The organism is Pseudomonas sp. GW821-FHT07G10 (assembly GCF_059418545.1).
In genome coordinates this window covers 20548-78218 of the sequence record NZ_JBWKQB010000019.1, presented here as the reverse complement: position 1 = coordinate 78218, position 57671 = coordinate 20548, and the positions used below count along the sequence as shown (strand labels likewise).

51 protein-coding genes and 5 pseudogenes (1 of these 56 running past the window's edge) are annotated in these 57671 nt (G+C 58.0%); 46 read left to right on the top strand and 10 right to left on the bottom strand.

The window, feature by feature from the left end; all coding sequences use genetic code 11:
* Window positions 1–272, bottom strand: the beginning of a protein-coding gene (locus AC07O1_RS20240) for a winged helix-turn-helix domain-containing tetratricopeptide repeat protein (protein ID WP_495089904.1). Its footprint begins 1327 nt before the window's first position; the window shows 272 of its 1599 coding nt (coding positions 1–272); it begins with the start codon at window positions 270–272; the stop codon falls past the left edge of the window.
* A gap of 258 nt (window positions 273–530) precedes the next feature.
* On the opposite strand from AC07O1_RS20240, the gene AC07O1_RS20235 reads away from it, so the two are divergent.
* The 3 genes from AC07O1_RS20235 (at window position 531) to AC07O1_RS20225 (ending at window position 4239) form a co-directional block, all read left to right on the top strand.
* Window positions 531–1292: an SDR family oxidoreductase gene (locus AC07O1_RS20235; RefSeq protein ID WP_495089903.1), complete on the top strand. Its 762-nt coding sequence runs from the start codon at window positions 531–533 to the stop codon at window positions 1290–1292.
* 257 nt (window positions 1293–1549) lie between these two features.
* Window positions 1550–2647, top strand: a complete 1098-nt coding sequence (locus tag AC07O1_RS20230) for an HlyD family secretion protein (protein WP_495089902.1) — start codon at window positions 1550–1552, stop codon at window positions 2645–2647.
* A complete protein-coding gene (locus AC07O1_RS20225; protein WP_495089901.1) occupies window positions 2644–4239 on the top strand; it encodes a DHA2 family efflux MFS transporter permease subunit in 1596 nt (531 codons plus the stop codon). Before AC07O1_RS20230 ends, AC07O1_RS20225 begins: the two co-directional genes overlap by 4 nt.
* Window positions 4240–4502: 263 nt before the next feature.
* Here the strand turns inward: AC07O1_RS20225 and AC07O1_RS20220 are convergent, their stop codons facing one another.
* Window positions 4503–5387: a LysR substrate-binding domain-containing protein gene (locus AC07O1_RS20220; RefSeq protein ID WP_495089900.1), complete on the bottom strand. Its 885-nt coding sequence runs from the start codon at window positions 5385–5387 to the stop codon at window positions 4503–4505.
* Window positions 5388–5551: 164 nt separating this feature from the next.
* Here AC07O1_RS20220 and AC07O1_RS20215 point away from each other — a divergent pair, with 164 nt between their 5' ends.
* From AC07O1_RS20215 to AC07O1_RS20160, 12 genes and pseudogenes are all read left to right on the top strand, one after another.
* Window positions 5552–6298: an SDR family NAD(P)-dependent oxidoreductase gene (locus AC07O1_RS20215; RefSeq protein ID WP_495089899.1), complete on the top strand. Its 747-nt coding sequence runs from the start codon at window positions 5552–5554 to the stop codon at window positions 6296–6298.
* Window positions 6299–6363: 65 nt separating this feature from the next.
* Complete coding sequence (locus AC07O1_RS20210; RefSeq protein ID WP_495089898.1) at window positions 6364–7212, top strand: alpha/beta fold hydrolase; 849 nt, start codon at window positions 6364–6366, stop codon at window positions 7210–7212.
* A 58-nt stretch (window positions 7213–7270) separates the two neighbouring features.
* Entirely contained in the window at window positions 7271–8020 is a 750-nt protein-coding gene (locus AC07O1_RS20205) for an SDR family NAD(P)-dependent oxidoreductase (RefSeq protein ID WP_495089897.1), read from the top strand.
* A 44-nt stretch (window positions 8021–8064) separates the two neighbouring features.
* On the top strand, window positions 8065–8814 hold the full coding sequence (locus AC07O1_RS20200; RefSeq protein ID WP_495089896.1) for an SDR family NAD(P)-dependent oxidoreductase: 750 nt from the start codon (window positions 8065–8067) through the stop codon (window positions 8812–8814).
* A gap of 72 nt (window positions 8815–8886) precedes the next feature.
* Window positions 8887–10143 (top strand): MFS transporter, encoded by a 1257-nt coding sequence (locus AC07O1_RS20195; protein WP_495089895.1) that lies wholly within the window; start codon window positions 8887–8889, stop codon window positions 10141–10143.
* Between the two features lie 86 nt (window positions 10144–10229).
* Window positions 10230–10877, top strand: a complete 648-nt coding sequence (locus AC07O1_RS20190) for a glutathione S-transferase family protein (RefSeq protein WP_495089894.1) — start codon at window positions 10230–10232, stop codon at window positions 10875–10877.
* Window positions 10878–10971: 94 nt separating this feature from the next.
* Complete coding sequence (locus tag AC07O1_RS20185) at window positions 10972–11376, top strand: nuclear transport factor 2 family protein (protein ID WP_495089893.1); 405 nt, start codon at window positions 10972–10974, stop codon at window positions 11374–11376.
* A 19-nt stretch (window positions 11377–11395) separates the two neighbouring features.
* Window positions 11396–11764, top strand: a complete 369-nt coding sequence (locus tag AC07O1_RS20180) for a DUF427 domain-containing protein (RefSeq protein ID WP_495089892.1) — start codon at window positions 11396–11398, stop codon at window positions 11762–11764.
* Between the two features lie 184 nt (window positions 11765–11948).
* Window positions 11949–14096, top strand: a complete 2148-nt coding sequence (egtB, locus tag AC07O1_RS20175) for an ergothioneine biosynthesis protein EgtB (protein ID WP_495089891.1) — start codon at window positions 11949–11951, stop codon at window positions 14094–14096.
* A gap of 152 nt (window positions 14097–14248) precedes the next feature.
* Window positions 14249–15166, top strand: a complete 918-nt coding sequence (locus tag AC07O1_RS20170; RefSeq protein WP_495089890.1) for an alkene reductase — start codon at window positions 14249–14251, stop codon at window positions 15164–15166.
* Window positions 15167–15333: 167 nt separating this feature from the next.
* Entirely contained in the window at window positions 15334–15522 is a 189-nt protein-coding gene (locus AC07O1_RS20165; protein WP_495013458.1) for a hypothetical protein, read from the top strand.
* 88 nt (window positions 15523–15610) lie between these two features.
* Window positions 15611–16029 (top strand): annotated as a pseudogene (locus AC07O1_RS20160) (DUF924 family protein); the annotation flags it as partial.
* Between the two features lie 121 nt (window positions 16030–16150).
* On the opposite strand, the gene AC07O1_RS20155 reads toward AC07O1_RS20160, so the two are convergent.
* A complete protein-coding gene (locus AC07O1_RS20155) occupies window positions 16151–16891 on the bottom strand; it encodes a Mut7-C RNAse domain-containing protein (RefSeq protein WP_495089889.1) in 741 nt (246 codons plus the stop codon).
* 181 nt (window positions 16892–17072) lie between these two features.
* Here AC07O1_RS20155 and AC07O1_RS20150 point away from each other — a divergent pair, with 181 nt between their 5' ends.
* The 5 genes from AC07O1_RS20150 to AC07O1_RS20130 all read left to right on the top strand — a co-directional run bounded on the left by AC07O1_RS20150 (window position 17073) and on the right by AC07O1_RS20130 (window position 23366).
* Window positions 17073–17804: a GntR family transcriptional regulator gene (locus tag AC07O1_RS20150; protein WP_495089888.1), complete on the top strand. Its 732-nt coding sequence runs from the start codon at window positions 17073–17075 to the stop codon at window positions 17802–17804.
* Between the two features lie 137 nt (window positions 17805–17941).
* Window positions 17942–19225: an MFS transporter gene (locus AC07O1_RS20145; RefSeq protein WP_495089887.1), complete on the top strand. Its 1284-nt coding sequence runs from the start codon at window positions 17942–17944 to the stop codon at window positions 19223–19225.
* Between the two features lie 28 nt (window positions 19226–19253).
* A complete protein-coding gene (locus AC07O1_RS20140; protein WP_495089886.1) occupies window positions 19254–20099 on the top strand; it encodes an amidohydrolase family protein in 846 nt (281 codons plus the stop codon).
* A gap of 157 nt (window positions 20100–20256) precedes the next feature.
* Window positions 20257–21588, top strand: a complete 1332-nt coding sequence (locus tag AC07O1_RS20135; protein WP_495089885.1) for an MFS transporter — start codon at window positions 20257–20259, stop codon at window positions 21586–21588.
* Window positions 21589–22442: 854 nt separating this feature from the next.
* Window positions 22443–23366 carry a LysR family transcriptional regulator gene (locus AC07O1_RS20130; RefSeq protein ID WP_495089884.1) on the top strand — a complete coding sequence of 308 codons (924 nt, stop codon included), beginning with the start codon at window positions 22443–22445 and terminating at the stop codon, window positions 23364–23366.
* Here AC07O1_RS20130 and AC07O1_RS20125 read toward each other — a convergent pair.
* From AC07O1_RS20125 to AC07O1_RS20110, 4 genes and pseudogenes are all read right to left on the bottom strand, one after another.
* A complete protein-coding gene (locus AC07O1_RS20125) occupies window positions 23353–24711 on the bottom strand; it encodes an OprD family outer membrane porin (protein WP_495089883.1) in 1359 nt (452 codons plus the stop codon). The genes AC07O1_RS20130 and AC07O1_RS20125 overlap by 14 nt on opposite strands.
* A 111-nt stretch (window positions 24712–24822) precedes the next feature.
* A complete protein-coding gene (locus AC07O1_RS20120; RefSeq protein WP_495089882.1) occupies window positions 24823–26142 on the bottom strand; it encodes a citrate-proton symporter in 1320 nt (439 codons plus the stop codon).
* Window positions 26143–26225: 83 nt separating this feature from the next.
* Window positions 26226–27620 carry an amidase gene (locus AC07O1_RS20115; protein ID WP_495089881.1) on the bottom strand — a complete coding sequence of 465 codons (1395 nt, stop codon included), beginning with the start codon at window positions 27618–27620 and terminating at the stop codon, window positions 26226–26228.
* Between the two features lie 572 nt (window positions 27621–28192).
* Window positions 28193–28780: pseudogene (locus AC07O1_RS20110) on the bottom strand (LysR substrate-binding domain-containing protein); the annotation flags it as partial.
* A gap of 3 nt (window positions 28781–28783) precedes the next feature.
* On the opposite strand from AC07O1_RS20110, the pseudogene AC07O1_RS20105 reads away from it, so the two are divergent.
* The 17 genes and pseudogenes from AC07O1_RS20105 to AC07O1_RS20025 form a co-directional block, all read left to right on the top strand.
* Window positions 28784–29329 (top strand): annotated as a pseudogene (locus AC07O1_RS20105) (zinc-dependent alcohol dehydrogenase family protein); the annotation flags it as partial.
* Window positions 29330–29817: 488 nt separating this feature from the next.
* Window positions 29818–30582 carry a tetratricopeptide repeat protein gene (locus AC07O1_RS20100; protein WP_495089880.1) on the top strand — a complete coding sequence of 255 codons (765 nt, stop codon included), beginning with the start codon at window positions 29818–29820 and terminating at the stop codon, window positions 30580–30582.
* A gap of 328 nt (window positions 30583–30910) precedes the next feature.
* Window positions 30911–31045 carry a hypothetical protein gene (locus tag AC07O1_RS20095; protein ID WP_495089879.1) on the top strand — a complete coding sequence of 45 codons (135 nt, stop codon included), beginning with the start codon at window positions 30911–30913 and terminating at the stop codon, window positions 31043–31045.
* Between the two features lie 83 nt (window positions 31046–31128).
* The gene (locus AC07O1_RS20090; RefSeq protein ID WP_495089878.1) at window positions 31129–32004 is read left to right on the top strand and encodes a DNA/RNA non-specific endonuclease; all 876 of its coding nucleotides are present in this window, start codon (window positions 31129–31131) and stop codon (window positions 32002–32004) included.
* A 155-nt stretch (window positions 32005–32159) separates the two neighbouring features.
* Window positions 32160–32345, top strand: a pseudogene (locus AC07O1_RS20085) (IS110 family transposase); the annotation flags it as partial.
* A gap of 74 nt (window positions 32346–32419) precedes the next feature.
* A complete protein-coding gene (locus AC07O1_RS20080; RefSeq protein ID WP_495089877.1) occupies window positions 32420–33403 on the top strand; it encodes a LysR family transcriptional regulator in 984 nt (327 codons plus the stop codon).
* Window positions 33404–33595: 192 nt separating this feature from the next.
* Window positions 33596–34585 (top strand): quinone oxidoreductase family protein, encoded by a 990-nt coding sequence (locus tag AC07O1_RS20075; protein WP_495089876.1) that lies wholly within the window; start codon window positions 33596–33598, stop codon window positions 34583–34585.
* A gap of 103 nt (window positions 34586–34688) precedes the next feature.
* Window positions 34689–35171 (top strand): nuclear transport factor 2 family protein, encoded by a 483-nt coding sequence (locus AC07O1_RS20070; RefSeq protein WP_495089875.1) that lies wholly within the window; start codon window positions 34689–34691, stop codon window positions 35169–35171.
* A gap of 236 nt (window positions 35172–35407) precedes the next feature.
* Window positions 35408–35833: a TetR/AcrR family transcriptional regulator C-terminal domain-containing protein gene (locus AC07O1_RS20065; protein WP_495089874.1), complete on the top strand. Its 426-nt coding sequence runs from the start codon at window positions 35408–35410 to the stop codon at window positions 35831–35833.
* 237 nt (window positions 35834–36070) lie between these two features.
* A complete protein-coding gene (locus tag AC07O1_RS20060) occupies window positions 36071–36412 on the top strand; it encodes a hypothetical protein (protein WP_495089873.1) in 342 nt (113 codons plus the stop codon).
* Between the two features lie 99 nt (window positions 36413–36511).
* Window positions 36512–37768, top strand: coding sequence for a TolC family protein (locus AC07O1_RS20055; RefSeq protein ID WP_495089872.1), 1257 nt, complete (start codon window positions 36512–36514; stop codon window positions 37766–37768).
* Window positions 37765–39249, top strand: coding sequence for an efflux RND transporter periplasmic adaptor subunit (locus AC07O1_RS20050; protein WP_495089871.1), 1485 nt, complete (start codon window positions 37765–37767; stop codon window positions 39247–39249). Before AC07O1_RS20055 ends, AC07O1_RS20050 begins: the two co-directional genes overlap by 4 nt.
* Entirely contained in the window at window positions 39246–42404 is a 3159-nt protein-coding gene (locus tag AC07O1_RS20045) for an efflux RND transporter permease subunit (protein ID WP_495089870.1), read from the top strand. The genes AC07O1_RS20050 and AC07O1_RS20045 overlap by 4 nt, the downstream gene beginning before the upstream one ends.
* A complete protein-coding gene (locus AC07O1_RS20040) occupies window positions 42401–42757 on the top strand; it encodes a copper-binding protein (protein WP_495089869.1) in 357 nt (118 codons plus the stop codon). The genes AC07O1_RS20045 and AC07O1_RS20040 overlap by 4 nt, the downstream gene beginning before the upstream one ends.
* A gap of 514 nt (window positions 42758–43271) precedes the next feature.
* Entirely contained in the window at window positions 43272–44609 is a 1338-nt protein-coding gene (locus AC07O1_RS20035; RefSeq protein WP_495089868.1) for an MFS transporter, read from the top strand.
* Window positions 44610–44634: 25 nt separating this feature from the next.
* Window positions 44635–45897, top strand: a complete 1263-nt coding sequence (locus AC07O1_RS20030) for a gallate dioxygenase (RefSeq protein WP_495089867.1) — start codon at window positions 44635–44637, stop codon at window positions 45895–45897.
* A gap of 137 nt (window positions 45898–46034) precedes the next feature.
* Window positions 46035–47297 carry an OprD family porin gene (locus tag AC07O1_RS20025; protein WP_495089866.1) on the top strand — a complete coding sequence of 421 codons (1263 nt, stop codon included), beginning with the start codon at window positions 46035–46037 and terminating at the stop codon, window positions 47295–47297.
* 13 nt (window positions 47298–47310) lie between these two features.
* On the opposite strand, the gene AC07O1_RS20020 is transcribed toward AC07O1_RS20025, so the two are convergent.
* Complete coding sequence (locus AC07O1_RS20020; protein WP_495089865.1) at window positions 47311–48519, bottom strand: LysR family transcriptional regulator; 1209 nt, start codon at window positions 48517–48519, stop codon at window positions 47311–47313.
* A gap of 158 nt (window positions 48520–48677) precedes the next feature.
* Here AC07O1_RS20020 and galB point away from each other — a divergent pair, with 158 nt between their 5' ends.
* The 6 genes and pseudogenes from galB to AC07O1_RS19990 all read left to right on the top strand — a co-directional run bounded on the left by galB (window position 48678) and on the right by AC07O1_RS19990 (window position 53020).
* Window positions 48678–49412 carry a 4-oxalmesaconate hydratase gene (gene galB / locus AC07O1_RS20015; RefSeq protein ID WP_495089864.1) on the top strand — a complete coding sequence of 245 codons (735 nt, stop codon included), beginning with the start codon at window positions 48678–48680 and terminating at the stop codon, window positions 49410–49412.
* Window positions 49409–50125 carry a 4-carboxy-4-hydroxy-2-oxoadipate aldolase/oxaloacetate decarboxylase gene (locus AC07O1_RS20010; protein ID WP_495089863.1) on the top strand — a complete coding sequence of 239 codons (717 nt, stop codon included), beginning with the start codon at window positions 49409–49411 and terminating at the stop codon, window positions 50123–50125. Before galB ends, AC07O1_RS20010 begins: the two co-directional genes overlap by 4 nt.
* 2 nt (window positions 50126–50127) lie before the next feature.
* Complete coding sequence (locus AC07O1_RS20005) at window positions 50128–51216, top strand: 4-oxalomesaconate tautomerase (protein WP_495089862.1); 1089 nt, start codon at window positions 50128–50130, stop codon at window positions 51214–51216.
* Between the two features lie 246 nt (window positions 51217–51462).
* Complete coding sequence (locus AC07O1_RS20000; protein WP_494993110.1) at window positions 51463–51768, top strand: panthothenate synthetase; 306 nt, start codon at window positions 51463–51465, stop codon at window positions 51766–51768.
* A gap of 541 nt (window positions 51769–52309) precedes the next feature.
* Complete coding sequence (locus tag AC07O1_RS19995) at window positions 52310–52708, top strand: DUF6124 family protein (RefSeq protein ID WP_495013265.1); 399 nt, start codon at window positions 52310–52312, stop codon at window positions 52706–52708.
* 35 nt (window positions 52709–52743) lie between these two features.
* Window positions 52744–53020, top strand: a pseudogene (locus tag AC07O1_RS19990) (hypothetical protein).
* Between the two features lie 282 nt (window positions 53021–53302).
* On the opposite strand, the gene AC07O1_RS19985 reads toward AC07O1_RS19990, so the two are convergent.
* Entirely contained in the window at window positions 53303–54070 is a 768-nt protein-coding gene (locus tag AC07O1_RS19985; RefSeq protein ID WP_495089861.1) for an anti-sigma factor family protein, read from the bottom strand.
* The gene (locus tag AC07O1_RS19980; protein ID WP_495013263.1) at window positions 54063–54575 is read right to left on the bottom strand and encodes a sigma-70 family RNA polymerase sigma factor; all 513 of its coding nucleotides are present in this window, start codon (window positions 54573–54575) and stop codon (window positions 54063–54065) included. The genes AC07O1_RS19985 and AC07O1_RS19980 overlap by 8 nt, the downstream gene beginning before the upstream one ends.
* 151 nt (window positions 54576–54726) lie before the next feature.
* Here AC07O1_RS19980 and AC07O1_RS19975 point away from each other — a divergent pair, with 151 nt between their 5' ends.
* From AC07O1_RS19975 to fabV, 3 genes are all read left to right on the top strand, one after another.
* Window positions 54727–55698: a metallophosphoesterase family protein gene (locus AC07O1_RS19975; RefSeq protein ID WP_495089860.1), complete on the top strand. Its 972-nt coding sequence runs from the start codon at window positions 54727–54729 to the stop codon at window positions 55696–55698.
* A gap of 13 nt (window positions 55699–55711) precedes the next feature.
* Window positions 55712–56032, top strand: coding sequence for a cupredoxin domain-containing protein (locus tag AC07O1_RS19970; RefSeq protein WP_494993104.1), 321 nt, complete (start codon window positions 55712–55714; stop codon window positions 56030–56032).
* Window positions 56033–56329: 297 nt separating this feature from the next.
* A complete protein-coding gene (gene fabV / locus AC07O1_RS19965) occupies window positions 56330–57526 on the top strand; it encodes an enoyl-ACP reductase FabV (RefSeq protein WP_495089859.1) in 1197 nt (398 codons plus the stop codon).
* The last annotated feature ends 145 nt before the right edge of the window (window positions 57527–57671 follow it).

The following is a 57671-nucleotide window of genomic DNA, read 5'->3' as shown; positions in this document are numbered from 1 at the left end:
CGGGCGACGGTGCGCACCAGGCGCTGTTCCTCACCCGTATCGCCGATGGCCTTGCGCACCGCATTGATGTGACTGGTGATCGTCGATTCCGAGACGATCCGGCCACTCCACACCGCCTTGAGCAGGTCGTCTTTGCTGACGACACGATCGGGGTTGTTGACGAACAGCAGCAATAGATCGAAAACCTGCGGTCCGACGGCCACGGTTTGCCCGCGCAAGGTGAGTTCCCGGCGCTCCTCATCGAGCACGTAGTCTTCAAACACGAATGGCAAAGTGAGGTTCCCCTGACGAAGCGCCCGCAACTCCATGTCCCAGGCGACTGGCGATTAGTATTTGATTTGATGATACGGCAGCGCTAAACCCGCCGCACCGTCCGTGGCAGAGACGGCGGCGGACAGCGGCGTCTTTGGACGTAAAACCAAGCGTTCGTGGAGGGAAATCCACAGCAGGCACAAGGACTACGCTCACGCGCGCAGGCAATCTCTCCTTACACCGACGCAATGGTTGCAGTCGATACGTGGAGAAAGCCCATGAAGATCGTCGTCATCGGAGGCTCCGGCCTCATCGGATCGAAACTTGTGAAGAACCTCCGCGAGCGCGGCCATGACGTGCTCGCTGCTAGCCCCAGCACGGGCATAAACAGCATCACCCGCGAGGGCCTGGCCCAAGCGATGGATGGTGCTGACATCGTCGTCGACGTGGCGAACGCGCCGTCGTGGGAGGACCAGGCTGTCCTCGAGTTTTTCGAAACGTCGAGCCGTAACCTGCTGGCCGCCGAAGCGGCGGCCGGGGTTCGCCATCACGTTGCCCTGTCGATTGTCGGGAGCGAACGGCTTCCCGAGAACGGCTATTTCCGGGCCAAGGTCGCGCAGGAAAGCCTTATCAAGGCATCCGGCATTCCTTACTCTATTTTGCGTGCCACGCAGTTCTTCGAATTTGTCGGCGGCATTGCCCATTCGTTTACCGTCGGCGAAGAGCTTTGCGTTTCGCCGGCGCTGATCCAGCCGATGGCGTCCGACGACGTGGTGGCAGCACTTACCGATGTCGTGCTTGCAGCGCCGGTCAATGGCACGGTCGAAGTCGGGGGGCCCGAGGCCATGCCGCTCGACGAGTTGATCAGGCGCTTTCTGCGGGCCACCCAGGATACTCGCCAGGTCGTACCGGACGTACACGCACGCTACTACGGTGCCGTGCTTGACGATCAATCGCTGACCCCCGGCAAGAACCCGCGCCTGGGCGCGATCCGTTTCGAAGACTGGCTCAGCCAGTCAACGGCCGAAGCGGGCCGCTGAGGCTTCCAGGGACAACTCAGGAAGACGCCGCGCCGGTAAGGAGGCGCGCCGTCATAACGCCTGCACACGAAGGATTATTGCCATGGTTAGCCGATTTCTCTTGGCCGTGTTCGTCCTCGACACCGCCGAAAAGGTGCTCGTCACACCTGCCAGGCAGTGAGCCGATAAGTGCGCTCATCGACGTTCGACAGCCGGGCGGCAGGCCACTGCCGCCCTGGGGCTGCTGTAGTGCATGGCATTGAACAGGAAATGAAAAAATGAACTCGCTCCAGGACAAGGCCACCATTGCCACCGGGGCAATCGCCGGGCCCCCCGTCGTAGTGGCGCGGCGAAGCACGCGCAAGACAATCGGCATATTACTGTGCGTCGGCGCGGTGGTGGTCGTGGCCGCCTGGGGGACCATGGCTGTTTCGAGCAGCACAACCTCGACCGATAACGCTTATGTTCGCGGTGACGTGACCTCACTCGCCGCAAAGGTGGCCGGCTATGTCACTGCGGTAGAGGTCGTGGACAACCAGACCGTCCGGGCGGGTGACGTCCTGTTTCGTATCGATGACCGGGACTATCGCGCAAAGCTTGCGCAAGCAGAGGCTAATGTCAGCGCTGCAAAGGCTCGCCTGACCCATGTCGATGCGCAGACCCAGCTTCAGCGTGCGTTGATTCGGCAGGCCGAAGCCCAACGACGTTCAGCCACCGCCGACATGGATCTGGCAACCAAGACCCACGATCGCAGTCGCAAACTGATTGTCAGCAACGCGGTGAGCCAAGCCTTGGTCGATGAAACCGGCACCGCGCGTTCCAGAGCCGAGGCGTCGGTATCGGCCGCTTCGGCAACGGTCGAGGCGCAACAGCAACACATCGCCGTCTATGTGGCCGAGCGAGAGGCTGCCGTGGCGGCCGTGTCGCAAGCACAGGCTGCGCGCGATCTCGCCCAAATCGATTTCGACTACACCGTGGTACGCGCGCCTGTGGGTGGCGTCGTCGGTAACCGCCAGGTTCGTATCGGCCGGCTCGTTACGCCGGGCGTTTCCTTGCTCGATATCGTGCCGGTCAATGATGTGTGGGTCGTGGCCAATTTCAAGGAAACCCAGCTCGAACATATCCGCCCCGGACAGCGCGTGCGCATCACGGTCGATGGCTACCCCAACACGGCACTTGAAGGCGTGGTCGACAGCTTTGCACCGGGGAGTGGGGCGGCGTTCAGCTTGCTGCCGCCTGACAACGCAACCGGGAACTTTGTCCGTGTCGTGCAGCGGGTTCCGGTCAAGATCCGGCTGGCCGACAATCCGCTGCCGGGGCGCATCGTGCCAGGTCTGTCCGCGCGGGTGGAGGTGACGCAAGGGGGCGGCTCATGAACACCTTTGCCAGCGCAACACCGAGCAGCGCCAAGGCTACGACTGGCGTCCTGCTCATCGTGGGCATCGTGCTGGCCACACTGACGGAAGCGATCGCCGGCACCGTTCTTTCGATCGGGCGCGGCGATATCATCGGCGACACCTATGCAACACCTGATGAATTCGCCTGGCTGGATGTCGGCTACACCACGCTCAAGCTGGTCGGGTTCATCATGGCCCCATGGCTGATGCAGCGTTTTTCTGCGCGTAACCTGATCATCGGTTCAACCCTGGCCATGGGCCTGGCGTGCTGCGTGGCCGCCATCATCGCTCGACTGGACCTGCTGATCGCGCTTCGCATCATTCAAGGCTTCGCCGGCGGCACCCTGCTGGTGGCGGGCCAGGCGATGATTTTTCGTGCCTGGCCGCGTGCCTTTCAGCCGATCCTTCAAGCCCTGTTTGCCATGGGCTCGGTGGTCGCGCCAGCGACTATTGCCCCGGCCCTTCAAGGGTGGTTGATCGACAGTCAGTCCTGGACCTGGATTTTCTTCAGCGTGGTACCGCTGGCCCTGGCGGCGACGGGTCTTTTGCTCATTGCAGACGGCCCATCGCCTGCCAAGGTCCGGCAGCGTCCCTTTGACTGGCTCGGCTTCTCCTTGATCTCGGCCACCCTGTTCTGTTTCACCTACGTGTTCAGCCAGGGCAGCCGATGGGACTGGTTCGAGGAACCTCGGATCCTGATGCTGACAATGATCGGCACCGCCGCGCTGCTGGCATTTTTCGGCCAACAAGCGTTGGCCAAAGGCCCGGGGCTATTCGATTTCACGGTGTTCAAATCGAGTGATTTTACCTTTGCCTTTATCGTCAGCTTTGTCGCTGGCGCCGCCTTGTTCGGCAGCGCATTTTTGATTCCGGCATTCGCCCTGTCGGTGCTGGCGTTCACCCCGACCGATGCCGGCTTGCTCCTGCTGCCCAGTGGCGGTCTGTTTGTCGGCTCGCTGCTCATCGCTGCCTTTTTTATCAAAGTGCACCGCGTTCCACCGGTTGCGACAGTGCCCTTTGGCATCCTGCTTATCATGGGGGCGATGTGGATGCTGTCCGGTTCCACCAGCGACAGCGGCACCGGTGACATGATGGCGGCTATTCTGTTGCGCGGCCTGGGCCTTGGCTTCCTGTTTCTGTCAATCACGCTGATCGCCTTCAGCGACCTCAACAACCGCAACCTCGCCTGCGGCATCGGCCTGTTCAATACGGGGCGTCAATTGGGTGGCTTAATGGGTGTCGCCGGGCTCCAGACCCTGATCGACCATCACATCGTCATCAATGTCGCGGCCCTCGGCGCCAACGTCACCCCAGGGGGAAACGCGCTCATCGAACGGCTGACGACCACCACGGCGATGTTGGTGGGGAAGGGGATGGATCAAGCGGCCGCTGGCAGGGCAGCGACGAGCCTTTTGGGCAAGGTCGTGTCAGGTCAGGCCACGGTGATTGCCTTCGACACCGCGTTCTACGCCGTGGCCCTGCTGTTTGTCGTCGCCGCGCCCATACTGATCGGCATCAAGATCGGCCTGGTGCGATACGCGAAAGCGCGAGCTGCGCTTACTGTCGCGTGAGACAGCCCACACCAACCGTCGGGCGCTGGATCAAGGTTTCGGCGAGTTGGGATTAGGCAGGCGCGCTCAATGGCATCTTTTATGTGAATGCGTGCTTTTGGTCGATTCTGTTGAAAAAGTCGGCTTCAGTTTCCGCGACAGAAAAGTACCGGTCTGAGATTGAAATCCGAGTTTTGCGCAGAAGGTTCAGGACTCGGATTTTACGTAGCAGCGCGCTGAAAACGCGTTTTCACCGCTTATCTTCCCTTTATTTTCTACAGGCTTCACTTCGGTGCCATCAGTTCGCCGAGCCGCGACAGAAACAGCTTGAGAATCGGTGAGGTGTTCGACTTGCTGTAGCCCACCGCTAAATCGATCATCGGTGCCTCGCCTTCTAGCGGACGGCTGACGACAGACCACGGCAGCAAATTCTTGGCATAGGCGGGCATCAACGCCAGACCGCGGGTGGAGGCGACCAAGGACATGGCCATCGCCAAATTGTCCACCCCGTGATCCAATTTGATGTCGAGCCCCGAGCGACGGAGATAGTCTTCGGTGACTGCACGCAGCACCGTGGCCTTGTTCGAGCCGCCGATGAAAATCTCGCCCACTAAATCTTGCGGGCGCACTGCTTCGCGCGCGGTGAGGCGATGGTCGCTCGGCATCAGGACGATGAGTGGCTCCCGGTCCACCACGTGGTACTCGAGATCGTAATCCGGTTCTATGCGCAGGAAGGCAAGGTCCAGCCGGCCGCGGACGAGCGCTTCGGCGAGATCCGGTGAATAGTCGCTGGAGACCATGACCTGGATGTTCTTCAATTCGTCACGCAGTACGTGCATCGCTCGTGGCAACCAGTTCATCTCGTGCCCGGTTTGGAAGCCGATGGAGAATGTCTTCCTTATCGGCTGCGCAGCCCTGCGTGCCGTTTCGACCGCAGCATCGACCTGCATCAGCGCCAGGCGGGCGTGGTCGAGAAAGGCTTTGCCCGCAGCGGTCAGTTCGACGCCATGAACGCTGCGCGACAGCAACTCGACTCCGACATGATTTTCCAGATCCCGGATCTGCCGGCTTAACGAAGGCTGCGAGGTGTGCAGTCGTTTCTCGGCTGCTTCCGTCAGGCTACCCGTCTCGGCGACGGCAATGAAATATCGAAGATGTCGCAGTTCCATGGTGCTCTCATGCCTGTCAGGTATGCCCACAGCTTACAAAGTCTTTTTCAACTTCGCCATAAGCTCCTAGCTTGTTGCCTATGGAGGCGTCGGGGAATTTCTCCCAGCGCCGAAACCATTCAGCTATCTATACGCCGCAAGTCATACCTTGCAGGAGCTTAAAAATGAACAAGCCCGTTATTCTGATCACCGGAGCCCTCACCGGTATCGGCCGCGCCACTGCCGTCGCCTTCGCCAGGAAAGGTGCGAAGGTGGTCGTTGCCGGTCGACGCGACGAAGCCGGCAAGGTACTCGTTGAGGAGTTGCGCTCTTTCGGTTCGGAGGCCGAATTCATCAACGCCGACGTCCGCAACGAAGATGACGTCCGCAATATGGTCGACAAGACCGTTGCGCGGTTTGGGCGTCTCGATGTCGCCGTGAACAACGCCGCCACTGAAGGTGCGGTCGGCCCGATCACGGACCAGACCGCGGAAAGCGTTGCCGCGACGTTCGATACGAACGTTCTCGGCGTGGTCCTGAGCATGAAGCACGAGGTGCGCGTCATGCAGGCCCAGGGGAGCGGCAGCATCATCAATATTTCCTCGACCTACGGGCACAAGGGCGCGGCCTATGCCTCGATCTATGTGGGCGCCAAGCACGCTGTCGAAGGCATCACCAAGTCGGTGGCGCTCGAACTCGCCGCCTCGGGCATTCGCGTGAATGCGGTCTCGCCGGGCCCCACGGACACCGGCATGCTCACCCGCTTCACCGGCACGGAGGAGAACAAAGCGGCCTTGGTGGCGCAGGTTCCACTGGGCCGACTCGGCCTCTCGGAGGACCTTGCCAACGCGATCGTCTTCATCGCATCGGATGAAGCTTCATTCATCACCGGCCATGTCCTCAACGTCGACGGCGGTCATACCGCTAACTGATCCTGCCCGGGTGCGCAGATTTGCTCCGCACCCGGTTAAGGGGGTCATCACCAGAGGGAATCTCAATGACTCAGTACAATCATCAGAGCGCGCCGACGCAGTTCGTGGACGCAGCGGGTATTCGGTTCGCATACCGACGCTTCGGCAAATCGGGTGGGGTTCCACTCGTCCTCAATATGCATTTCACCGGCACGATGGATCACTGGGATCCTGCAGTGACGGACGGATTGGCACGCGACCGTGAAGTCATTCTGTTCAATAACGCAGGTATCTCCAGCAGTTCGGGGGAGGTGCCGAACTCAATTGAGGAAATGGCGGCCAACGCCGCGGTCTTCATCAGGGCGCTCGGCCTCACACAGGTGGACGTACTTGGTTTTTCGCTCGGCGGCCTGGTCGCGCAGGAACTGGCGCTAGCCGAACCGGCGCTCGTACGGCGGCTGATTCTGGTGGGGACCGGACCGCGCAGCGGTGAAGGTATGGCCTCGCTGACACCCGAAGCGCAGGAGATCTTCGGTGCGACCTACGACGAGCCTGATCACTTGTGGCTCAGGGTGTTCTTCACCCCGTCCCAAGCCAGCCAAGCGGCGGGCCATGCTTATCTCAAACGCTTTCGACAACGCATAGTGGATCGCGATCCAGGCGTTAGCGACAAGGTCGGACCTGCGCAGATCGAGGCGTTGACCAAGTGGGGCGCACCACGCGAGAACCCCTTCGATTACCTGAAGGCGATCAAGCAGCCAACGCTGGTCGTCAATGGTGACAACGACGTGATCATCTATTCGGTGAACTCTTTGATCCTGCAGCGGCATCTGCCGAACGCGCAACTGATCCTCTACCCGGATGCCAGCCACGGTTCGCAGTATCAATACCCCGAGCGCTTTGTCGGCCACGCGTCCCTGTTCCTTTCTGAATAGACCAGGCACGCCTGAATCTTGCAGCGGGATTCTGGATCAAGACCAAGGGATGCTTATCATGACTAACCTCTATGGCAAAACCGCACTCGTCACCGGTGCCTCCCGCGGCATTGGCCGTGCCAGCGCACTTGCGCTGGCAAGAGCCGGCGCTCAAGTGCTCGTCCACTACGGTAGCGGAGAGAAGGAGGCGACAGCAGTGGTCGCCGAAATTCGCAAAGCGGGCGGGAAGGCCGAGAAGATCTCCGCCAACATGGGCGCAGCGGACGGGCCGCATTTGCTGGCCGAGCGCGTGCGCGCCATCGTCGGTGGTCGATTGGACATCCTCGTCGCCAATGCCGGTATCTCGAAGGCCGACACGATCGAGAAAACCACCGTCAAGGACTTTGACGATCTCTTTGCGGTGAACGTGCGCGCCCCGTATTTCCTGGTGCAGCAGTTGCTACCCGCTCTGTGCAAGGGCAGCAGCGTCGTTCTCCTGTCATCGCGTGCAGCAGCGCACACCGGCGTTGGGACGCTGTCCGCCTATGCAGCCACCAAGGGCGCCATCGATACCCTGGTCAAGTACTTCGCATCGGAACTCGGCGGGCGGGGCATCCGCGTCAATGCCGTAGCACCGGGCGTGGTTCTAACCGAGATGTCCAGTTTCGCCAAAACCGATGCGGGGCGGGACTTCACGCTGAGCATCCAGGCGCTTAAGCGCATGGCCCAGCCCGATGACATCGCAGCGGCCGTTGTCTTCCTCGCTTCCGATGACGCCCGTTGGATCACCGGCGACATCCTGCACGTCGATGGCGGCACAAAGCTCTGAACGATGGTTCTTCGAGCTAAGAGTACTTTACCAGGAGAAAGCAAATGCCTACTCAATCCGTTGTTCTCATCACAGGCGCACTGACCGGCATAGGTCGAGCGACTGCGATCGCCTTCGCTAATGAAGGTGCCAAAGTTGTCGTTTCCGGACGACGTGAAGTAGAAGGTCAGAAACTGGCGGCCGAACTCCGTGCACTCGGCGGCGAAGCGGAGTTTCTGATGTCCGACGTGCGTCATGAAGATGAGGTTCGCAGTCTGATCGATGCAACAGTCGAACGCTTCGGCCGGCTGGACATTGCGGTTAACGCCGCCGGCACAGAGGGGCAGTCCATCGCCGTAACGGAGGTGACGCCCGAGAACTATGCGGCAACATTTGATACCAATGTGCTCGGCACATTCCTCAGCGTGAAACACGAGATGAGGGTGATGTTGGCGCAGGGTAACGGCAGCATCGTCAACATTTCGTCAACGATGGGTGAACGTGGTGGGGCGAATTTATCCCTCTATACCGCCAGTAAGCATGCCGTGGAAGGTCTGACCAAGTCGGCCGCCCTTGAGGGTGCGGCCTCCGGTGTGCGGGTCAATGCAATTGCCCCTGGACCGGTTCAGACAGCAATGCTCGACCGGCTAACCGGTACGGCCGAGCGCAAAGCCGCTTTCCTGATGAGTGTTCCACTCAAGCGTGCCGGAGCCCCGGAAGAGATTGCCGACGCCATTGTGTTTGTCGCATCCGGTAAGGCGACCTTCATTACAGGCCAAATCATTCGAGTCAACGGCGGCAAGACCGCTTCATGAACCGTGCCCGTCATCAGGTTGGCGGTGGCTCGAAACTTTGAGTCCTGCTGCCAGCACAAAGGAGTATCTGCCATGCCCGTTGTCTACCCGCACTGTCCACCGCCGCTCGCTGTTCTGGCTTCTCGGCCGACCGAGCTGAGCCCGCGCGCTAGTTTCTGGGTGTCGGCGGGGGTAGTCGCACACACTTTGTGGACCAGCGCAGCACCAGCCATGAGCTACCGATTGTATGCGGAGCACTGGCAACTGTCCCACACGGTGACGACGGGCATATTCGCCATCTATCCGCTCTTCGTGGTGGCAGTCCTGATTGTGTTTGGTGATCTCTCTGATTACATCGGCCGCAGAACGACGATGCTTTTCGGGCTGATCGCCTCGTTGCTCGGCGTGCTGCTATTTGCCATCGCTCCGGGCGTCTTGTGGTTGTTCGTTGGCAGAGCATTGATGGGCATTGGTGTTGGCCTTAGCGTGGGGCCGTCGACCGCCGCGATGGTTGAGTTCGGTACCGATGCTCAGGTCAGACGGGCTGCATCCGTCACTGCGGTCGCACAGGCCTTCGGTTTCACAGCGGCACTGCTCGTTGGAGGTGCGCTTACACAGTACGCTCCATGGCCGATGCATCTCTCGTTCTGGGTACTGTTTGCGCTCCTTGTGGTGCTGTTCGTTGCGGTGTGGCATCTGCCGCGCCATGTGGGTACGCAAGCTACCAGCAAGTGGCGGCCAAGGGCGCCGTCCGTTCCCTCTGTTTTGCGGCCTGCGTTCGCCATCGCGGCATTAGCGGTGACCACCGCCTACACACATGGCGTGCTGATCCTATCGCTCGGCGGACAGGTCGCCCGCGACCTCGTCGGGTCCCCTAATGCCTTGGTCAATGGCGCAGTACTGGCCTTATTTGCGGTCACCTCTGCGCTGTCCGGGGCAGTGGCGCGACGGTTGAGGCCAGGACTTTCCATGATTTTGGGTGCAATCGCCTCCGCTGTCGGGATGGCCTTGCTTGCGCTATCCGTCGTCTGGCACGCACTTTGGCTATACCTTGCGGCAAACGCGATGACCGGCATCGGATACGGTCTGCTCTTTTTGGGTGGACTTGCCTTACTCAATGGCGCGACGCCTGCACAACACCGCGGTGGTGTGTTCTCGGCGCTCTACCTATTCGCTTATCTCTCGCTTGGTGTTGTCGCCCTTGGGCTGGGCGTCGTGGCGACACACGCGGGGCTGGGTCTCGCAGTTGACCTTGGCGCGGGCGTTGTCGCCTTGCTAAGCCTCGCTGCAATCGCGCTTTTGGTGGCGCAGCGAAAGATGAGTTTTCTTAGCAAGACCGCTTCCCCCTAAACCTGTGTTGATTACCTCGACGTCGGGCAGTAGCTAAAGCCCGACACATTGCTTTACCTCTGAGTTCTCGCAAAGGAAATCAAGCCATGACCGCCAATACACTCAAACTCTATCAGTCCGCGGGCTCTCCCAATTCGCGGCGCGTGCGCATTTTTCTCGCCGAGAAGGGCTTGTCGATTCCGCTCGTCCCGGTCGATCTGGGCCAGGGTGAACAGCATTCCGAGGCCTACCGTGCGATCAACCCGCGCCGAGTCGTTCCGACCCTGGTGCTGGAAGACGGCACCGCCATCGGTGAGGTGCCTGCCATCATCCGATACCTTGAAGAGACCTATCCGCAAACGCCATTGCTCGGCGAGACCGCAAAGGAAAGGGCCTTAGTCACGATGTGGGAGCGGCGCGCCGAGCTGGAAGGTTTCGCGGCCGTCATGGACGCCATCCGCAATGTCGCACCAGGCCTCAAGGGACGCGCGATTGCGGGGCCCTATGACTACGAGCAGATTCCGGAACTGGCCGAGCGCAGCAAGCTGCGGGTGAAGAACTTCTTCGCCGACCTTGATACCCGCTTGGCTGAGGTTCCGTTCGTGGCGGGTGATCGCTACTCCGTCGCCGACATCACGGCTCTGGTAGCCGTGGATTTTGCGGCCAAAGCGATCAACTTCCCCATACCGGAGGAACACGCCGCCCTGAAGCGCTGGTACGACCAGGTTTCAAAGCGCGCGAGCACGTCGGCCTAACAACAAACGTGAATTTGCGCATCGGTTTTTCAAGTGTCTTTTTGGGCGGTGCAGCGCTCCGCCTGAAGTAGCAGGCAATGTGAGGAGGATCGATATGACCATCAAGACCACCCCGGAGCAGAACAAGGCACTCGTGCTGGAAGCTTTTGACACACTGTTCAACAAGCGAGATTACGGGGCGGCCACGCGTTTTTGGTCGGACACCTACATCCAACACAGCGCGCATATCGAACCCGGACGCGAAGGCTTGTTTGCCTTGATCCGCAGTGCGCCCGATACCCTGCGCTACGAGCATCAGCTTATTGTCGCAGAAGGAGACTACGTCATCGTCCACGGGCGCTTCTCAGGCAACGGTCGACCCGTTGCATGGATCGCTGCCGATGTGCTCAGGATCGAAGACGGTCGGCTCGCCGAACACTGGGACGTCTTGCAGGACGAAGCAAGTAATGCTGAATCCAGAAGCGGGCGGCCGATGTTCGGCGATACCTTTCCCACTTGAATTATAAGGACTGATCATCATGAAAATCCCCGGCCCCGATCATCCCATCACCATTACCCCATTCCAGGGGCGCGTCACCGTTCGCTTCAATGATGTCGTCGTCGCGCAGACCGACAAAGCAGTGAAGCTGGAAGAGGCCAAATATCCAGCGGTTTTTTACATCCCGAGATCCGACATTCGGGTTGAGTATTACGCGCGAACCGAACATACAACCCATTGCCCCTACAAGGGGGACGCCAATTATTTCGACCTGAGCGCCGACGGAAAGGTCGAAGAAAACGCGGTCTGGACCTACGAAGATACGTACCCGGCAGTGGCGGAAATCAAGGGACACGTCGCCTTTTACGCTGACAAGGTGACCTTCGAAATCGAAGGCGCGCAGGGCTGAGCCAGCGTTTACGAACCAGGCGCTTGCGAGCAGTCACGCATCATCGCTATTCGGGGCGGGACGAGGTGCACAAGCACTTCGCCCTGGCTCGGCCATGGAAAGAATGTATGAAGCCCTGTCCCCACTGGAAATACCCGGGGACCAGCAGACCCGCGCAACGACGATTCACCGGAGACAAAACCTGATGACCAGCACCTCAAGCGAGCTACGCGACCTCCCCGCCGGTAACGCGCTCCTCAAGCGTTACCAAACTATTCGCAACCGGACAGAGAGTCTGATTGCACCGCTCAGCCCCGAGGACATGGTCGTCCAGTCAATGCCTGATGCCAGCCCCACCAAGTGGCACATGGCGCACTGCACCTGGTTTTTCGAGACATTTGTGCTGGCCGAAAATGTCGTTGACTACCAGCCGTTCGATCCGGCATTCGGTTACTTGTTCAACTCCTATTACGAGGCGATCGGCCCCCGTCATCCCCGGCCACAACGCGGGTTGATGACACGTCCGACCGTGGACGAGGTGCTGGACTACCGCAAGCATGTCGACGAACACATGCATACTTTGCTGGAGTCGGCGTTGCCCGAAGGCACCGCCGAATTGATCGAACTGGGTCTGGCCCATGAGGAGCAGCATCAAGAACTGTTACTGATGGACATCCTGCATTTGTTCAGCACTTCCTCTCTCAAGCCAGCCTATGACCTGCGCTGGTGCAAAGACCTCTCCGGGCGTCGCGGCCAGTTCAAACCGCTCAAGGGGGGGCTGACCGAAACGGGTCACAAGGGCAGGGGGTTCGCCTTCGACAATGAAGGCCCAAGACACACCACTTATCTGCAATCCTTCGAAATCAGCGACCGCCTAGTGACCAACGGTGAATGGTTGGACTTTGTGGCGGACGGAGGCTATCGCAGAGCCAGCTTATGGCTATCAGACGGTTGGGCGGTCGTGCAGCAAAACGGCTGGAACGCCCCGTTGTATTGGCAGCACGACGACCAGGGCTGGCGGCAGATGACCTTGCGCGGTCTGGAAGCCATCGACCCGACAGCTCCGGTAATCAGCATCAGCTATTACGAAGCCGCTGCGTTTGCCCAATGGGCCGATGCACGCCTGCCGACCGAAGCCGAGTGGGAAGCCGCCGCTGAAGCCGGTCTGCTGGAGCAAGTCGATAACGTGGCATGGCAGTGGACACAAAGTGCATACAACGCCTACCCGGGTTTCCGCCCGGCGAACAGTGCGGTGGGCGAATACAACGGCAAGTTCATGATCAACGCGATGGTGTTGCGTGGCGGTGCCAGCATCACGTCACCAGGCCATGCCCGCTCGACCTATCGCAACTTTTTCGCCCCGGACAAGCGCTGGATGTTCTCCGGTTTGCGGTTGGCCCGAGATGCGCGCCAGCCGGGTGCGGTGAACAACTACCACAGTGAATTTGGTCGTGATGTCGTCGGCGGTTTATCGGGAACGATGAAAAATCTGCCACCTAAATACTTCTACGATGCAGCGGGCTCCGAGCTGTTCGAGGCCATCTGCGAGACGGCTGAGTACTACCCGACGCGCGCCGAAACCGGTCTACTGGCCCAGGTTTCGCAACAGATTGCTGATGAGATTCCAGAGGGCGCGGCTCTGGTGGAGTTCGGCAGCGGCGCCAGCGAGAAAACCCGTCTGCTGCTTGACGCCGCACCACAAATTGCGCTGTACGTGCCCATCGACATCAGCGCCAATGCGCTGAACAAAGCCGCCGCGCGGCTGACAATGCAGTACAAACAATTGAGGGTCGTGCCACTGGTCGAGGATTTCAGCCGTGCGCTGCAATTGCCGGCCGAAGCGGCTGGGTACAGCTGCGTAGGGTTCTTCCCCGGTTCGACCATCGGCAATTTCACCCATGATCAAGCCGAGGAGTTCCTACGTTCGGCTCACGCGTTATTGGGTGATGAAGCTCACTTCATCGTTGGCGTGGATCTGGTCAAGGACGCCGACATCCTGGTCGCTGCCTACGACGACGCTGAAGGGGTGACCGCGCGGTTCAACAAGAACCTGCTGAAACGCATCAACCGTGAACTGGATGGTGACTTCAACATCGATGCCTTCGACCATCTGGCATCGTGGAACGACACCGATGAGCGCATTGAGATGCATCTGGTGAGCCGCGGCGAACAAGTGGTCAAGGTCGCTGGGCATACCTTCCTCTTCAGCGACGGCGAACGTCTGCATACCGAGAACTCGCACAAATTCACCGTCGAATCCTTCACCAAATTGGCGGCGCGTGCTGGCTGGTCGGTAAGCAGTTACTGGGTGAGCGAAACGCCGCAGGTTGCCTTGTTCAATTTGAAGGCGTGATTGTCGTGTGGTCAACACGATGGTGAAGACGGTGGGAGGTGGGGCGGCGGCTGCAATATGCAATCGATGTTCCGCGGCTTCGGCCAGGCTGCCGGTGTTGGCCCTATTTGAACAGCTTGGCGCATTGGTGCCGGGCAATGGAGATTGTTGTCATGACTACTGCACGAGAACTCTTCGAAGCCCTTCGCCTTGGTGCGATCGACCTTACTCATCGAGTTGTCCATTCCTCTACGACGCGATTACGCGCCGAGACGGATGAAAGCCCCAGTGCAATGATGATTGAGTACTATCGCCAGCGTGCTTCAAAAGGCGGCTTGCAGATTACCGAAAGCGCCCACCCCTCCCGTGACAGCCGTGGCTACCCTGGCGCCCCGGGCATTTACACCCAGGCACACGTTGATGCCTGGCGTAAAATCACTGATGCGGTTCACGCCAAAGGCAGCCAGATTGTCATGCAAATCGCCCACGTCGGTCGTCAGTCCCATGTAGACCTGAGCGAAGGCAAAGCGCCCATTGCACCCTCGGTGGTGCCATTTGAAACCCAGGTGCTGACCCAAGACGGCTGGGTGCCAAACTCTCCTCATCGGGCGCTTGATCTTTGGGAGATTCCGGCGTTGGTGGAGTCCTTCCGTATGGCCGCCATGCGGGCAAAGGAAGCAGGGTTTGATGGTGTGGAGTTGCACAGCGGCAATGGCTATCTCGTTGACACCTTCCTTCAGGATGGAACCAACAAACGCACCGATGCTTATGGAGGGAGTCTGGAAAATCGCGCCCGGTTTTCTCTCGAAATACTGGAAGCGATGATCTCGGTGTGGGGCCCTGGCCGGGTTGGTATCCGCATCTCGCCAAGCGGGCAGTGGGGAAATATCTCGGACAGTAACCCTGAAGCGACTTTTGGCTATTTCGCCGCGCGGCTCAATGAGTATGAACTGGCTTACCTGCACATCATCGAGCCGCGCATCAAGGGCGCGGAGGTGTCCCAGCGACCGGTGGCAGCCGCCGCGCTGCGTAGTATCTTCCGCGGACCGATCATCGAAAATGACTATCTCGCTTTTCCATTCGCAACCTGATGGTTGACATGCTGGGGCCAGAACTGTCACCGGCCACCTTCGTGGTACTGCATGACCGGCCTCTGGATACCAGGGGCTACGTCACCAACGCACGGCGCTACGCTTGACCGACCAGAAAATCCTCTTTCGTTTTTCCTGAAAGGCAACCCGGTGCTTAAGGGGTAACTATGTCTCGCATCATCGGTTTCACCCAATATGGCGGCCCGGAATTCCTCACCTATTCGGACATCGACGTGCCGACACCGGCCAGCGGTGAAGTACGTATCCAGGTTAAGGCCATTGGTCTTAATCGAGCTGAATCCATGTGGTGCAACGGTGCCTATGTTGAGCCTGCTCATCGAGTTTTTTCGCGATAAGCTCGAAAGAGCGTAACGCACCAACCCAATAATCAGGTTGAGCATAGAGTGCGCCATACGGTGCGCTACTCAATGTGAGGATTTGATCTTGGCCAATACAGCAAGTGATTCGCTCCACACACCACTGGTGGTCATAGCGTTTTGGAAGCAGGCAGGGCCACAGAGATGGTTCAAGAAAGGCGAAGCGTTCGATAACCAGTTTCGGGAAGCATTCTCCACATTGCATTTCGGGCTGCCAGACGTGAGCTGGAGCATTGGATGGCAACCCCTGAAGGGGCGTTGGCATTTCTGATTTTGCTCGCCCAGTACTCTCGGAATGCGTTTCGAGGTACAGCCCATGTGTTTGCGACTGACCCGCTCGCCTGTTTCAATGCTCGTCAGATGGCACATACCGAGATGGACAAACAGATCGAAAGTTCATTGCGAATGTTTTGCTATCTGCCCTTCGAGCACTCGGAGAATGCCGACGATCAGCGTCTGTCTTTGCGCCTCAATCGGGAACTCGAACAGAAAGGGTTTCGCGGGGTAGTTATTCGGCTGGCGATCAGGTGAATGACCGCTTCTGGCCGTTATCTGCCCGATGCAAAAGCCGGTTATCCCTGCAACGCAGCCGGCCCGATGCGCTCGGCTATCGGTCCAGCAGAGGTGCCAGCAGTGCACACATGCCGCGCCAGTGCGAACCCTCCCAGTAAACCCGTTGGCAGGCGTCGCAGCGCAGGAAGCGCGAATAGAGGGCGCCAATGCGTGGCGGTACCTGCGACCGGGCCAGTTCCGGGCTGATCTCGTGCAGCGGCAGGTTGCAATGCAGGCACAGGCTGAATGGCCGCGCGCTACGCGCCAGGTCGAGGCGCTCGTACAATTCGCGCAGCTGCAGTGACGGTTTCAGGGCATGCACGTAACAGCCGTGGCTGATGATCCGCCGCTTGAGCAGTTCGCGGTCGCGGGTTAGCACGATGCGTCCTTGCTGCGCAGCGATCTCGGCGATCTCGCCATCCTCGAAGCGATTGTCATAGAGGGTGTCGAAGCCGCTCATGCGCAGCAGGCTGGCCAGCCCGCCAAGGTGCGCATCAGCGACGAAGCGCAGCACCCGTAAAGGTTGCGCACGAACCTTGAGCAGCGGGCTGATGTCCAGCGCTTCGAACTTGGGATACACCGCCAGCCGGTCACCGTCGAAGATCACCCGCTCGAAGCCCACCGACTCGCCGTTGAGCAGCACCAGCTCGACCTCGGTGTGCGGTATCCCGAGCGCCTCGATCATGTGCTTGACCGTCGCCCCTCGCGCGCACTCGCAGGTGAAGGACTGCCGCCGCCGTTCGGCCGGCAGGAAATCGTTGAGCTCCTCGTAGAAGCGGAAGGTTGCACGGGTCATGCTGAACAGTATGGCAGGGCTGCAGGATGAGCGAGTCTAGTCCGGAGATCTTCTCCGGCAGGTCCCATCCACCACCGTTCGTCCGCCAGGTTCGGTAACCCTTCTTGACAGAAAAAAGCATCAGGAGAATACTCGCCCCAATATTCATATATATGACTAGATAACAAGGTGAATAAAGTCGATGAATTCCCTGTCCAGTGATGTCCGCCTACCGCTTTATCAACGCCTGCGTGATCAGTTGGCTGAGCAGATTGCTAACAATCGCTGGCGTCCGGGGGAGGCCATTCCCACTGAAGCTGCGCTTTCAGCGGAGTACAATCTGTCCACTGGCACCGTGCGCAAAGCGGTCGACGCGCTGGTCAGTGAGGGCGTTCTGGAGCGTCAGCAAGGTCGAGGCACCTTCGTTCGTCGGCCGCAGTTTCAATCTTCGCTGTTCCGTTTTTTCCGCTTTCAAACCGCTGCCGGCGAGCGCCAGGTACCGGAGAGTCGCATCCTGTCTATTGAGCCGGTGGCCGCACCTTCGGCGGTGGCCCATGCGTTAGGGCTGCCAATCGACTCTCCGGTTATTCGCATTGTCCGCGTTCGTCTTCTGGATGTTCAGCCGGTACTTGCCGAAGAAATCTGGCTGCCTCGCAGCCGGTTTCAGCCGCTACTAGAGATCGACCTGAATCGAAAAGGGCCATTGCTTTACCCGATTTACGAAGAAGTCTGCGGTCAGGTCGTCGCCTCTGCCGAAGAAACACTCACCGCCGAATCGGTAAATGACGTGCATGCGCGGTTATTGAAAATACCGACCAACAGTCCCGTGGTGGTGATCGAGCGTCTGGCGCGTGACTACGCCGGTACGCCTCTGGAGTGGCGGCGCTCCCGTGGGCATGCCGAGCATTTCCGTTACAGCGTGGACATTCGCTAGCGCATTGCCTGAATAGCGGATCGCTCACCGGCGAATCGATCGCTGCCGGATTCATCGTTTTGTTTGCCATGACTGGCCTCGTAGCGGCGCGGTTCGCTCTCGGCTGCCTCACGTTCCACTTATAAGGATAAGAAATCATGTTCAGCTGGTATCGCCAAGTCACTCCTCGGGAGCGCAAAACGTTTTGGGCCTGCTTCGGTGGATGGTCGCTGGACGCACTGGAAGTACAAATGTTCGGCCTGGCAATTCCGGCGTTAATTGCCGCCTTCGCCCTGACCAAGGGCGATGCCGGGCTGATTAGCGGCGTCACGCTAGTCACTTCGGCCATCGGCGGTTGGGTAGGGGGGACGTTGTCCGACCGCTACGGCCGGGTGCGTACGTTGCAGTGGATGATTTTGTGGTTCTCCTTCTTCACCTTTCTGTCCGCCTTCGTCACCGGCTTCCAGCAGTTGCTGATCGTCAAGGCGCTGCAAGGCTTCGGCATTGGCGGTGAGTGGGCTGCCGGCGCGGTACTGATGGCCGAAACCATCAACCCGAAATACCGCGGCAAAGTGATGGGCACCGTACAAAGTGCCTGGGCCGTAGGTTGGGGCGTGGCGGTCGGGGTGTTCGCGCTGATTTATTCCTTCGTACCGCAAGACATGGCCTGGCGTGTGATGTTCATCGTTGGCTTGTTGCCGTCGCTCCTGATCATTTGGGTACGGCGCAATGTCGAGGAGCCCGACAGCTTCCAGCGTCTGCAAAAAGAACACGCTATCGCGCAAAGTTTTTTCAAATCCCTGGCCGGTATTTTCCGTCCTGAACTGATCCGCGTGACACTGTTCGGCGGGCTGTTGGGCCTGGGCGCACACGGCGGGTACCACGCGGTGATGACGTGGCTGCCGACATTCCTCAAGACCGAACGCAACCTGTCGGTGCTGAACTCTGGCGGCTACCTTGCCGTGATCATCTTTGCCTTCTGGTGTGGCTGCGTCGTCAGCGGTTTCTTGATCGACCGTATTGGCCGCCGCAAAAATATTGTGCTGTTCGCCTTGTGCTGCGTCGTCACCGTGCAGTGCTACGTGTTCCTGCCCCTGACCAATACCCAAATGCTATTCCTCGGTTTTCCGCTCGGCTTCTTCGCGGCGGGCATTCCGGCCAGCCTCGGCGCACTGTTCAACGAGCTGTACCCGGCGGACGTGCGCGGCGCTGGCGTGGGGTTTTGCTACAACTTCGGCCGAGTGCTCTCGGCGGTATTCCCGTTTCTGGTCGGCCATATGAGTGATTCCATGTCACTGGGCTCGGCCATTGGCATCGACGCCGGGATCGCCTACGGCGTGGCGGTCGTTGCGGCCCTTTGTCTGCCGGAAACCCGTGGTCGCAGTCTCGAAGCTGCGATCCCATCCGTCTCGGTGAAAGGCAGCGAGAGCGCCCGAGCGTGATGATCATTACTTGCGATAGATAAAACCCATGTCTGATACCTGTTCAACATCGATCACTGGCATCGATTCCCATGCTCATGTCTTTAGCCGGGGGCTGAAGCTGGCCGTTACACGGCGCTACGCCCCTGACTACGATGCCACGCTTGCGGAGTATCTGAATCACCTGGGTGCCCATGGTTTGAGTCACGGCGTATTGGTGCAGCCGAGCTTTCTGGGGATCGACAATAGCTACCTGTTGGCGGCGCTGAGGCAAGTGCCGGAGCGGTTGCGAGGAGTGGTCGTGCTGGAGCCAGGTGTTAGTCGTGCCATGTTGAATGACATGGCTCACACAGGCGTGGTCGGCGTTCGTTTGAACCTGATGGGCAAGGCGTTACCTGATTTTCGCAATCGCGCCTGGAGAGAATTTTTCAGCCACATCGCTGATCTTGACTGGCATGTCGAATTGCATCGGGAGGTAAAGGATCTGCCGGCACTGATCCATCAATTGACGCCGTTCGGTTTGAAGCTGGTTATTGACCACTTCGGACGGCCGGATGCCAGTTCGGGAGTTGATCAGCCAGGGTTTTCCGAGTTACTGGAATTGGGATCGAGAGGGTCGATCTGGATGAAGGTATCGGGAATTTATCGTTTGGGAGGTACGCCGCAACAAAACATCAATTTCGCCCGATCGGCATTACCGCTGTTGGAGCAAAGTTTCGGCCTCCACAAACTTGTATGGGGCAGCGACTGGCCACACACGCAGCATGAGAAAAGCATCGGTTTCGGCACAGTAATCGATCAGCGACAAGCCCTGGAGTGTTCGATGCAACTCAGCCATTCGTTGCTCGTGCAAGCACCTCGACGGTTATTCGGTTTTGCAAAACGTGAAGGCTGAAGCTCACCCGCGTATTTGCAGATGACCATTCATCCTACCCACGTGTAACGAAAGCTTGCAGAAAGTCTGAAATACCACGTTGCAGTCAAACCTCTCGTGCCGCATCGAGAGGTTCTGCACAAGAGCAGCCTATTACAATTACAAGAGAGCGGTTTCCATGAACAAACCATCCAATACTGAAATTGAAAAATCGACGATGCGCAAGTTGGGGGTTCGCCTGATACCCTTTCTCGTACTCTGTTATTTCATCGCCTACATTGACCGAGTCAATATCGGCTTCGCTGCACTGACCATGAACCAGGACATCGGCCTGACGGCCAGTGCCTTCGGATTCGGTGCCACACTCTTTTTCGTTGCTTATGTACTTTGCGAAATGCCCAGTAACATGGCCATGGAGCGTTTCGGTGCCCGCCGGTGGATCGCGCGCATCATGATCACCTGGGGCATCGTCGGTTTCTGTTCGGCATTTGCGGTCGGGCCGATATCCTATTCGATTTCCCGATTCCTCTTGGGTGCAGCCGAAGCCGGCTTCTTTCCCGGAGTCATTCTTTACCTCACGCAATGCATCCCCAAAGCGTACATGGCTCGAATAGTTGCGCTATTCATGGTGGCGATACCACTCTCCAACTTTCTCGGCTCACCTGTGTCGGCGCTGCTGTTGCAATTAGACGGTCTGGCAGGATTCAAGGGATGGCAGTGGTTGCTGATGCTTGAAGCCATTCCCGCCATCACGCTGGGATTGCTCGCGCTGAAAGTGTTGCCAAATCGGCCAAGCGAAGCGAAATGGTTGACTCAGCAGGAACAGGATTGGCTAGGCGAGCAACTGACTAACGATAAGGCTGCGCGCGAAAGTGGTATTCCTCAGCACGCTCATAGCATAAGCGGCACCCTCAAGGCCGTGTTTACCAACAAATATGTATGGGTGCTTTCGATTATCTACATGGGCAGTTCGGCAACCAGCAACACGCTGTCGTTGTGGATGCCGCAGATCCTGAAATCCTTCCATCTGACCAACATGCAAACGGGTCTGCTGAACATGATTCCGTTCGGCATGGCCGCAGCTTTCATGATTTTCTGGGGACTGCGTGCGGACAAGAGCGGGGAGCGGATCAAGAGCACTGCTATTCCGCTAGCCATTACTGCGGTGAGCTTCGCTGCCACGCTGTTCACGGACTCCCTGAGCATTACGCTGGTACTGCTGACGCTCGTATTGATGGGTAACTATGCGATCAAGGGGCCATTCTGGGCGCTTTGCTCCGAATCCCTGCCGCCGGCGACTTTGGCCACAGGGATTGCAGCAATCAATACCTTTGCCCATTTGGGTACGGGCGCCATGAGTTCGGTAATCGGTGTACTGCGTGATCAGACCGGGAGCTTTCCAATTGCACTGATGCCGCTCTGCGTATTGACCGCTATCGGTTCGCTATTGGTGTTTCTGATTGGCAAACAGAACGGTCGTGCAAAGCAAATCGCTACGGTCGGCAACTGACCCATTCCTTCTGAGGAGGCTCTAAATTGGCGAGCCTCCTCGTTGCGCATGATCCAGTTTTCGGCATTCAGCGTTGAATGCCGAAGTCGCTGACCTTGCATGAGAGCGAGCGCCAAAAGGCATTGAACAATTGAGTCGAGGGTCTGTTTTTGGCCAATCATGTTGAAATTGACTATGCCATGGAGCTTCGATGCTGGATGTACTGCTTGAATTTGTTATCCGCGTCATTTGCTACCCAGCAGGCTGGGCGTTCATCAAGGTCGTAATAGTGGCAGGTGACCGGATACAAGTGTAGGGCGCGCGGATACACCAGAGAACGAGTCCATCACCGAGTTGGGAGCCGCAATGTATGGTGGTACTCGTGTTGATGCTGTTCAGGCAGTTCACATTAGGCTGAGCAAGCCAGCTTTTTGGCCGTTAGTCGCACTACATGACCGGCAGCTTTCGACCCAGGCTGTGTGAAAACGTTTTAGAGCAGGTTTGACAGTCAGAATCGGAGCGAAAATCTCGTTCCTACGCAAATTTCATGTCTGTTGATTCACCAAACGCTGGCAGATTTTACGCAGCAACTCAGACTTCAAAATGATGTATGCGTTTTTACACAGCCTGGACCCATAGCTGCCCATCGCATGAGGCAGAAAGCGGTCCAGGCTGTGTGAAAACACGCTGGACGCCTTTAAAATCGGGTTTTGCTTGTTGACCACTACAACTATCGCTTAAGGGTGGAGCTTCACGAATGGGCTGGGCTTTGTTCGCGTAATGTAAGATGCCATGTAAGGCACGAAACAGGCTTGAAATAGACCGTCCAGTCTGTCGCACAGCCGAACCCTTCTGAATCAGACTGAGTCCACGCCATGCAACTCCGCGCTTTACGTTATTTTCATGAGGTCGCCCATTGTGCATCGCTTCGCAAGGCAGCGGAGAGGCTCTATACAAGCCCCACAGCAGTTGCCCGCCAGATAGAGCATCTGGAACATTTTTTTGGTGCAACGCTGATCGAGAGAGGTTCGCGAGGAATCAAACTCACGAATGAAGGGCAACTCCTTGCTGATCAAGTCGCCATCACGCTGCGAGGTATGGATCAAGTCCGGGAGCTCATCGCCAATCGGCAAAGCCAGATAGCAGGAAACATCAGCATTTATGTGTCAGAGAGCTTAGCGTCGACTATTTTGGCACCGGCGCTCGCGACACTTTACAGAGCGCACCCCAAAGTTACTTTTGATATTGTGATCGCTAGTGCATCAACTACGGTCGAAGCCTTGGTCAGCGGTCAGGCAGACTTGGGCCTGACGCTTTATCTGCCCGATCGAGCCGATGTCGAAAGTACCGCTCACTGCGGTTTGTACCACAGGGTTTTGGTCAGCGCTGATCACCCATTTGCCCGTCGAGACAGCATTGAACTTGTCGAGTTGCAAGGGCAGCCCTTCGCGATCCCAGACGCGAGCTTCGGTATTAGGCAAGCACTAGAATTGGCAGCAAAGAGGCGAGGGGTCAGTTTTTCTCCCATATTTGTCACTAACTCACTCGAAGCATTGAAGGGGCTTGCCCGCTCTGGTGCCGCCGCACTGTTCTTGCCTCAGGTTGATGTGGACGCACGAGATCTGGGAGACGGCCTGTTTGCCGTTCCCATCTCAGACAACGATCTTGAACCTATCCGTGCCGATTTGTGTGTTTACCGCAATCGTCCCCGGTCCAGCGCAACCCTGAAATGTCAGGAAGTGCTGGCGACGGCGATGCAGCACTATGGGCTTGGCGACCAGGCTATCAAAAGATATTGATAGGGAAATTACCGACCAAACGAACCTCGTCGTAGCTCCCATCGATCTGCCCACCGCTGGCCCGGTGGTTGTAAACGATAGTCCGTAGCGTTGTGTTCTTCAGGCGCCCAGACTGCACGGTGTAAGTCACCATCAATCCATTTTCATCGTGTTTGGCGCCCTCTAGAGCTCGCACGTTGTACCCCGTGTTATGTCCGTTTCGATCCCCGTCATAATGGGTGCCATCGATATCCCAGCCCTTTGCATGCCACGCTGCCGCAGTTAGTCCGGGGACTCCCACGCTCGCCAGGTCAAAATCGTAACGCAACTGCCAGGATTTTTCGTTGGGCCCGTTATAGTCCGAGTACAGCGAGTTAGCCAAATAGTTACCCGTTGATTCCCAGACGTAGTCAAAGTACTCGTCGCCGATGATCTGCTGCCAGGCGAGAGTCAGGCTGTGGGCCAGGTGGCTGCCAGTGAGCGCGACGCTATAGGCGTTGTTGTCGATGTAGCCCAAGCGCTGCTCGCCTTGGTCCTTCGTGTGGTAGTAATTGAACGATATCTTGGTCGCAAGGCTAGCGTTGTCGCCGGCACGGTGGATGGCACCGACGTAGTACTGATCCCACATGTTCTCAAAGCGCGATGCATAAAGAGTCGCCTCCAAGCCATATCCTGGCTTAAGCGTACCCCCCACATAGCTGATGCGATCGCCGCTATATATACGGTTGCCAAAAGTGGTGGTGAGTCGCTCAGCGCCTGTCCCCGTACGGGGGATGGCGCGGTCAAAGCTACCCGCTTGCAGCGACAACCCATCAGTCTCATTGCTGTACAACCCAACACCCTGGAAGCTGGAAGGTAAGGCGCGGTTGTCTTTGTAACGGAGTATCGGGTTTTCCGTCATCAGTCGGCCAATCTTGAGCTCGGTGTTCGACACTCGAAACCGCACATCTCCAACACCAAGACGGCTCCATGTGGGTATGGCGTCGCCGCTACCGTCGACGAGTACACGGTCACCACCGTTGGCGACTTGTCCGTGGCCACGTGCGAGGTTCACGGCGCTGAAGACGCTGGCATCCAAACCAAATCCGACCGTTCCCTGCGTGTAACCTGAGCTGTATTTGAGCATGCTTGCTTGTACCCAGGTTTCGCGTGTACGCGTGAGCACCCTACCTTCCGGTTTTTGAATGGTTAAGTAGGTGGAGCGTTGAGTGTGCTGGTTTGAGTAATAATGCCGAAGATTGAGGTCAAGGCTACTCCCCTCTAAAAAGCCCTGAGCTTGCTCTTGCTGAGTAGGATTGCCAGCACCCTGTGCCAAACCCGACAGGGCGCAGGCCACGGTAGTGCCGAAGAAAAATCGTGCGAGCATTGTGAGCCCCCTAATCGAAACTAATAGACGACTGTCCCGGTCAAGCAAGGCTTGACCGGTTATTGTTTTTGGAAAATGTTCGACAGTAGAAACGATGCGGCCGAAGTCCGCTTAGTGACCGTGGGCTTCAGCGAGTCCTGGGTTCCTGCCAGTCTGCTCAACTGGCGTGGGGCGAGTTTCGTGAGCGAAGTAGGCCGACGAAATGCACACGAGGTTAGCGATCAGCAGATACCAGGCCGGCGACATCGGGTCACCCGTGGTGCCGATCAGCCAGGTGATAATGATCTGCGCTGTACCGCCAAATGCGGCCACGCCGAACGCGTAGACGATGGAAAACCCGGTGGAACGTACTGCCTTCGGAAAGCTTTCTACAAGCAACACGATCACGGCTGCCGCGCTTATGGCATGCAACCCGGATATCACTGCCAAGGTAGTCAGGAACGTTGCCGGGCTTGGATGTGCGGTCATCAGTTGCAAGGCTGGGAAGAGGATCAATAGAAGAGCGATGCGTGGGATTATTAGAATGGGTCGACGCCCGAAACGGTCGCAAAGAACACCACCAATCACTGCACACACCGCAATCGTGGCGCCCGCAACCAGTGTCGAAAGCATCGAAATGCTGGTCGACAAATGCAACTCAGTGATAGCGAAAGTCGTCATGTAGTTAATGAAGTACTGGGTGATGGTAGTACCCGAGAGGATCAGTAGTCCCAATACCAGGGCGCGGCGATGCTGCCCTACCACTTGTTTCACCAATGTGCCGGTACTGGCTGCCTCACCTTGACCGTGAAATGTTTCGGACAGGTTGCGACGGATGTAGATACCGATCGGCAATACGAGCAGGCCGAACACGAAAGGCACCCGCCAGCCCCAGCTATTAAGGTCTTCGGGTGAAAGCACCTCAGAAAGGGTCCAGCCGGTCAGGCCGGCTGCCATCGCTGACATCCCTTGCGCGACTAACTGCCAGCAAGCGTAGGTGCCCCGTTTATGTGGCGGTGCTGCTTCCAGAATGTAAGTGGTCGCAGGTCCGGCTTCACCACCCCATGCCAACCCTTGGATCATTCGAGTAATCACCAAAAGGATAGGTGCCGCAATGCCGATCGTTTCATAGCCAGGAAGGATCGCGATGGTACCGGTACCCACAGCCATCATAACCAGCGTCAGCATCATGGCCGGCTTGCGACCGGCGCGGTCGGCATAGGCTCCGATCAGAACGGCACCTAGCGGGCGGACAATGAAACCGACGCCGAATACGGCCACCGTTAACATCAGGCTCAGAAAAGCGTTTTCTGAGGGAAAGAAGGCGTGACCAATCATCACGGCGAATGTGGCGTAGACACCAAAGTCGAAGTACTCAACCACGTTGCCGAGTATGACTGCGAAAACACTTTTACTGTTGCCTGTACCTTGAGACGGTTGTTCGGTATTCATGGGTGCCCTCTCGAAAGCTCGAAAGTAGTTTTTATTGTCCCGCAGCTGTGAGGTCGCAGCTGCGGATGGCTGAATGGGCAATGTCAGAATGTTTCGGGTGTAGGCCAGCTCTGGATCGGGCCACGCCAGCTCTCGTATGTCTTGGCCACTTGCAGCAACCATTGGTCGTCGAATCGTGGAGCAATCATTTGCAAACCGATCGGCATGCCGTCTTTAGCGAAGCCGCAGTTGATCGACAGCGCCGGTTGCTCGCCCATGTTCCATGGAACGGTGAAGACGAGGTGGTCAAGCGCCTGTTGGGGATTGCAATTAGGCGAGGGCCAATCGGCGGGGTAGGCGTTCACTTGGTTGGTTGGCGACAGAACCAGGTCGACGCTTTCAAAAACTTGAGCTGTGCGTCGGCGCATTTCGAATGTCTGATTGAAGCCTCGAATGACCTGAGTCCCGCTCATGTCCGCGCCAGGTGCGGCCCACTCGCGGATGAACGGCAAAACTTTTTCGAGCTTATTTGCACTCAAAGTTGAGAGTTCGCTCCACAGCCGTGCTTGCCAGAAATGGTTCAGGCCATCGAGGAGCTGGTGATCCATGATCGGTTTGATCGGAACGATGGTGGCACCGTGGGTCTCGAACAACCGTGCTGCCTGTTCTACAGCAGCACACACAAATCCTTCGGGTTGCGCTCCAGCACCTGGATCGAGTATCAGACCAATCCTGAGGCCTTTGACGCTCACTGAAGTGCTTTGCCAAGCACCGGTTGCAGCCGGAAGGCTGGTAGCGTCACGGGGGTCTGGGCGAGAGATGTATTCCATCATCAGCACGCAGTCGTCAACAGTCCGAGCCATCGGACCTGCGCATCGACCCGTGTAATAAGGATCGACAGGGACGCGCCCCAGCGTTGGCTTGAATCCAACCAGGCCGCAGCGAGCTGAGGGCAGGCGAATGGAGCCACCGATGTCCGTACCAATGTGCAGCGGTCCATATCCAGCTGCTGCTGCAGCCCCAGCGCCTGAGCTGGAACCTCCAGTGTTATTGTTGGTGTTCCAAGGGTTCCGTGTAATGCCATGGAAACTGGAAACACCTGAACCGAGCATGCTGTATTCGGGAACCGTGGTTTTAGCCCAGATAATGGCCCCTGCCTCTCGCATACGTGCTGACGCAGGGGCGTCTTCTTCTGCTGGCTTGAGCGTGCTAGCAGCCGTCCCATAAGGGATTGGCGTCCCTTTTGTGGCGATCAATTCTTTGATCGTCACAGGAACACCGTCCAGTGGACCGTCTGGTTGTCCTTTGTTCCAACGCTCAGTCGAGGCACGTGCTTGCACCAGTACTGCTTCTGGGTCAAAGGCGTAGAGCGCACGCAGCTGAGGCTCGCAGCGTTGTACGTGTGTGATCAGGTTTTCGTAGTAATCAAGTGGAGACAGCTGTCGGCTGCTGTAAAGCCTCAGCAGCTCTTTTGCTGTGACGTTGTTGAGATCGGTCATTAAGCACATCCGTATGGGGTTTGGGACGGCTCGACTATATAAAGATAATTCGACGCTCACTATCACCAATGGCAGAGGTCGGCGTCATGGTTTTGTGTGCACTGAATGCGTGTAAATAGGGTGACTAATGGTTCAGCGCATGGACAATAAGTATCCTTTACTGCTGTCGTCATTGGGCCGGGAACTCGTAGTGCAAGAGCCAACAGCTGCGGGTATTAGAATGATGCGTCGTCAACAAAGGCCATTGTTCAAGCGAGGATAAGGCGAAAAACAAATCGCCCCCGAGTTTTTGGACGTATTTGACCGTCCTCTTTTGGCCGATTTTGTTGAAAAAGTCGGCTTCAGTTTCCGCGACAGAAAAGTACGCGTCTGAGATTGAAATCCGAGTTTTGCGCAGAAGGTTCAGGACTCAGATTTTACGTAGCAGCGCGCTGAAAACGCGTTTTCACCGCTTAATACATGGGTAGCCAGGCCGGGTGGACTTTTTCAACACAATCGGCCGATTTCTGTCTGTCACCAAGGGCCGCAGTCGACCCATTGCGGCCGTTGACGGCACCGAACTAATGATCGCCTTATTCCAGCCAGTCAGAATGAAGCTGCGGAAAACGCTCTTGCAGCCATTCAATAAAAACTTGCACCTGCGGCGCTAGGTGCATCCGGCTTGGGTACAGCACCGACACAGGACGAGGGGTTGGCCGATAGGGTCTTAGAATCTCCACCAAAGCGCGACTGTCCAAATGCTCGGCCACGGTGATGCCTGGCGCCTGGATTATTCCGAAACCCGACACGCCACACTGAACGTACGCATTCGACTCGGTGACTGTGATACCGGCGTTACTCACAAACGCTTGATCCTGACCCTTTACCGAGAAGTGCCAAGGCAATGTCCTGTTGCTCTGGCCGGACAAGAAGTTGACACCTCGATGGGCGACTAGATCGTCGAGTTTCTTGGGTTCGCCGTGCTCGTGCAGATACTCGGGAGCTGCACATGTCACCATGGTTGCCATCGCAATGGGGCGAGCGATCAATGTCGAGTCCGGTAAATCGCCTATACGCAACGCACAGTCAATGCCTTCACCTATCAGGTCAACTGCTCGGTCTGTCACGCCCAGCACCATGTTGATGCCCGGGAAGGTGGTGGTGAACTCTTTAAGGCTTTTGTTGGACAAATTCAGCCGGGGCAAACTGTGTTAGTTCAAGGCACTGGCGGTGTATCCATATTTGCCGTGCAGATCGCTACTGCGCTTGGCGCGAGGGTAATTGCAACGTCGAGTAGCGAGCAGAATCTGCAAACCGTGAAGGGGCTGGGGGCCGTGGCGGGCATCAACTACAGAACTACTCCGAACTGGGCGCACGAAGTGTTGAAGCTGACCGAAGGCAAAGGCGTGGATCTGCTGCTCGATGTGGCCGGCGGCAGCGGCATCAATCAATCGGTCGCAGCGACTAAGGCATCCGGGCGTATTGCGCAAATCGGCTTTTTGACCGGGCAGACCGTTGAACTCAATCTGATGCCACTCATTTTCCGCCAGACGACCATTCGCGGTATCGCCGTGGCGCCGCGCTCATCGTTCGACCGGATGAATGCGTTCCTCAACGAACACAAGATTCGTCCTGTAATCGATCAGGTGTATCCATTCGAGAAAGCACGAGAAGCTTACGAGCATCTTGCGAAGGGGGCATTTGGGAAGGTTGTAATACAAATCGCTTGATACCGCTAAGGCGCCAATATGGCCAATGCCAGTCAGTTAAGGGTAGGTGTAGGAGCGAGCTTGCTCGCGATGGACCTGAGGGCGACGCGTTTATCCAGCAAACACGCGTCATCGTTAACGTCCATCGCGAGCAATCGAGCGTCGACCGGCTGCTCCTACAAAGGCTGCGTTCGCTTAACTGACTGGCATTGGCCAATATGGTGCCTTTTTTCACCGTATTTCAATTTAGATCTAATTGCCTGGTCTGGGCCGAGCGCGGCTCTGGCTCGAACGTCCGTATTGGCCGTTTTCTGCCCCAGTGTGAAGTGCAACAACTGATCACGCTTAGATGATGGGATGGTAAAAAATGATACGGGTTACGGTGGCCGTTGCAGCGGGAACTTCAGGGTACTGGCCAGGTCAATAGGGGCCCTGTATCGGAGATGCCGAGCAGCGCTGTGGCCTGTTTTACGGCAGTGCCTTCCGAGATCAGCCGAGTCCGCCCCCTGATGCCAACCAAGAGTTTTCTGCCGGGTCTCATCCTGGCGTTCTGCGCCGTCGCGTCGCTTTGTTCGGTTGCTGCCGAGCGAAGAGCGCCCTCGCAAAGTAACAGCGCATCAACCACCCTAATCGAAACCGCCTCGCGGCAGTATGAAAATGGCCAGTTGGACCAAGCCGCTGCCACGCTGGAGCGTGCCCTGCATATCCAGCCGAACAATCCCGCGACGCTGCATTACCTCGGTGTGTTGCGTCTTCAGCAGGGGCAGTACCAGCAGGCAGAAACGTTGGCGGCGCGCTCGAACATGGGGGTTGGTCGCAACGTCGCGTTACGCAACCGCAACATCCAATTGATCCAGGCGGCGCAGCAGGCCCAGGCTTCGAGTACCCCACCCAACGCCAAAGAGGACCTGGTCGCAGTACAGAAGGGGCTGGAAGAGGAGATCCAAAAGCGCCGCGACGCAGAAATGGCCGTTGCTGAACAATCCACTCCGGACACTGGGCGCCACGCTGGCAACTTCGCTCGCGCAAAGGCAGGTTGGGTATCGGATTCACCGACGGCTGGCCGGCCTCGGCCCGAAGGAGAATTGCAAGTGGCTTCCGTCGAGCCAGAGCCCGCGTACGATGAGGTTGAGATTCCCCGCGGCCATTTGCCGCCTCCGGGTAAATGCCGAATCTGGTTTCCTGATCGCCCGCCGGGTCATCAGCCCGCACCCGGCAGCTGCAAGAAGCTGCGATATCGGGTTCCGTTAGGAGCCTACTTGGTGCACGGTTGAGTTTCTGATGTCCACTTCCGGCCGTTTTTTTGCCAATCGCCTCTTCGACATGCATTGGTCAAGTCGGATGCAATCGATGGTCAGCACTAATGCACTTGGCTAGTCAGCGCGAATGCAAACAGGTGGTCAGATGGGATGTAATAACGCAGTTAGCTGACCCGCTGCTGGCGATGATGGAGTGGCTGGCCAGGTTTGGTCGCGTCTGGAGGCGGAAGCGGGGGAACCTTGATTCAGTGTAGCGGTCAACAAACTCCGGACACGGCAATAGGTCGTTCTTCTGCCATTATCCGTTCGCAGACGGTAGAACCCCGCTCATGCCATCATCAGCATGATTAAAGTTGAAACCCTGGCGCGGATTTTTAGAATGGTCGGGATCAACGTACAGAGCTTCGTGTTCGGGGCTGACCGAGCCCGCATCGGTGGTGTGATCAAGGATATTGAAAACATGCTCGCCGCAGCATAACCAGAAACCGCTCCAACTAAAGCCCTGTGATACGGGGCTTTACCGTAAGTATCCCCCCTCAATCCAATTCAAAGATTTTAAGCATGAACCTACGCAAAATTGCAGTGGGGCTGTCGGCCCTTGTTTTGTTCTCGACGGGTGCGGCTGAAGCTCGCAACCTGCTGGACTTCATCAAACCGTCCAGCCAGCATGAGGAGCAAGGGTACCGCTCTGGCTCAATCAGCCAGAACGTGGCGATTGACCTCTATTCAAGCAAACAGAAACAGGCATCGTTTGATGGGTGTGCAGACCTGTTCCCGGCAGCCAGGCCGATCGACTTGGCTAGCGTGCCTGCAACGATGAAGCCCTTGGCGCTGTGTTCCGACGACTTTGCGGTGCTGTACTCGCAAACCAGCAAGACTCCGCTGGTTGTGGTGGAGCGCCTCAATTCAGCCCAGCTAAAGGATGCCAAGGGTGAGGAACGCACCAATCAGTTCTATCCGGACCCACGCATTCCCAAGAGCGGGCGGGCAGAGTTGAGCGACTACCGTGGCCAACATCCGGCAGTGGATCGTGGCCATCAGTCCCCGGCGGCAGATGCACCGAATCCGCATGCAATGGCCCAGACCTTTGCGCTTTCGAACATGGTGCCGCAAGACCCAACCAATAACCGGAAGATCTGGAGCAAGGTCGAATCTGATGTCAGAAAGTTCGCGATGCGAGCCGATGGCAATGTCTATGTCTTTACCGGCCCGCTCTTTGACGCTGGCCATACCACTGTTGGCGACAACAAGGTCTGGGTACCTACCCGCCTGTTCAAGCTGGTCTACGACGTTTCGTCCAAGCGGGCCTGGGCCTATGTGCTACCGAACGCGGAAACCCGCATTGAGAAGCCGATGGACTATGAGACGTTCGTGAAGACCACGGGACTCAAGCTGCTGGAAAATCTACCGGTCTCCGGTTCAGTGGTTCGCTCTTGATCTTCGAGCGTCCACGTCCCTGGCGGGAGTGTTGAATCCCCATGCCCACATAAAACCCGGCACCGTCCGGGTTTAATGAGATGATCAGCCTGACCGAGAAGCCCTGCAGGTTTACGCTTGCAGGGCTTTTCTCGTTTTCGGACGGAGGATCTCCCATGAACGCGGTGACGCTTCTCGGTATCGACATCGGCAAACACAGTTTCCACCGGCATGGCCAGGACGCTAAAGGCCACCAGGTATTGCGCAAGAAAACCAGCCGCGGCCAATTGCTCTGCACATTGGCTCAATTACCGGCTTGCACAGTGGTGATGGAGTATTGCGGCGGCGCCCGCAAGTTGGCGAGCCGCGATGAGTCTTTCTGATTCATCGTTTTTATCCCTGAATGAAGGTTCATCCACGGCGAGCACAGCCGAGAGTGGTCGCGTTCGCGATGCCACGTGTGATGAAATACTTTTCGACCCCGGCGAAACAGAGCGAACCGCTCCGGCCACCCATTATTCTGGATTCGCGAAATATGGACACGATCGACGCGCTGCGAATCTTTGTCAGTATCGATGAAGCCGGCAGTCTGAGTGGTGCAGCACGCCAATATTCGCTGGCAACCTCGACAGTCAGTGTTGCCTTGCAGCAGTTGGAGCAGAGCGCAGGGGTGCGGCTGATCACGAGGTCCACTCGGCGACTGAGCTTCACTCACGAGGGCCGACAATTCCTGTCTGAGGCAAGAAAGATATTGGCCGTGTGGGACTCCACACTTGAGGGCGTCAAAGAGGGGCCGTTGACAGGACTCATCCGCTTCACGACCACTCAGGATTTTGGCAGCGAAGTGGTTGCTCCCTTGATCGACAGGTTTTTGGAGTTGCATCCCGGCATTCGTTTCGACCTGCTATTGGCCGAAGGCGTGCTTGATCTGGTTCAGAACCATCTGGACTTTGCGCTACGTCACGGCCCATTGTCCGATTCTTCGCTCAGGGCTCGACTACTGGTTTCAGGACGTCGAGTGATTTCTGCGGCTCCGGCCTATTGGGCCGCTCATGGCAAACCGACTTGCCCTCAGGATTTGGCGCATCACAACTGCCTGGTGATCTCGTGGCCAGACCGCTCATTTTCAACCTGGTCATTTACCGAGGGCGGTAAACGGCTCAGGGTGAAGGTGTCGGGGAATCGGATGGCCAACAATGGCGGAGTGCTCCGACAGTGGGCCATCAAAGGCTACGGCATTGTCATTAGTCCGTTATGGACTATCCGCAAAGACCTGCAAGCCGGTGTGCTGTCGACTGCCCTGGAGGGGTTTCTTCCCGATGAGGCTAACCTGTATGCCGTTACCGCTGAAGGTGTGGCGAGTCGTCGGGTCACCGCGTTCCTCGACTTTCTCGCGCGGGAATTGGCAGGGTTTGCGTAGCCCGGCTCATTCCAGTCCGTGGATTCCATTTCCATTTGCTCGGTACTTTTTCTCACCATCAAAACTGGTTTTATTTCTCGCAAATCGCGAAAGGTGATATCGATTTTCACCGGCTTATCGTCCCTCCAAAAACACCTGAAACTGTACCTCTTTAAATCGGGTTAGCTCGTAACCCTACTGAGGAACATGATCATGCCAGTTACCGCCAAAGCCGCCGTTATCCACGGATACGGTGCCCCAGAAGCCCTGAAGTTTGAAGAGATCGAGATTGCCGAACCGGGTGACGATCAAGTACTGGTGCGCAACACCGTAATCGGCGTGAATTTCGTTGACGTCTACTTCCGTCGTGGCACGCTGCCTGTACCGCAGTTCCCTATGATTGTCGGTGATGAGGCCGCTGGGATCGTCGAAGCCGTTGGCCGCAATGTCACCTCGGTCAAGGTCGGAGACCGAGTGATTTATGGCGATAGCCATGTCAACTTCGGCGCCTATGCCAGCAAAAAGCTGCACCTGGCCGATCGGGTGATGCTCATCCCCGAAGGCGTCACCGACGAGCAGGCTGCAGCCAGTTTTCTCAAGGGCCTGACCGCGCGTTATCTGGTGAAAGAAGTCGTGGCACTCAAGCCGGGCGACACCATTCTTTACCACGCGGCCGCTGGCGGCGTTGGGCAGATCTTCGTGCAGTGGGCCAAGTCATTGGGGCTGCGCGTGTTCGGCACGGTGTCCACTGACCGCAAGGCTCAAGTCGCGCGCGATGCGGGTTGCGATGAGGTCATCAACTACACCACGGAAGACTTCGTTGCCCGTGTTCTCGAGCTGACTGGCGGCGTAGGTGTGAACGCGGTATTCGATTCCGTGGGCAAGGACACCTTTCTCGGCTCACTGGCCGTACTCAAACCACGCGGTACGCTGGTGCAGTTTGGCAAGGCGTCTGGTTTCCCGGAACCGTTCGACCCTTTCTTGCTGATGCCAAAAGCACTGTACCTGACGTGGGCGATCCTGTCGCACTACACCTCGTCAGTGGAGGATTTCAAAATGGCTGCCGCCGACCTGCTGGGGGCCATTCAATCGGGCATCCTCAAAGTCGATCCGAGCCACGTCTATGCGTTCGAACAGGTCGTGCAAGCGCACCAGGATCTTGAAGAGCGACGCACGACCGGTGCTGTGGTGATGCGCGTTTAGCCGATTACGGATCACCCGCCAGTAAAGATGTGCAAACGACGCGGCAGCGCCTACTCAATCATGAGGCTGGCGCTACACCTTGAGTTATCTCCCAGAGGCGCCCATGAACACCGAACTGAACCAACTGATTTCGCTGGAAGCCATCAGAAATCTACGAGTCCTCTACTGCCACCATTTGGACAGTGGCCGGATCGACTTGCTCACCAGGCTGTTCACCGAAGATGGCATTCTCCAAGTGGATCGAGGCTGCTGGAGAGGTCGTGAAGAGATCCACGCCGGCCTGTCCATAGCCTTCGCCGAGTACGACGTCGAACAGCGCGGCGCCTACCCGTTCGTTCACCTGGTTTCCAACCAGTGGGTTGAACTACTGGACGAAAAACACGCCGAGGGACGCTGCCACATGCAGTTCTTGGCGACCGAACGAGCCGTCGAGGTAAACCCACTGATACTCATGGGCATCTATGCCGACGAGTACCGCCGGGTCGATGGTCAATGGCTGATCAGCCGCACACGCCTGGACGTCATCTGGCCAAAGCCCGACATCGCTGGTGGTGAACCTGGCAATGGCCTCGTGCTGCCGTCCTGACCCCTCCATGCTGCCTTTGTTATTTGGTGATTGACATGTCTGCACTCTTTTCACCCGTTCACACCTGAGCTAAAGAACCTCGAATAAGGTTGACTGAGGGAGGTTCTTGAAATAAATCCCCCGGCACTGACTACTGCGCACAATCCGTACTCCGCGAGAGGGCCCAACGGGGGGGGGGGCATAACCAGGGTGTGATAGAAGAGTTGTTTGTAGAAGCCGTTCGATCAGTCGCCACCGTGCATTTATCAGAGGCGGTGGCGCAACTATCCGCCCATGACCGGGATAACGTCACGCTCGAGCAGGCGCTGACGCGCTTTGGCGAGCGCATGTTATTGGTGTTGACCAACGAGAGCAGCGCACTGGCGGTTTACCGGACGGTCATGGCCGAGGCAGGGCGCTCCAATATCGGCATGCTGTTCTACGAGGCCGGGCCAAGCGATTGTAATGCGGTATTGTCAAGCTGGATGCGCGACGCCATGGCCCGTGGTGAGCTACGCCAGTCTGCCCCTGAGGTAAAAGCAGCGCAGTTCCTGGTGCTGCTGACCGCTGAGGTACAAGTACGGCTTTATCAACCCGCCTCGCAGCCTCTGGAAATCGAGCAGATCAGGGAATGGGTCAATCGAGCGGTAGAGATGTTCCTGCTGGGTGCCGCTGCTCACTGACCGCCGCATGTTCTCGTTTTGCGTGACGCTTTGAACCCTAAGCCAGGTTCCGCCGAAACCAGTCCAGCGTCCTGCTCCACACAAAACAAGCCTCCATCGCTATTAACTTCTACTTCGTACTGATAATGCTGGCTTAATTCAGGTTCGGTGTTATCGCCCGGGTCAGGGGCTTGCGGCAGGCTGCTGATGACACGTGTCCAATTGTAAGAGCCATTCTCAACGACTACACTCCAGCCCATGAAACGCTACCTGCGGTTTTGCCTCATATTCCTGATTAGCCTGGCGCTTCCCCTCAGCGGGATGGCGGGCGTTCAGGCACCGACAGAGCCTTGCCCAATGAAGACGATGGGCATGGCGATGATGGACGATATGGGGATGGACTGCTGCCACGACATGAAAAGCCCCTCCGATCACGGCAAACCCTGCAAGCCGGGCCAGGAGTGCAAGACTGGCGGCATGCTGCAAGTCTCGATCATCAAGCCCCCAGTCACATTAACCAGCCCTGTCGTACTTTCCTTCTCCAGCGATTTCCTGCCAGTGCAAACCCCTTCAGGGGTATGGCGACCGCCCCGCGCTTGATTCCTGTACCTCACTGAGCCTCATTCCGCTTCAGCGGGATGGCATATCTGTGCGCATCTCTCATGACGCGCGCAGTGGATCATCACAGGAATCGTGAACATGAACTCCAAGTGCTATTGCTCAGGTTGGTCCCTCGTGGCCGGCCTGGCGGCAAGCGTACTGGCATTGCCGAGCCTCGCAGCCCCACTGACACTCGATGAAGCATTGCGGCTGGCCGAAAACAATGCGCCGTCGCTGACGGCCCAAGACGCCAAACTGCAAGCTGCTAGCAGTGCTGCCATTCCAGCTGGCGAACTGCCTGACCCGAAGTTAAAGCTCGGCGTGCAGAACTATCCCATTGGCGGCCCCGACCGCTGGAGCATTGACCAGGACTCCATGACCATGCAGATGGTTGGGGTCATGCAGGAAGTGCCCAACCGCGACAAACGCAAAGCACGTATTGAGGTGGCCGATGCGGCCGTTGACCGAGCCGCGGCCGAAGGTCGAGTCGAGCGTCTGAATGTCCGACAGGCCACGGCATTGGCCTGGATCAGAAGCTATTCCGTCGAGCGTAAAGAGGCGCTGTTCCAGGACTTTTACAAAGAAAATCGTCTGTTGACCGATACCGTTCGGGCACAGATTGCCGGTGGTCGGGCTCAGCCTGCGGATGCGGTCACGCCGAAACAGGAGGCTGCGCAGTTAGCGGATCAACAGGACGACCTGATCCGTATGCGTGCGCAAGCTCGAGCTGCACTCAAGCGCTGGATTGGCCCGGCGGCCAACGACCCGCCAACCGGCAGTTTGCCGCAATGGCCCGTCGAGACCACAGGCTACTCCCATAAGCTGCAACATCACCCCGCACTGGCGGCCTTCGAACCGATGACCCGTGAGGCGCAAGCCAAAGTCCGTGAAGCCGAGGCGGAAAAACAATCCGACTGGAGTTGGGAACTCGATTACCAACACCGTGACCGTCAGTTCGGGGACATGGTCAGCGTGCAGTTCTCGTTCGACCTGCCACTGTTTCCCGGCTCCCGACAAAATCCAAAAATCGCCGCCAAACACGCTGAATTGAATCAATTGGAGGCTGAGCGTGAAGCCATGGTGCGTGAGCATACCCAACAACTGGAGGAGGATCTGGCCGAATACGAACGCCTGAATCGTGCCGTGCGCCGCAGTCAGGAAAGTCTGGTGCCTTTGGCCAAGGAAAAGGTAGGGCTGACCATGGCCAGCTACCGCGCCGGCAAAGGTGATCTGGCGCCGGTCATCGCTGCCCGACGTGAACTCATAGAGGCCCGCCTCAAACAGATCGATGTCGAAGAACAGCGAGCCCTGACCAACGCACGTTTGTATTTCAATTACGAGGAAACCAGCCAATGAGCGCTCGAATCTGGAAAGGGGCTTTGTTGACTGGCTTGTCGATCGCCCTGGGTGTTGCCGGCGGCTACTGGTTTGCTCAGCAGCGCATGAGCACAATGCCCGGGGCAGCAGCCGAACAAGGTTCCACAATGCAAGGCGAACGCAAGGTGCTGTATTGGTACGACCCGATGTACCCGCAGCAGAAGTTCGACAAACCGGGCAAGTCGCCCTTCATGGATATGCAGCTGGTACCGCAATACGCCGACGCGGCAACAAACAGCGCGGCTATTAGCATTGACCCCAGTCTGACCCAGAACCTCGGCCTGCGTCTGGCCACAGTCACTCGTGGCGCCCTCGCTTCCAGCCTGGATGTTGTCGGCGTGCTGACGTTCAACGAGCGGGATGTCGCCGTGATCCAGGCGCGTACTGCCGGTTTTGTCGAGCGGGTTTATGCCCGTGCTCCCGGCGATGTGCTCAAAGCCAATGCACCATTGGCGGATATCCTGGTACCGGAATGGGCCGCAGCCCAGGAAGAATTCCTCGCACTTAAACGTAATGGCGATGCCGACTTGATGGCAGCGGCCCGCCAACGGCTGCGCCTGACGGGGATGCCGGCAGCGCTGATTACCCAGGTAGAACGCAGCGGCAAGATTCAGCCGAACCTGACCCTCACCAACCCCATCAGTGGTGTGCTGCAAGAGTTGGATGTCCGTACGGGCATGACCGTGTCGGCCGGCGAGACGCTGGCTCGCGTCAATGGCTTGAGCAGCGTCTGGCTAGCGGTGGCCGTTCCAGAGTCGGAGACCGGATCGATCGTCATCGACCAGACGGTAGAAGCACGCCTTCCGGCCTTCCCGGGGACAGTACTCAACGGCACCGTCAGTGCGATTCTGCCCGAAACGAATATGGACAGCCGCACCGTTCGCGTACGCGTCGAACTGCCCAACCCTGATGGGCGTCTCAGACCCGGATTATCGGCGCAGGTGCGCCTGAGCCAGAAGACCGGGCAAAGTGTGTTATGGGTGCCCAGCGAAGCGGTCATCCGCACTGGCCGGCGCACGCTGGTAATGCTCGCCGAAGACGCGGGTCGCTATCGTCCGGTGGAGGTGCAACTCGGGCAGGAATACGACGGTAAGACGGCGGTATTGAAAGGCTTGCAAGAAGGTCAACAGGTGGTCAGCTCAGGTCAGTTCCTGCTCGACTCCGAGGCCAGCCTCAAGGGCATCGTCGCAAGCGCGCTGGAAATGCCAGCACTTCCAGGCACCGCCTCCGCCCTTCATGAGTCGCAGGGACAAGTCCTGCAGATCAATAGCAAAGATGTGACGCTTGCCCACGGTCCCTTCAAAACATTGGGCATGCCTGGCATGACCATGACCTTCCCATTGGCGGCCCCTGCGCTCATGCAGGGACTCAAGGCGGGCGACAAGGTTCGTATCTCCGTCAGTCAAACCGATGATGGTTTGCGCGTTGAGCGTCTGGAAAAACTAGGGGACCAGCCATGATCGCGTCCCTGATTCGCTGGTCAGTGGCCAACCGATTCCTGGTATTGCTGGCCACACTGTTCGTCACCGGCTGGGGCGTCTGGTCGGTGCAGAGCACGCCCATCGACGCGCTGCCAGACCTCTCTGATGTGCAGGTGATCATCCGCACGCCGTATCCAGGTCAAGCGCCGCAAATCGTCGAGAACCAGGTGACCTATCCGTTGGCGACCACCATGCTGTCAGTGCCTGGCGCCAAGACCGTGCGCGGTTATTCTTTCTTCGGCGACAGTTTCGTGTACGTGCTGTTCGAAAACGGTACCGATATGTATTGGGCTCGCTCGCGGGTGTTGGAATACCTGAGCCAGATACAAAGCCGCCTGCCCGCGGGCGCCAAACCTGCCTTGGGGCCGGATGCCACCGGGGTGGGCTGGATCTATCAGTACGCCCTGGTGGATCGCACCGGTGGGCATGATCTGGCGCAATTACGCGCTCTTCAGGACTGGTTTCTCAAGTTTGAACTCAAGACTCTGCCCAATGTGGCGGAAGTGGCCACCGTGGGCGGGATGGTCAAGCAGTACCAGGTGCAGCTCGACCCACTCAAACTCGCCAGCCTGGGTATCACTCAGGCGCAGGTGACCGAGGCGATTGGCAAGGCCAATCAGGAAACCGGTGGTGCGGTGCTGGAGATGGCAGAGACCGAGTTCATGGTGCGCGCTTCCGGTTACCTGAAGACCCTGAATGACTTTCGCGCGATTCCACTCAGGCTCGGTGCGGGTGGCGTGCCGGTCACCCTGGGAGATGTGGCCACGATCCAACTGGGGCCGGAAATGCGTCGTGGCATCAGCGAACTCGACGGTGAGGGTGAAACCGTCGGCGGCGTGGTGATTCTGCGCAGCGGCAAAAACGCCCGCGAGACCATCGCAGCAGTCAAAACCAAGCTCGACGAGTTGAAGAAAAGCCTGCCGGCCGGGGTGGAAATCGTCACCACCTACGATCGCAGCAAGCTGATCGACCGTGCCGTGGAAAACCTCAGCCACAAGCTGCTCGAAGAGTTCATCGTCGTCGCCCTGGTCTGCGGGATATTTCTTTGGCATATGCGCTCCTCCCTGGTGGCCATTATCTCGCTACCGGTCGGGGTGCTGATGGCCTTCATCGTCATGCGCTACCAGGGAATCAACGCCAACATCATGTCCCTGGGCGGGATTGCCATTGCCATCGGTGCCATGGTCGACGCCGCGGTGGTGATGATCGAGAACGCTCACAAGAAGATCGAGGCCTGGCACGCAGCCCATCCAGGGGAGGAGCTCAAGGGTGAACATCACTGGCACGTGATGACCGAAGCCGCGGCCGAGGTAGGTCCGGCACTGTTCTTCTGCCTGTTGATCATCACCCTGTCGTTCATCCCGGTGTTCACTCTGGAGGCGCAAGAGGGCCGGCTGTTCGGCCCGCTGGCGTTCACCAAGACTTATGCCATGGCGGCGGCGGCCGGACTGTCGGTGACCCTGGTGCCGGTATTGATGGGTTATTGGATTCGTGGGCGGATTCCCAATGAGGAACAGAATCCGCTGAACCGTTGGTTGATCAGGCTCTACCAGCCAGCCTTGGACGCGGTGCTGCGTCGGCCAAAAATCACCATGCTGGTCGCACTGCTGGTGTTTCTCAGCGCGGTATGGCCGATGTCACAGTTGGGTGGTGAGTTTCTTCCTCCACTGGATGAAGGGGACCTGCTCTATATGCCATCAGCTTTACCGGGGTTATCGGCGCAGAAGGCCGCGCAACTTCTGCAACAGACCGACCGGCTGATCAAGACCGTGCCAGAGGTCGAACATGTCTTTGGTAAAGCCGGCCGCGCTGAAACTGCTACTGACCCGGCACCACTGGAGATGTTCGAAACCACCATTGAGTTCAAACCGCACGAGCAATGGCGACCCGGCCTGACCCAGGAGAAGTTGGTGGAGGAACTGGATCGGGTGGTCCGTGTACCAGGACTGACCAATATCTGGATCCCGCCGATCCGCAATCGCATCGACATGCTTGCCACTGGCATCAAGAGCCCGATCGGGGTGAAGATTGCCGGTAGCAACCTGACAGAGATCGATGCCGCCACTCAGGCCGTCGAGCGTGTGGCCAAGGACGTGCCTGGGGTCAGTTCGGCCCTGGCCGAGCGCCTGACCGGTGGCCGCTATATCGACGTCGATATCGACCGCAAGGCCGCTGCTCGCTATGGGTTGAATATCACCGATGTGCAGTCGATCGTCGCCGGTGCTATCGGCGGTGAAAACATCGGGGAGACCATTGAAGGGCTCGCCCGCTTCCCAATCAATGTGCGATATCCGCGTGAATGGCGTGATTCGCTCGGCGCCCTGGAGCAATTACCGATCTACACCCCATCAGGGAGTCAGATCACCCTCGGCATGGTGGCGAAGGTCAAGGTCAGTGACGGTCCGCCGATGCTCAAGAGCGAGAACGCCCGGCCTTCCGGGTGGGTGTATATCGACGTGCGTGGCCGGGATATTGCCTCCGTGGTCGCCGACCTGCGCCGGGTCGTCAGTGAGCAGGTCAAGTTGCAGCCAGGCATGAGCTTGAGTTACTCCGGGCAGTTCGAGTTTCTCGAACGGGCCAACGCCCGGCTCAAACTGGTGGTACCGGCCACGTTGCTGATCATCTTCGTGCTGCTCTACCTGACCTTCGCCCGTTTCGATGAGGCTTTGCTGATCATGGCCACGCTGCCATTCGCTCTCACCGGTGGCGCATGGTTTCTGTATCTGTTGGGGTACAACTTGTCGGTGGCCACCGGGGTCGGCTTTATCGCGCTGGCCGGTGTATCGGCCGAATTCGGCGTGATCATGCTGCTCTACCTGAAGAACGCCTGGGCCGAGCGCGAAGACACCGGTGACAGCACCGAACGCGGGCTGGTCGCTGCGATTCGTGAAGGCGCCGTGCAACGCGTTCGACCCAAGGCCATGACGGTGGCGGTGATCATCGCTGGTCTGTTGCCGATTCTCTTGGGCAGCGGCACCGGTAGCGAAGTGATGAGTCGCATCGCCGCGCCCATGGTCGGCGGCATGGTCACCGCACCCTTGTTGTCCCTGTTTGTCATTCCGGCAGCCTACCGCTTGATGCGCCGTCGGCACCTCCCTGTTGTACTCACTAACCTTCAAGGAAAGGTCGTATGAAACTGACCCTGATCGCTGTTGCAAGCACCGTTGTCGCACTGTCTCTTTCCGCCCAGGCAGAGGACATGCAGGGTATGAAAATGGACGCTACACCCATGGAAGGCATGCAGATGAAGCAGGAGACCAGGCAGGCTCCCGTAGCCAAAGCAGAAGGCACGATCAAGGCGGTCGATACCGCGAAACATACTGTGACCATAGCCCACGGAGCCGTTCCGGCCGTGCAATGGCCCGCTATGACGATGGCCTTTTCCGCAACGGAAGATCAGCTCACAGGGCTGAAGACCGGAGATCGTGTGTCGTTTTCATTTCGTGTAGAGGGTGGCGGAGCCACGATTGTTTCCATTAAAAAATGAAATAGCGATGGTGAACGTAGCCGGCACGCGTTGTCGCGTCGGTTACGGCCAGTAGATTCTGTTGCTCACGAAACCAGTGCTTCATTTTAATGAAGCCTGAATGGCAGCTTTTGGCCGATCCTGTTGAAAAAGTCGCTTGCAACAGAATCGACCCAAGCAGTCGGTCGCGAAATTCAGAAACGAGCATTCGATTGAGCATTGACTACCTGGTCTGTTAGACAAAAAGCCTTGGCGCTTTCAAGTGCTTGGGCTTTTTCACGTTTTCAGGATCAAAAGATCGCAACCTTCGGTAAGTCTTACAGATATCAATTCGTGCGCTTTGCCACGACCCGAACCCCCCTGTCTGCATCACCCGATAAGAAAAACCGATACCTGCTTAAGGATTTCCCAGAGGCGGGGCAGGCACCTGCGGCTTTAGAGTCACGCCCAACGTTCGACTGTCGGGCGGCCTCTGTTGGCCAGCATCCACCCCCAAGCCTGTCGGAATTTCTACAAAAACAAGAAGGTGAAAAGCATGAGTAACGAAACGGTCGATATAAAAGCGTGGATCGACAACCGGCCGGTCACCAGATACCAGTGGCTGATCATGAGCCTGTGTTTCTTTATTGTTCTGTTCGATGGCTTCGACGTCGCGGTCATGGGCTTTATCGCCCCATCGCTGATTCAGGAGTGGGGGCTTTCCAAGGCTGCCTTTGGCCCGGTAATGAGCGCTGGCATGGTCGGTCTGGCTATCGGTGCCTTGACGGCCGGCCCCTATGCCGACCGCCTGGGACGCAAGAAGGTGCTGCTGTTTGCCGTGACCGGCTTCAGCGCACTGAGCCTTGCATGCGCTTTCGCCCGCAATCCCTATGAACTGGCAGCCCTGCGGCTGTTGACTGGCGTGGCGCTGGGAGCAGCGTTGCCTAATACCACCACGCTGCTGTCCGAATACCTGCCTGAGCGCAATCGTTCGCTGTTCATCACCATCATGTTCACCGGTTTCAACATGGGCTCGGGGTTGGGAGGTTTTCTCGCTGCGTGGCTGATTCCTGACCACGGCTGGCAATCGGTGCTGCTCGCCGGCGGTATTCTGCCGCTGTTGTTGCTGCCGTTCCTCTGGATTCTGTTACCCGAGTCGGCACGTTTTCTGGCGGTTCGCAATGCGCCTGCCAGCCAGATCGCCAAGGTGCTGAACAGGTTGGGCGGGACCTTTTCGTCAGCCACCAATTTCACGATTGCCGAACCCCAGGCTCAGAACAAAGCACCGCTGCGCATGCTGTTCACCGAGCGCTATCGGTTCGGCACCCTCGCGCTCTGGTTGACCTACTTCATGGGGCTGCTGGTGATCTACCTGACCATGGGCTGGATGCCGACGCTGCTGCGTGATGGCGGCCTGTCCATCGAACGTGCGGCCACCATCACCGGCTTGTTCCAGATAGGCGGCACCGTCGGGGCGATCGTGGTCGGTTGGGCCATGGACCGGCGTAATCCAAACACCGTCATCGCCACGTCATATGCTCTGGGCGGTGCCTTTATTCTGCTGCTGGGGGCCCTCAGCCTCGAGTCGAGTCTGCTGGCGCTTGGTGTGGTGGCGGCCGGGTTCTGCATGAGCGGTGCACAGACTGGTCTCAACGCCTTTGCTCCTGGGTACTACCCGACCGATTTTCGCGCCACGGGTGTGAGCTGGATGCTGGGCATCGGTCGTTTCGGGGCTATCTTTGGTTCTCTTATCGGCGGTGCGGTGCTCAGCCTGGGGTTGGGTCTGCCATTGCTGTTCGCGCTGCTGAGCGTGCCAGCATTCATCGCTGCGCTGGCGATCCTGGCCAACGGTCATGCGAGGCGTCGGGTAAATCGGGCCTTGCTGGCGCAATAATCTTCTTCGAACAAAGGAACTCGTTATGGCACGCATCATTGGTGGCCTCGCTGTATCCCATACCCCAACCATCGGCTTCGCAGTCGATCACGATAAACAGAATGAGGCTGCCTGGGCGCCGATTTTCGAAGGCTTTGAGCCCATCAAGGTCTGGTTGAAGGAGCAGCAACCCGATGTGTTGTTCTACATCTTCAATGACCATGTGACGTCGTTTTTCTTCGACCACTACGGTGCCTTTTCTCTCGGGGTCGATGAGCGTTACGAGGTTGCCGATGAGGGCGGCAATCCGCGCTCGCTGCCCTCGATCGGCGGGCATGCGGCGCTGTCGCGGCACATTGGTGAAAGCCTGATGGCCGATGAGTTCGACATGAGTTTCTTCCGCGACAAGCCGCTGGACCATGGCTTTTTCTCGCCGATGTCGGCGCTATTGCCCTGCGACCCGAAGTGGCCGGTGGAGATCGTGCCTCTTCAAGTAGGCGTGCTGCAGTTTCCGATCCCCAGCGCGTTGCGTTGCTACAAGTTGGGGCTGGCCTTGCGCCGAGCCATCGAAAGCTACCCCGAGGACCTGAAGGTTGCCATCGTGGCAACCGGTGGCGTGTCCCATCAGGTGCATGGCGAGCGATGCGGTTTCAACAACCCGCAGTGGGATGAGCAGTTCATTGATCTGCTGGTCAATGACCCTGTGCGCCTGACCGAAATGACCCTGGCCGAGTACGCCACCCTTGGTGGGCTAGAGGGTTCGGAGGTGATCACCTGGCTGATCATGCGCGGCGCGTTGTCGGCCACGGTGAAGAACCTCCATCAGGACTACTACTTGCCGTCCATGACGGGCATCGCGACCCTGCTGCTGGAGAACCAGGACCGGCCGGTTCCCGCCGAGGTCAATGCACGCCACTTGCAGCATATGCAGCACCAGTTGGCCGGTATCGAGAAACTTGAGGGGACCTATCCGTTCACGCTGGAGCGTAGCGCCAAGGGTTATCGCCTGAACAAGTTTGTGCATCGCATGATCGAACCCGAGTGGCGTCAACGCTTTCTCGATGCGCCCGAGGCGCTGTTCGATGAAGGTGGCCTGAGCGAAGAGGAACGCGATCTGCTGCGACGCCGCGATTGGCGTGGGCTGATCCATTACGGGGCGATCTTCTTCGTGCTGGAAAAACTCGCTGCCGTACTTGGGATTCCCAATCTGCAGATCTACGCGGCGATGCGTGGGCAGAGCCTGGAAGAGTTCATGAAAACCAGAAACCAGCAGGTGCTCTACTCGGTGGCGGGCAAAGCCCCTCGTTGATCATTTGGGGCCAATGCTCCACAAGTCTGCGGCGGTTCTTCCCGGGCCGCCATCGCCACTCTCTTGTTTGACTTCACTGCCCCCGGTACTTCTGGGCGCAGCGGATTTTTTTACCCAAAAAACGGAAAACAATAATAATGAAAATCAGCGCCACCCATCGCATCGTCTGCACTCTGATTACTACCTGCGGGGCCGTCGCCTGCGCGTTACCTCTGGAGGGCTCGGCCGCAGGTTTCGCCGAAGATGCCAGCGCGAATTTGAACCTGCGTAACTTCTACATCAACCGCAACTTCACCAACCCGTCCTACCCGCAGAGCAAGGCCGAGGAGTGGACCCAGAGTTTCATACTTGACGCCAGATCCGGTTTCACTCAGGGCACGGTCGGGTTCGGAGTGGATGTATTGGGGATTTACTCGGTCAAGCTCGATGGCGGTAAAGGCACCGGCGGGACACAGTTGTTGCCGCTCGATCACGATGGCCGTCCTGCCGACGATTTCGGACGTCTGGCGCTGGCCGGAAAAATGAAGGTGGGGAAAACCGAACTGAAGGTCGGCGAATGGATGCCCGTGCTGCCGATCCTGCGTTCCGACGATGGCCGCTCACTGCCGCAAACCTTCCGCGGCGGGCAAATCACCTCACAGGATATTGATGGCCTGACCCTGTACGGCGGCCAGTTCCGCCAGAACAGCCCGCGCAACGATTCGAGCATGGGAGTCATGTTCATGCAGGGCAAAACGGCGTTCACCTCCGATCGTTTCAACTTCGTTGGCGGTGAATACAGCTTCAACGAAAAACGTACCTTGATTGGTGTCTGGAACGCGGAACTCAAGGACATCTACCAGCAGCAGTATCTGCAACTCGTCCACAGTCAACCGCTGGGTGCCTGGACCCTGGGCGCAAATCTGGGCTACTTCCGGGGCCGTGAGGACGGCAGTGCCCGCGCCGGTGATCTGGACAACCGCACCTTCTCGGCGCTGCTCTCGGCCCGTTATGGCGGCAACACCTTTTACGTCGGCCTGCAGAAACTCAGCGGTGATGATGCGTGGATGCGCGTCAACGGTACCAGCGGTGGCACCCTGGCCAACGACAGCTACAACTCAAGCTATGACAATGCCAGGGAAAAATCCTGGCAGCTGCGTCATGACTACAACTTCGCCGCTGTCGGCGTGCCCGGCCTGACGCTGATGAACCGCTACATCAGCGGCGACAATGTGCATACCGGGACCATCACCGATGGCAAGGAATGGGGTCGCGAGTCAGAGCTGGCCTACACGGTGCAGAGCGGCACCTTCAAGAACCTCAACATGCGACTGCGCAATTCCAGCATCCGCCGGGACTACAGCACCAACGAGTTCGATGAAAACCGCTTGATCGTCAGCTATCCACTGAGTCTGTTCTGAGTCCGCAGCCATGCTAGACGGCCGCTTGCTCGCGGATCACCCGACGAATCATGTCCATCAGGGCTTGAGCCACCGGTGAATGCAGGCAGCCGTTGCGATAGGTCAGGCCGATGGCCCTGGTGGTGTGTTTCAACACCAATGGCAGAATGCACAGTTCACCGCAGGCAATCTCCTGTTCCAGCTGATGGGCAGATACCGCCGCGAGCATGTCCGAGCGCAGCAACAGGCCGCGAATGATCGCCATGTCACCCGTTTCCACCACTGGCCGAGGCGCCGCGATGCCGAACCCGGTGAAACAGTCATCGAGCATTTGGCGGGCCGGAGAGCCAGCCCGGGGCAGTACCCATCGGGCACCGCTGAGCTCATCGTGCAGGTCGGTTTTCGAATAAAGAGGGTGATCCCGTCGCGCCAGCACCACCATTTCTTCCGTGAGCAAGGCCTCGCCGACGAGGTCGCTGGCATAGGCCGCCGAGCGCAAGGCGCCAAAAATGAAATCCACATCGCCTGCTCGCAGTTCCGTCGCCAGCAGATCGAAAGGGCTTTCATTGGTGATCACCTGGATACCTGGATGCTCGGCCATCAGCCGCACGATGGCTTCGGGTAATATGCGGGTGCGTCCCAAGGGCAGGGCGCCGACATGCACCACGCCTTGCAGGGTGCCGCGTATGGCGGTGATGTCCGTTTCGATATGGCGCAACTCGTTCAGTGCCCGGCGAATCGGGAACAGAATCTCATGGCTGACACGCGTGGGCTGCAAGCCGCGAGGCGTGCGCTCGAAGAGCGGTTGACCGCAGCCACTTTCCAGCACCTTGAGTGTCGAGCTGACGGCGGGCTGGCTCAGGCCCAGTAGGCTGGCCACGGTCTGCATGTGGTGCGTCTCACAGAGTTTGACGAACACTTGCAAGCGCCTGGCCTGGAACAGATAAAGCGGTTCGACGGCCTGTTTGTCCCCTGAGCCCAAAAGCTTCGGCACCGTTTCCAGTTCAGCCAGCACGCGCCTTGCTCGAGGCAATAATCGGTCACCGTAGTCGGTCAATCGCATGCCGTTGGCGTGCCGTTCGAACAAGGACACGTCAAGCCGGGTCTCCAGCTCGGAAATCGCCCGAGTCACCACCGACTGAGCCCGGAACAGGGCCACCGAGGCCTTGGAAACGCTCCCATGATCGGCCACTCGGACGAAGGCCCGCACGTGCATCAGGCTGGGAAGTTCATTCGGTTCCATGGGTATTCATGCTCTGCAGATCAGCGTTTGAGCCGGACTATGCCTTTGCCATGTTTGAGTGGCAATAAAAAAAACGCATACCCCAAACACTTGAACGCATTACTCCAGTGGTGCGTCCGGGTGCGATGCTCTTTCGAAACGCAGGAGGAGCACCCGCAATGATCGAGTCACCGAAAAACGCGCTGGTCGTCAGCGCACACTCTGCCGATTTCGTCTGGCGTGCGGGCGGTGCGATTGCACTGCATGCGCAGCAGGGATACGCCGTACACATTGTTTGCCTGTCCTTTGGCGAGCGTGGCGAATCCGCCAAGCTGTGGCGCAAGGGCGAGATGAGCGAGGAGAAGGTCAAGGCGGCACGCCGCGAAGAGGCCCAGGCTGCAGCCGATATTCTGGGCGCCAGCGTCGAGTTCTTCGACATCGGCGACTATCCGATGCGCGCCGACAAAGACACGCTGTTGCGCCTGGCCGATGTGTTTCGTCGAGTCCAGCCGCAATTTGTCCTCAGCCACTCGCTGAAAGACCCCTACAACTACGACCATCCTCTGGCCATGAACCTGACCCAGGAGGCGCGCATCATCGCCCAGGCCGAAGGCTACAAACCGGGCGAGAAGATTGTCGGTGCGCCGCCGGTGTACAGCTTCGAACCGCACCAGCCCGAGCAGTGCGAATGGCGCCCCGACGTATTGCTGAACATCACCGATGTCTGGGACAAGAAATATGCGGCCATCCAGAGCATGGCCGGCCAGGAGCATCTCTGGGAGTATTACACCCGTGTCGCCCTGCAACGCGGCGTGCAAGCCAAGCGCAACGTCGGGATCGCCTCCAGCCGCAACATCGTTTATGCCGAGGGCTACCAGAGCATCTTCCCGCGGGTCACGGAGAACCTGGCATGAGCGAACTCATCGGAAAAACCGGCGTAGTGGTCCGCAACATCTCGAGGGCCGAGGCTGTTCTGGTCGATGAGCTGGGGCGCTTCGGTGTCGCGACCATCCATGAAGCGCAGGGACGCAAGGGCCTGTTGGCGTCTTCGATCACGCCCATTCAGCAGGGAACGGCCATCAGCGGCACGGCAGTCACTGTCCTCGTAGCGCCGGGCGATAACTGGATGTTCCATGTGGCCGTAGAGCAATGCCGTCCCGGCGATATCCTGGTGGTTGCCCCCAGTTCACCGTGTACCGATGGATACTTCGGCGACCTGTTGGCGACCTCGCTCAAGGCGCACGGCGTGCGCGCACTGGTGATTGACGCCGGAGTGCGCGATACCCACACATTGCGCGAGATGGGCTTCCCGGTCTGGTCCCGTGCAATCAGTGCCCAGGGCACGATCAAAGAGACACTGGGCTCGGTCAACCTGCCACTGTTGTGTGGCGCTCAGTTGGTCAATCCGGGTGATGTGGTCGTTGCCGATGACGATGGCGTGGTTATCGTGCGTCGCACCGAAGTCCGGCAAGTCGTCGAGGCCAGCCGCCAGCGCGCCGATCTGGAAGAGCAGAAGGCCCTGCGCCTGGCCAAGGGCGAGTTGGGGCTCGACATTTACAACATGCGTTCACGCCTGGCCGAGAAGGGTTTGCGATATGTCGACAGTCTCGACGAACTTGGAGACTGAACATGGGACAGACACGCATTCCTTGCCTGCTGATGCGCGGGGGGACCTCGAAAGGTGCCTGCTTCCTTGCCAGCGATTTGCCTGAGCAACCAGCGCTTCGAGACCGTGTGTTGCTGGCGGTCATGGGCTCGCCAGACAGGCGGCAGATCGATGGCATCGGTGGCGCAGACTCGCTGACCAGCAAGGTTGCGATCATCAAACCCTCCGAGCGCCTCGAGGCTGACGTCGATTACCTGTTCGCCCAAGTGCTGGTCGAAGAGCCTCGTGTCGATTACGGTCAGAATTGCGGAAACGTCCTCGCGGCTGTAGGCCCGTTCGCCATCGAGCGTGGGCTGGTGACAGTGAAAGGTGATGTGACCCCGGTGCGCATCTTCATGGAAAATACCGGGCAGATTGCTGTTGCTCACGTACCCACACCCAATGGCGCCGTCAGCTATTCAGGCGATGCGCGGATCGATGGGGTGCCGGGGCGTGCCGCGCCGTTGATCATCGAGTTCGAGGATGTCGCCGGCTCCAGTTGCGGAGCGCTGCTGCCGACCGGCAACGCGCTTGATGTATTCGAGGGTGTCGAAGTCACCTGCGTCGACAATGGCATGCCAGTCGTTCTGATCCGTGCTGAAGACCTCGGCCGCAGTGGCTATGAAAGCCCCGTGAAACTGGATGCCGACGTCGAGCTCAAGGCCCGCCTCGAGTCCATCCGGCAGCAGGCGGGGCCACGGATGAACCTGGGGGATGTACGCCTGCGTAACGTTCCCAAAATGTGCCTGGTTGCCCCGGCACAAGCGGGCGGGGCGCTCAGCACCCGCACTTTCATCCCTCATCGTTGCCACACCAGCATCGGCGTCTTCGGCGCGGTCAGTGTTGCGGCTGCCTGCTTGATCAAGGGAACTGTGGCGGCGAGCCTGGCCAATGTCGGTGAGGGCGAAGTGAAGCGGCTCTCGGTCGAGCACCCTACGGGAGAGTTCACCGTGGAGCTGCGCCTGCAGGATGGTCAGCTGGCGGGTTGCGGGCTGATGCGCACTGCCCGGTTGTTGTTCGATGGCCTCGTGTGCGTTCCAGATACTCTCTGGGTTGGCAATCCGGTCAGTTAATCCGTGTATTTCTGTTTGGCACCCGTCACATACGTTGGCTTGTTCGCGGCTGATTGCGTGATGAAGAAGGCGTCACTGCCCGTAATCGCGAGGCTGCATGACCGCTCGTAACCCTGCATAAGCGTTAGCTCACACTTCGCTACGCTTAAGAATACGGACCGCCAGGGCTGTTGAAGGCTTGGGCGGCATGGGAGCCAGAGGCAAAGTTCTGGCTACAGGGCAGCAAGCTGGAAGGAGGATTGAATTATGAAGATGCTACTGACGGTCGAGTTCCCTCATGAACCCTTCAATTCCCTCGTCAGATCCGCAAAGGTGGGCGAGATTATTGAGCGTATCCTGGACAGCATCAAACCGGAGGCGGTGTACTTTACTGAGAACGACGGAATGCGTGGCGGGATCCTTGTGATCGACGTGCAAAATTCATCCGACATTCCCGCTTTTGCGGAACCCTTTTTTCTCAACTTCAATGCCAACTGCAAGTTCCGCCTCACGATGAGCCCGCAGGATCTGAAAAAGGCTGGTCTGGAGGAGCTCGGGAAGAAATGGGGGTGATGAAAACCTCGAGATCTTGATAAGACCTCAAGCCCCGATAGGTGGGCTCGGAGCTACTTGCGTTTAATTGCTCAGCACAATCTGAGTGTGATCAGGCTGCAGACAGGCCTGGCCCTGAGTATCTGGCTTACGAGCACATTGGCATCAACGGGGCTTGGCTTTGGGGGCGATTGCTTTTATTGAGGGCGGGGTAAATCGCGGTCCGTCCTGTCGTCTCTGCACACAAGCTTCGGATATTTCCTGCAATCCGTACCGTCTCAGGCCGACTTGTATGTCATGAACTGCGGAAGTAAATTCCATCCGTCGCTGCAAAATCAGCGACCGGGTTTAGCAGCTCGGTTAATATCAAGGCACGCAGGTGCCGCTATTCGATCAGTTGGCACTTTTTTGTGTCCGCTGTTCTGTGTTATGGCGGCTGTGCGGGGGGCACCTTCGGGTGCGCCGGGTTCCTTGATTCCTGGTCTGCTAACCCGCGTACAGTCGCCACCCTTTTCGTTTAGCAGCGATGTCTGGTGACTCCACCAATCAAGGAGTTGCACTCATGAAAAAGATCACCCCCGATCCCCCCGAAAACCCAAGCCTTTCAGCTGACGCTTCCCTCGATTCCGCCAAACTCCGCGAAGCCGCCGAGCGCGCTCTCGATTTCCATCCGGCGTCGCCCCTCGATAAAACGAAGCTCAACACGAGTCCGAGCACTATCTTCGTCATAGCTCCCCACGTCGACACCGAGACCCTATTGGTCCACGCTTCCGAAACGTTCGCCTCCCTCAGTGCAATGACCACTGACCTGGCCTTCGAGCTCGAAGGCTCGCGCCGCAACAAGGCACTGGCGATTCAGCAACTGATCGTTCTGGGCGAGTTATTGGTGAACAGAGCGCTGGATAACCTCGACACGTCCGATTCGACGGCGTCTGCGGTCACTCCGGTATCCGGCCACTAAGTGGTCACGTTCTTTCATCAAATGGAGTTTTCCCCATGGACAGATACATGCCTGTCACCGGCATCGACAACGATTTCCACTCGCTGCTGATCGACACCGAAGCCCCCCCTCGACGTGCTGCACGATACCGCCGCTTACCGCATCAGCGCCGTGACCCAATTGCTGGAGAACCTCGCCATGCGCGAGGAGATCGGCAGCGACGCGGTCATCCTGCATGACTTCGCACGGGTGTTGGCTATCCCGTTGCGCGACGGCTGTGATTTGCTGGATGTCATCGGGCGACGTTTGCAGGCGCAGGTTCTGGCGTCGTAATGAAGATGGGCGACCTCACGGGTCGCCCATTTCTCGTTGTGAGAAGAGATGACAGACCACCCTCAAGCCCAATGCCGGTCAGTTAAGGGTATGTAGGAGTAGCCGGTCGACGCTCGATTGCTCGCGATGGACTCAAGGGCAATGCGTTTATTCAGAAAACACGCGTTATCATTAACGTCCATCATCGCGAGCAAGCTCGCTCCTACAGGGAATTGGGACAAGACCCCTCGTCACAGTTGATCGCCAAGTCGCCTATCTGTCTTAACTGACTGGCATTGACCCTCAAGCCCCTTTTTCAACCAGCTGGCTAAAGGCTTCGAGCTCACTTTTTTCGAGGTCGGATACGACGATAAAGCGCATGTGATTCTGTTGCCAGGCGACGATGTTATAGCCGCGGATGGACAGATTCTGTCGGGGTTTATCCGTTTCGGTGGTTGGCAGGATGAACACGTTGATGATGTGTTTTGCGTGGCCATAGGACAGGGCTGCGGTGGTCTGGTGTTGCAGGTAGTCCAGTCGCCCGCCGAGCAGTGGGTAGCCTTGTGCCGAGTAGTCATACACCGGCGGTGAGAAGTCGAGCTTGCCGGTAAACCATGGCTTGACGGTGTGTCTGTCGGAGGAGGCCACATCATTCAGGTGCTCGGCCATCAGCGACCGAACATGGCTGGACACCGCCTCGTCCATCCAGGGTTGCTCGCTTGAAGGGGTTGCCACATACAGCACCAGTGCCATGGCCAGCGCTATGGCTGAAAAAGCAGGTGCGAGCCACCTCCGCGATGCGTTTCGCAATACATCCCAAACGCTCCTGGCCGAAGAGGTCTGTGATTGAATGTTGGCGAATACACTGTGAGTCAGGGAGTCAGGCGCAACGTAATACGGCGCCTGTGCCTTCACGCTGGCGATCAGTAATTTCGTTTGGTCATGCAGGCGCTGGCAATCGGCGCAACTCGATAGGTGTTCGGCAACATTCGCTGCCGTTTCGGTATCCAGCTCGTTGTCCAGGTAGCCATGAATCAATTCGTGGCAGTGGGTGCAGTTCAGGTCATTCATGGTTTTGCAACTTCAGTAGTTCCAGCTTGAGCATCGCGCGCGCCCGGGCCAGTCTCGACATGACGGTTCCTAAAGGTATGTCGACCACCTTTGCTATGTCCTTGTAGGGCATGCCTTCCAACTCCTTCAGGACGATCACCTCACGAAAAGCCGGGGCCAGGGCTCGCAGCGCTTGCTGAACCAGCGCGGCATCCTCGGCATGCATGGCAAACAGCTCCGGGGTCTGGGTGTGGCCCAACGCGAGATCGTCTGCTGATATCTCATCGCCTATGGCGACCCATCGATTGCCGGCCGATGCCTTGAGCCAGTTATAACTCTCGTTGCGCACGATCGTCAGGAACCAGGCTTTGGCATTTCCGTCTGCGTAGCGGTGCATAAATTTAAATGCCCTGAATGCACTTTCCTGTACGACATCCTGGGCAGCGCTCTCATTGCCGGTGAGCCAGCGCGCGAGGTTATAAGCCGCATCCATATGCGGGGCAAACAGCTCCTCAAATCGCTTCATAGTGGCTCCAGCCCCTTCCAACCCCTATAACGGGGATACGTCCTGTTTTATTCCCGAAATAAAACGCATTTTTGCCTGGAATAAAACTCCACCCCGGTCGGTTTTACATCGTGTCAGCTCATCAATGTAAACCGCTACCGAGGGAGTTCCCATGGACATTCACTCAACAACACACGATAAGCGTACCGACGGCCCGCTTGACCCTGACCGCAGAAACCTGCTCCTGTGCTCGGCATGGGCCGGAGCCGGCGTCATATGGGCGCTGAGCGGCGGTATTCCACGGGCTTTTGCGCTGGATGACACCGGTAAATTATCGGACCCGACAGCACTGGCCAGCAATTTCCACTTCGTGCAAATCAGCGACTCGCACATCGGCTTCAACAAGGAAGCCAACCCTGATACGCACAAGACATTGCAGGTGGCCATCGATAAGGTCATAGCGCTGCCTAAAAAACCGTCACTCATTCTCCACACAGGTGACATCACCCACCTCTCCAAACCGGAAGAGTTCGATACCGCCGCGCAGCTCCTCAAAGGTCTGCCATCAACCGTGCACTATGTGCCGGGCGAGCACGACACCCTCGATGAAGGCGGCGGAAAACTCTATCTGGAGCGTTACGGCAAAGGCACGAAAGGCAATGGCTGGTACAGTTTCGACGATCATGGCGTGCATTTCATTGCGCTGGTGAATGTCTTCAACTGGCAGGCGGGCCACGAGGCCACCCTCGGTACCGACCAGCTCACGTGGCTGGCCGATGATTTGCGCGCAGTGTCTACGAGCACGCCTGTCGTCGTCTTCACTCATATACCCTTGTGGACGATCTATCAGCCGTGGGGCTGGGGTACGGAGGACGGCGATCAGGCCATCGCCATGCTTCGCAACTATGGCTCGGTGACGATCTTGAACGGCCACATCCATCAGGTCATCCAAAAGGTCGAGGGCAATATCACCTTTCACACCGCTCGCGGCACCGCCTACCCGCAACCGGCTCCTGGAGCCGCGCCTGCACCGGGTCCGATGACGGTGGCCGCCGATCAACTGCGCAACTATCTGGGGATTACCGACGTCAAGGCGACACAAGGCGATCACCCACTGGCGCTGATCGACTCAACACTCACTTAAGGGAGGCGCTCATATGAAAAAGCTCTTGCAGGTGCTGACCCTGGGCTGTCTGTTGGTCTCGATACCCGTTTGGGCACAAGATGTAAAAATCGACATCAAAGAGTTCATGTATGGACCCAAGGATTTGACGATAGCCGTTGGCACAAAAGTGACATGGGTCAACGACGATCAAGTACCGCACACGGTCGTGGAAACCAATAAGGTGTTTCGCTCGGGCGCGCTCGACACCAATGACAGCTTTTCCTATGTGTTCAATACGCCAGGGGCGTTTGAGTATTTTTGTGCTCTGCACCCACAAATGATTGGAAAGATCACCGTCAGTGCTACTCAATAAAAGGGAGTTTTTTGCGCTGCGACGTAGACGATCGTTTAGGTTGTAACCTCGCTATTCGCCCTGATCCCGGGTGGTACTCCAGCATCTGTCGCTGGCTACCACCCTTTTTTGTGTGGTTCGACCTTTAATCCGGGGGAGGGGGGCAGATTTATTGAGTTTCTGGCGGATATCACGGGGGCGGTGTGAAATTCAGGGCGGCTCGGTGACGCTTCAGGTTTCCGGGCGTCTATGACTTGGACGACTGACAGAACTACAGCCAATGTCGGTTCTCGGCATATTGGAAGAGGGGGATCTTTTATGATTATCAAACCGCGCGTTCGTGGCTTTATTTGCGTGACGACCCACCCAGTTGGCTGCGAAGCCAACGTCAAGCAGCAGATCGACTATGTCACCGACAAAGGACCGATCAGCGCAGGGCCAAAGAACGTACTGGTGATCGGTGCATCGACCGGATACGGGCTTGCTGCACGGATTACTGCGGCTTTTGGTTGCGGCGCCAATACGCTGGGTGTGTTTTTTGAACGTGAGAGTGTCGACGGCAAACTCGGCACGCCCGGCTGGTACAACACCGCTGCCTTTCACAAGTTTGCCGAGTCGGATGGTCTCTACGCGAAGAGCATCAACGGCGACGCTTTCTCTGACCAGATCAAACAAAAGACCATCGAAACCATCAAGCGGGATCTCGGCAAGGTCGACCTGGTTGTCTATAGCCTCGCTGCGCCGAGACGGACCCACCCTAAAACCGGCGAGGTTTTCAGCTCGACACTCAAACCTCTCGACAAGCCGGTCAGCCTGCGAGGCCTTGATACCGACAAGGAGGTTGTCAAAGACACCACCTTGCAGCCGGCTACACAAAGCGAGATCGACGGCACAGTGGCCGTGATGGGCGGCGAAGACTGGCAGATGTGGATGGACGCCTTGCACGAGGCGGGTGTCCTGTCCGAGGGTGCCAAAACGACTGCGTTCACCTATCTGGGCGAAAAACTGACCCATGACATCTACTGGAATGGTTCCATTGGCGCGGCCAAGAAAGACCTGGATCAGAAGGTTCTCGGTATTCGCGAGCGGTTGGCTGACCTGGGAGGCGATGCGCGGGTTTCAGTGTTGAAAGCGGTCGTCACTCAGGCCAGCTCCGCCATCCCGATCATGCCGCTGTACCTGTCCCTGTTGTTCAAGGTCATGAAGGAGCAGGGCACCCACGAGGGTTGCATCGAGCAGGTCCACGGGCTCTACAAAGACAGCCTTTACGGCCAGTCTCCTTGCATGGATCCAGAGGGCCGTCTGCGCGCCGATTACAAGGAGCTGGCTCCTGAAGTCCAGGATCGCGTCAAGCAGCTCTGGGATCAGGTCACCAACGACAATCTATACGAGCTCACCGACTTTGCCGGCTACAAGGCGGAGTTCTTGCGTCTCTTCGGATTCGAGATCGACGGGGTGGACTATGAGGCTGACGTTGATCCGGACGTGAAGATTTCCAACCTGATTCAAGGTTAGGTCGCGCGTGTGGAAAGCTGTCGACGCGGTAAAATGCGTTTAAGTTCATGTCAGGTTTCCCGCACTCTGTAGGAGCGAGGCTTGCCCGCGATGGCGGCCTGACAGCCGGCCTGTCTCTTGCTGGTGTACATATCCGTTCCTGCGG

Excerpts from the sequence above, each read along its gene's own strand:
- AC07O1_RS20235 (WP_495089903.1), top strand. The coding sequence starts at position 531 with ATGAAGATCGTCGTCATCGGAGGCTCCGGCCTCATCGGATCGAAACTT.
- AC07O1_RS20230 (WP_495089902.1), top strand. The coding sequence starts at position 1,550 with ATGAACTCGCTCCAGGACAAGGCCACCATTGCCACCGGGGCAATCGCC.
- AC07O1_RS20225 (WP_495089901.1), top strand. The coding sequence starts at position 2,644 with ATGAACACCTTTGCCAGCGCAACACCGAGCAGCGCCAAGGCTACGACT.
- AC07O1_RS20220 (WP_495089900.1), bottom strand. The coding sequence starts at position 5,387 with ATGGAACTGCGACATCTTCGATATTTCATTGCCGTCGCCGAGACGGGT.
- AC07O1_RS20215 (WP_495089899.1), top strand. The coding sequence starts at position 5,552 with ATGAACAAGCCCGTTATTCTGATCACCGGAGCCCTCACCGGTATCGGC.
- AC07O1_RS20210 (WP_495089898.1), top strand. The coding sequence starts at position 6,364 with ATGACTCAGTACAATCATCAGAGCGCGCCGACGCAGTTCGTGGACGCA.
- AC07O1_RS20205 (WP_495089897.1), top strand. The coding sequence starts at position 7,271 with ATGACTAACCTCTATGGCAAAACCGCACTCGTCACCGGTGCCTCCCGC.
- AC07O1_RS20200 (WP_495089896.1), top strand. The coding sequence starts at position 8,065 with ATGCCTACTCAATCCGTTGTTCTCATCACAGGCGCACTGACCGGCATA.
- AC07O1_RS20195 (WP_495089895.1), top strand. The coding sequence starts at position 8,887 with ATGCCCGTTGTCTACCCGCACTGTCCACCGCCGCTCGCTGTTCTGGCT.
- AC07O1_RS20190 (WP_495089894.1), top strand. The coding sequence starts at position 10,230 with ATGACCGCCAATACACTCAAACTCTATCAGTCCGCGGGCTCTCCCAAT.
- AC07O1_RS20185 (WP_495089893.1), top strand. The coding sequence starts at position 10,972 with ATGACCATCAAGACCACCCCGGAGCAGAACAAGGCACTCGTGCTGGAA.
- AC07O1_RS20180 (WP_495089892.1), top strand. The coding sequence starts at position 11,396 with ATGAAAATCCCCGGCCCCGATCATCCCATCACCATTACCCCATTCCAG.
- egtB (WP_495089891.1), top strand. The coding sequence starts at position 11,949 with ATGACCAGCACCTCAAGCGAGCTACGCGACCTCCCCGCCGGTAACGCG.
- AC07O1_RS20170 (WP_495089890.1), top strand. The coding sequence starts at position 14,249 with ATGACTACTGCACGAGAACTCTTCGAAGCCCTTCGCCTTGGTGCGATC.
- AC07O1_RS20165 (WP_495013458.1), top strand. The coding sequence starts at position 15,334 with ATGTCTCGCATCATCGGTTTCACCCAATATGGCGGCCCGGAATTCCTC.
- AC07O1_RS20155 (WP_495089889.1), bottom strand. The coding sequence starts at position 16,891 with ATGACCCGTGCAACCTTCCGCTTCTACGAGGAGCTCAACGATTTCCTG.
- AC07O1_RS20150 (WP_495089888.1), top strand. The coding sequence starts at position 17,073 with ATGAATTCCCTGTCCAGTGATGTCCGCCTACCGCTTTATCAACGCCTG.
- AC07O1_RS20145 (WP_495089887.1), top strand. The coding sequence starts at position 17,942 with ATGTTCAGCTGGTATCGCCAAGTCACTCCTCGGGAGCGCAAAACGTTT.
- AC07O1_RS20140 (WP_495089886.1), top strand. The coding sequence starts at position 19,254 with ATGTCTGATACCTGTTCAACATCGATCACTGGCATCGATTCCCATGCT.
- AC07O1_RS20135 (WP_495089885.1), top strand. The coding sequence starts at position 20,257 with ATGAACAAACCATCCAATACTGAAATTGAAAAATCGACGATGCGCAAG.
- AC07O1_RS20130 (WP_495089884.1), top strand. The coding sequence starts at position 22,443 with ATGCAACTCCGCGCTTTACGTTATTTTCATGAGGTCGCCCATTGTGCA.
- AC07O1_RS20125 (WP_495089883.1), bottom strand. The coding sequence starts at position 24,711 with ATGCTCGCACGATTTTTCTTCGGCACTACCGTGGCCTGCGCCCTGTCG.
- AC07O1_RS20120 (WP_495089882.1), bottom strand. The coding sequence starts at position 26,142 with ATGAATACCGAACAACCGTCTCAAGGTACAGGCAACAGTAAAAGTGTT.
- AC07O1_RS20115 (WP_495089881.1), bottom strand. The coding sequence starts at position 27,620 with ATGACCGATCTCAACAACGTCACAGCAAAAGAGCTGCTGAGGCTTTAC.
- AC07O1_RS20100 (WP_495089880.1), top strand. The coding sequence starts at position 29,818 with ATGCCAACCAAGAGTTTTCTGCCGGGTCTCATCCTGGCGTTCTGCGCC.
- AC07O1_RS20095 (WP_495089879.1), top strand. The coding sequence starts at position 30,911 with ATGATTAAAGTTGAAACCCTGGCGCGGATTTTTAGAATGGTCGGGATC.
- AC07O1_RS20090 (WP_495089878.1), top strand. The coding sequence starts at position 31,129 with ATGAACCTACGCAAAATTGCAGTGGGGCTGTCGGCCCTTGTTTTGTTC.
- AC07O1_RS20075 (WP_495089876.1), top strand. The coding sequence starts at position 33,596 with ATGCCAGTTACCGCCAAAGCCGCCGTTATCCACGGATACGGTGCCCCA.
- AC07O1_RS20070 (WP_495089875.1), top strand. The coding sequence starts at position 34,689 with ATGAACACCGAACTGAACCAACTGATTTCGCTGGAAGCCATCAGAAAT.
- AC07O1_RS20060 (WP_495089873.1), top strand. The coding sequence starts at position 36,071 with ATGAAACGCTACCTGCGGTTTTGCCTCATATTCCTGATTAGCCTGGCG.
- AC07O1_RS20055 (WP_495089872.1), top strand. The coding sequence starts at position 36,512 with ATGAACTCCAAGTGCTATTGCTCAGGTTGGTCCCTCGTGGCCGGCCTG.
- AC07O1_RS20050 (WP_495089871.1), top strand. The coding sequence starts at position 37,765 with ATGAGCGCTCGAATCTGGAAAGGGGCTTTGTTGACTGGCTTGTCGATC.
- AC07O1_RS20045 (WP_495089870.1), top strand. The coding sequence starts at position 39,246 with ATGATCGCGTCCCTGATTCGCTGGTCAGTGGCCAACCGATTCCTGGTA.
- AC07O1_RS20040 (WP_495089869.1), top strand. The coding sequence starts at position 42,401 with ATGAAACTGACCCTGATCGCTGTTGCAAGCACCGTTGTCGCACTGTCT.
- AC07O1_RS20035 (WP_495089868.1), top strand. The coding sequence starts at position 43,272 with ATGAGTAACGAAACGGTCGATATAAAAGCGTGGATCGACAACCGGCCG.
- AC07O1_RS20030 (WP_495089867.1), top strand. The coding sequence starts at position 44,635 with ATGGCACGCATCATTGGTGGCCTCGCTGTATCCCATACCCCAACCATC.
- AC07O1_RS20025 (WP_495089866.1), top strand. The coding sequence starts at position 46,035 with ATGAAAATCAGCGCCACCCATCGCATCGTCTGCACTCTGATTACTACC.
- AC07O1_RS20020 (WP_495089865.1), bottom strand. The coding sequence starts at position 48,519 with ATGGAACCGAATGAACTTCCCAGCCTGATGCACGTGCGGGCCTTCGTC.
- galB (WP_495089864.1), top strand. The coding sequence starts at position 48,678 with ATGATCGAGTCACCGAAAAACGCGCTGGTCGTCAGCGCACACTCTGCC.
- AC07O1_RS20010 (WP_495089863.1), top strand. The coding sequence starts at position 49,409 with ATGAGCGAACTCATCGGAAAAACCGGCGTAGTGGTCCGCAACATCTCG.
- AC07O1_RS20005 (WP_495089862.1), top strand. The coding sequence starts at position 50,128 with ATGGGACAGACACGCATTCCTTGCCTGCTGATGCGCGGGGGGACCTCG.
- AC07O1_RS20000 (WP_494993110.1), top strand. The coding sequence starts at position 51,463 with ATGAAGATGCTACTGACGGTCGAGTTCCCTCATGAACCCTTCAATTCC.
- AC07O1_RS19995 (WP_495013265.1), top strand. The coding sequence starts at position 52,310 with ATGAAAAAGATCACCCCCGATCCCCCCGAAAACCCAAGCCTTTCAGCT.
- AC07O1_RS19985 (WP_495089861.1), bottom strand. The coding sequence starts at position 54,070 with ATGAATGACCTGAACTGCACCCACTGCCACGAATTGATTCATGGCTAC.
- AC07O1_RS19980 (WP_495013263.1), bottom strand. The coding sequence starts at position 54,575 with ATGAAGCGATTTGAGGAGCTGTTTGCCCCGCATATGGATGCGGCTTAT.
- AC07O1_RS19975 (WP_495089860.1), top strand. The coding sequence starts at position 54,727 with ATGGACATTCACTCAACAACACACGATAAGCGTACCGACGGCCCGCTT.
- AC07O1_RS19970 (WP_494993104.1), top strand. The coding sequence starts at position 55,712 with ATGAAAAAGCTCTTGCAGGTGCTGACCCTGGGCTGTCTGTTGGTCTCG.
- fabV (WP_495089859.1), top strand. The coding sequence starts at position 56,330 with ATGATTATCAAACCGCGCGTTCGTGGCTTTATTTGCGTGACGACCCAC.